At 65.6% G+C, this 48,274-nt stretch carries 48 protein-coding genes, 3 tRNA genes and 2 pseudogenes (1 of these 53 running past the window's edge); 16 read left to right on the top strand and 37 right to left on the bottom strand.

The features are described from left to right. Both C449_RS06485 and C449_RS06480 read right to left on the bottom strand, forming a co-directional pair. A pseudogene (locus C449_RS06485) lies at positions 1-812 on the bottom strand (PGF-CTERM sorting domain-containing protein); the annotation flags it as partial. Positions 813-1,036: 224 nt separating this feature from the next. Then, positions 1,037-1,546 carry a MaoC family dehydratase gene (locus C449_RS06480; protein WP_338035211.1) on the bottom strand — a complete coding sequence of 170 codons (510 nt, stop codon included), beginning with the start codon at positions 1,544-1,546 and terminating at the stop codon, positions 1,037-1,039. Positions 1,547-1,609: 63 nt separating this feature from the next. Here C449_RS06480 and C449_RS06475 point away from each other — a divergent pair, with 63 nt between their 5' ends. Beyond that, on the top strand, positions 1,610-2,455 hold the full coding sequence (locus C449_RS06475) for an HpcH/HpaI aldolase/citrate lyase family protein (protein ID WP_049913935.1): 846 nt from the start codon (positions 1,610-1,612) through the stop codon (positions 2,453-2,455). A 77-nt stretch (positions 2,456-2,532) separates the two neighbouring features. After that, on the top strand, positions 2,533-3,789 hold the full coding sequence (locus tag C449_RS06470) for a Glu/Leu/Phe/Val family dehydrogenase (RefSeq protein WP_006077172.1): 1,257 nt from the start codon (positions 2,533-2,535) through the stop codon (positions 3,787-3,789). A 548-nt stretch (positions 3,790-4,337) separates the two neighbouring features. On the opposite strand, the gene C449_RS06465 is transcribed toward C449_RS06470, so the two are convergent. The 16 genes and pseudogenes from C449_RS06465 to C449_RS06395 all read right to left on the bottom strand — a co-directional run bounded on the left by C449_RS06465 (position 4,338) and on the right by C449_RS06395 (position 20,295). Continuing rightward, complete coding sequence (locus C449_RS06465) at positions 4,338-5,810, bottom strand: NADH-quinone oxidoreductase subunit N (protein ID WP_006077171.1); 1,473 nt, start codon at positions 5,808-5,810, stop codon at positions 4,338-4,340. Then, positions 5,811-7,334, bottom strand: coding sequence for a complex I subunit 4 family protein (locus tag C449_RS06460; RefSeq protein WP_006077170.1), 1,524 nt, complete (start codon positions 7,332-7,334; stop codon positions 5,811-5,813). It lies immediately after the preceding gene. Beyond that, complete coding sequence (nuoL, locus tag C449_RS06455; protein WP_006077169.1) at positions 7,335-9,347, bottom strand: NADH-quinone oxidoreductase subunit L; 2,013 nt, start codon at positions 9,345-9,347, stop codon at positions 7,335-7,337. A gap of 1 nt (position 9,348) precedes the next feature. Then, entirely contained in the window at positions 9,349-9,651 is a 303-nt protein-coding gene (nuoK, locus tag C449_RS06450; protein ID WP_006077168.1) for an NADH-quinone oxidoreductase subunit NuoK, read from the bottom strand. Then, complete coding sequence (locus C449_RS06445; protein WP_006077167.1) at positions 9,651-10,052, bottom strand: NADH-quinone oxidoreductase subunit J; 402 nt, start codon at positions 10,050-10,052, stop codon at positions 9,651-9,653. Before C449_RS06445 ends, nuoK begins: the two co-directional genes overlap by 1 nt. Then, the gene (locus tag C449_RS06440; RefSeq protein WP_006077166.1) at positions 10,049-10,321 is read right to left on the bottom strand and encodes an NADH-quinone oxidoreductase subunit J; all 273 of its coding nucleotides are present in this window, start codon (positions 10,319-10,321) and stop codon (positions 10,049-10,051) included. The genes C449_RS06445 and C449_RS06440 overlap by 4 nt, the downstream gene beginning before the upstream one ends. 141 nt (positions 10,322-10,462) lie before the next feature. Then, the gene (locus tag C449_RS18925; RefSeq protein ID WP_338035210.1) at positions 10,463-11,179 is read right to left on the bottom strand and encodes a DUF302 domain-containing protein; all 717 of its coding nucleotides are present in this window, start codon (positions 11,177-11,179) and stop codon (positions 10,463-10,465) included. A gap of 108 nt (positions 11,180-11,287) precedes the next feature. After that, positions 11,288-11,908, bottom strand: a pseudogene (locus tag C449_RS18920) (ferritin-like domain-containing protein); the annotation flags it as partial. A 275-nt stretch (positions 11,909-12,183) separates the two neighbouring features. Beyond that, the gene (locus tag C449_RS06430) at positions 12,184-12,645 is read right to left on the bottom strand and encodes a NuoI/complex I 23 kDa subunit family protein (protein ID WP_005044531.1); all 462 of its coding nucleotides are present in this window, start codon (positions 12,643-12,645) and stop codon (positions 12,184-12,186) included. A gap of 37 nt (positions 12,646-12,682) precedes the next feature. Then, positions 12,683-13,876 (bottom strand): complex I subunit 1/NuoH family protein, encoded by a 1,194-nt coding sequence (locus C449_RS06425; RefSeq protein WP_006077164.1) that lies wholly within the window; start codon positions 13,874-13,876, stop codon positions 12,683-12,685. Continuing rightward, positions 13,873-15,549 (bottom strand): NADH-quinone oxidoreductase subunit D, encoded by a 1,677-nt coding sequence (locus tag C449_RS06420; RefSeq protein WP_049913934.1) that lies wholly within the window; start codon positions 15,547-15,549, stop codon positions 13,873-13,875. The genes C449_RS06425 and C449_RS06420 overlap by 4 nt, the downstream gene beginning before the upstream one ends. Continuing rightward, positions 15,546-16,238 (bottom strand): NADH-quinone oxidoreductase subunit B, encoded by a 693-nt coding sequence (locus C449_RS06415; RefSeq protein ID WP_006077162.1) that lies wholly within the window; start codon positions 16,236-16,238, stop codon positions 15,546-15,548. Before C449_RS06415 ends, C449_RS06420 begins: the two co-directional genes overlap by 4 nt. Beyond that, entirely contained in the window at positions 16,238-16,645 is a 408-nt protein-coding gene (locus C449_RS06410; RefSeq protein WP_006077161.1) for an NADH-quinone oxidoreductase subunit A, read from the bottom strand. The genes C449_RS06415 and C449_RS06410 overlap by 1 nt, the downstream gene beginning before the upstream one ends. 115 nt (positions 16,646-16,760) lie before the next feature. After that, positions 16,761-17,408 carry a 5-(carboxyamino)imidazole ribonucleotide mutase gene (gene purE / locus C449_RS06405; protein ID WP_006077160.1) on the bottom strand — a complete coding sequence of 216 codons (648 nt, stop codon included), beginning with the start codon at positions 17,406-17,408 and terminating at the stop codon, positions 16,761-16,763. Beyond that, on the bottom strand, positions 17,405-18,559 hold the full coding sequence (locus C449_RS06400) for a 5-(carboxyamino)imidazole ribonucleotide synthase (RefSeq protein ID WP_006077159.1): 1,155 nt from the start codon (positions 18,557-18,559) through the stop codon (positions 17,405-17,407). Before C449_RS06400 ends, purE begins: the two co-directional genes overlap by 4 nt. A 26-nt stretch (positions 18,560-18,585) precedes the next feature. Further along, entirely contained in the window at positions 18,586-20,295 is a 1,710-nt protein-coding gene (locus tag C449_RS06395) for a flippase activity-associated protein Agl23 (protein WP_006077158.1), read from the bottom strand. A gap of 104 nt (positions 20,296-20,399) precedes the next feature. Between C449_RS06395 and ribH the strand changes: the two genes are divergently transcribed. Together ribH and C449_RS06385 are read left to right on the top strand one after the other, a co-directional pair. Further along, positions 20,400-20,804, top strand: a complete 405-nt coding sequence (ribH, locus tag C449_RS06390) for a 6,7-dimethyl-8-ribityllumazine synthase (protein ID WP_006077157.1) — start codon at positions 20,400-20,402, stop codon at positions 20,802-20,804. Then, positions 20,801-21,946 carry a pyridoxal phosphate-dependent aminotransferase gene (locus tag C449_RS06385; protein ID WP_006077156.1) on the top strand — a complete coding sequence of 382 codons (1,146 nt, stop codon included), beginning with the start codon at positions 20,801-20,803 and terminating at the stop codon, positions 21,944-21,946. The genes ribH and C449_RS06385 overlap by 4 nt, the downstream gene beginning before the upstream one ends. Positions 21,947-22,284: 338 nt before the next feature. On the opposite strand, the gene C449_RS06380 is transcribed toward C449_RS06385, so the two are convergent. Both C449_RS06380 and C449_RS06375 read right to left on the bottom strand, forming a co-directional pair. Next, positions 22,285-22,809: an adenylyltransferase/cytidyltransferase family protein gene (locus tag C449_RS06380; RefSeq protein WP_006077154.1), complete on the bottom strand. Its 525-nt coding sequence runs from the start codon at positions 22,807-22,809 to the stop codon at positions 22,285-22,287. Next, positions 22,806-23,288 carry a Mov34/MPN/PAD-1 family protein gene (locus tag C449_RS06375; RefSeq protein ID WP_049913933.1) on the bottom strand — a complete coding sequence of 161 codons (483 nt, stop codon included), beginning with the start codon at positions 23,286-23,288 and terminating at the stop codon, positions 22,806-22,808. Before C449_RS06375 ends, C449_RS06380 begins: the two co-directional genes overlap by 4 nt. A gap of 93 nt (positions 23,289-23,381) precedes the next feature. Between C449_RS06375 and C449_RS06370 the strand changes: the two genes are divergently transcribed. After that, positions 23,382-25,292 carry a DHH family phosphoesterase gene (locus tag C449_RS06370; protein ID WP_006077152.1) on the top strand — a complete coding sequence of 637 codons (1,911 nt, stop codon included), beginning with the start codon at positions 23,382-23,384 and terminating at the stop codon, positions 25,290-25,292. Positions 25,293-25,313: 21 nt separating this feature from the next. Here C449_RS06370 and C449_RS06365 read toward each other — a convergent pair whose 3' ends face one another. From C449_RS06365 to C449_RS06355, 3 genes are all read right to left on the bottom strand, one after another. Continuing rightward, on the bottom strand, positions 25,314-26,981 hold the full coding sequence (locus C449_RS06365; protein WP_006077151.1) for a phospholipase D-like domain-containing protein: 1,668 nt from the start codon (positions 26,979-26,981) through the stop codon (positions 25,314-25,316). Between the two features lie 73 nt (positions 26,982-27,054). After that, positions 27,055-28,410 carry a HEAT repeat domain-containing protein gene (locus C449_RS06360; protein ID WP_080504904.1) on the bottom strand — a complete coding sequence of 452 codons (1,356 nt, stop codon included), beginning with the start codon at positions 28,408-28,410 and terminating at the stop codon, positions 27,055-27,057. Positions 28,411-29,126: 716 nt separating this feature from the next. After that, a complete protein-coding gene (locus C449_RS06355) occupies positions 29,127-29,834 on the bottom strand; it encodes a protein sorting system archaetidylserine synthase (RefSeq protein WP_006077149.1) in 708 nt (235 codons plus the stop codon). Positions 29,835-29,953: 119 nt separating this feature from the next. Between C449_RS06355 and C449_RS06350 the strand changes: the two genes are divergently transcribed. Further along, positions 29,954-30,370 carry a plastocyanin/azurin family copper-binding protein gene (locus C449_RS06350; RefSeq protein ID WP_006077148.1) on the top strand — a complete coding sequence of 139 codons (417 nt, stop codon included), beginning with the start codon at positions 29,954-29,956 and terminating at the stop codon, positions 30,368-30,370. Between the two features lie 18 nt (positions 30,371-30,388). Here C449_RS06350 and C449_RS06345 read toward each other — a convergent pair whose 3' ends face one another. From C449_RS06345 to C449_RS06330, 4 genes are read right to left on the bottom strand one after another with little or no spacing between them, the layout of a single operon-like run. Continuing rightward, positions 30,389-31,024 (bottom strand): 30S ribosomal protein S3ae, encoded by a 636-nt coding sequence (locus tag C449_RS06345; protein ID WP_006077147.1) that lies wholly within the window; start codon positions 31,022-31,024, stop codon positions 30,389-30,391. After that, complete coding sequence (locus C449_RS18915) at positions 31,021-31,362, bottom strand: KEOPS complex subunit Pcc1 (RefSeq protein WP_006077146.1); 342 nt, start codon at positions 31,360-31,362, stop codon at positions 31,021-31,023. Before C449_RS18915 ends, C449_RS06345 begins: the two co-directional genes overlap by 4 nt. Beyond that, positions 31,359-32,525: a hypothetical protein gene (locus tag C449_RS06335; protein WP_006077145.1), complete on the bottom strand. Its 1,167-nt coding sequence runs from the start codon at positions 32,523-32,525 to the stop codon at positions 31,359-31,361. Before C449_RS06335 ends, C449_RS18915 begins: the two co-directional genes overlap by 4 nt. Then, complete coding sequence (locus C449_RS06330; RefSeq protein ID WP_006077144.1) at positions 32,526-32,987, bottom strand: 30S ribosomal protein S15; 462 nt, start codon at positions 32,985-32,987, stop codon at positions 32,526-32,528. 186 nt (positions 32,988-33,173) lie between these two features. Here C449_RS06330 and C449_RS06325 point away from each other — a divergent pair. The 8 genes from C449_RS06325 to C449_RS06290 all read left to right on the top strand — a co-directional run bounded on the left by C449_RS06325 (position 33,174) and on the right by C449_RS06290 (position 37,859). After that, a tRNA-Ala gene (locus C449_RS06325) sits at positions 33,174-33,245 on the top strand. A 190-nt stretch (positions 33,246-33,435) separates the two neighbouring features. After that, positions 33,436-33,666, top strand: a complete 231-nt coding sequence (locus C449_RS06320) for an antitoxin VapB family protein (protein WP_006077143.1) — start codon at positions 33,436-33,438, stop codon at positions 33,664-33,666. Next, on the top strand, positions 33,663-34,064 hold the full coding sequence (locus C449_RS06315; RefSeq protein ID WP_006077142.1) for a PIN domain-containing protein: 402 nt from the start codon (positions 33,663-33,665) through the stop codon (positions 34,062-34,064). Before C449_RS06320 ends, C449_RS06315 begins: the two co-directional genes overlap by 4 nt. A gap of 65 nt (positions 34,065-34,129) precedes the next feature. Further along, positions 34,130-35,281: a citrate synthase gene (gene citZ / locus C449_RS06310; protein ID WP_006077141.1), complete on the top strand. Its 1,152-nt coding sequence runs from the start codon at positions 34,130-34,132 to the stop codon at positions 35,279-35,281. A gap of 336 nt (positions 35,282-35,617) precedes the next feature. Beyond that, a complete protein-coding gene (locus C449_RS06305; protein ID WP_006077140.1) occupies positions 35,618-36,052 on the top strand; it encodes a gamma-glutamylcyclotransferase family protein in 435 nt (144 codons plus the stop codon). Between the two features lie 156 nt (positions 36,053-36,208). Further along, positions 36,209-37,420, top strand: coding sequence for a threonine ammonia-lyase (gene ilvA, locus C449_RS06300; protein WP_006077138.1), 1,212 nt, complete (start codon positions 36,209-36,211; stop codon positions 37,418-37,420). A 122-nt stretch (positions 37,421-37,542) separates the two neighbouring features. Further along, positions 37,543-37,752 (top strand): hypothetical protein, encoded by a 210-nt coding sequence (locus tag C449_RS06295; RefSeq protein ID WP_006077137.1) that lies wholly within the window; start codon positions 37,543-37,545, stop codon positions 37,750-37,752. A 26-nt stretch (positions 37,753-37,778) separates the two neighbouring features. Continuing rightward, positions 37,779-37,859 (top strand) — tRNA-Ser (locus C449_RS06290). 466 nt (positions 37,860-38,325) lie between these two features. Here the strand turns inward: C449_RS06290 and C449_RS06285 are convergent. Beyond that, a complete protein-coding gene (locus C449_RS06285; RefSeq protein ID WP_006077135.1) occupies positions 38,326-39,432 on the bottom strand; it encodes an aminotransferase class V-fold PLP-dependent enzyme in 1,107 nt (368 codons plus the stop codon). A gap of 102 nt (positions 39,433-39,534) precedes the next feature. Between C449_RS06285 and C449_RS06280 the strand changes: the two genes are divergently transcribed. Further along, the gene (locus C449_RS06280; protein ID WP_006077134.1) at positions 39,535-40,329 is read left to right on the top strand and encodes a creatininase family protein; all 795 of its coding nucleotides are present in this window, start codon (positions 39,535-39,537) and stop codon (positions 40,327-40,329) included. A gap of 204 nt (positions 40,330-40,533) precedes the next feature. Here C449_RS06280 and C449_RS06275 read toward each other — a convergent pair whose 3' ends face one another. From C449_RS06275 to C449_RS06250, 6 genes are all read right to left on the bottom strand, one after another. Then, positions 40,534-41,442, bottom strand: coding sequence for a DMT family transporter (locus tag C449_RS06275; protein ID WP_006077133.1), 909 nt, complete (start codon positions 41,440-41,442; stop codon positions 40,534-40,536). Between the two features lie 58 nt (positions 41,443-41,500). Beyond that, entirely contained in the window at positions 41,501-42,064 is a 564-nt protein-coding gene (locus C449_RS06270; RefSeq protein WP_006077132.1) for an NAD(P)/FAD-dependent oxidoreductase, read from the bottom strand. Between the two features lie 361 nt (positions 42,065-42,425). Next, on the bottom strand, positions 42,426-42,683 hold the full coding sequence (locus C449_RS06265; protein ID WP_006077131.1) for a hypothetical protein: 258 nt from the start codon (positions 42,681-42,683) through the stop codon (positions 42,426-42,428). Positions 42,684-42,774: 91 nt separating this feature from the next. Further along, positions 42,775-42,975, bottom strand: coding sequence for a hypothetical protein (locus tag C449_RS06260; RefSeq protein ID WP_006077130.1), 201 nt, complete (start codon positions 42,973-42,975; stop codon positions 42,775-42,777). Positions 42,976-43,517: 542 nt separating this feature from the next. Continuing rightward, a tRNA-Ile gene (locus tag C449_RS06255) sits at positions 43,518-43,591 on the bottom strand. A 69-nt stretch (positions 43,592-43,660) separates the two neighbouring features. Then, the gene (locus C449_RS06250) at positions 43,661-44,155 is read right to left on the bottom strand and encodes an FxsA family protein (RefSeq protein WP_006077129.1); all 495 of its coding nucleotides are present in this window, start codon (positions 44,153-44,155) and stop codon (positions 43,661-43,663) included. A 90-nt stretch (positions 44,156-44,245) separates the two neighbouring features. On the opposite strand from C449_RS06250, the gene C449_RS06245 reads away from it, so the two are divergent. Next, entirely contained in the window at positions 44,246-45,859 is a 1,614-nt protein-coding gene (locus C449_RS06245) for a DUF255 domain-containing protein (protein WP_006077128.1), read from the top strand. Positions 45,860-45,914: 55 nt separating this feature from the next. On the opposite strand, the gene C449_RS06240 is transcribed toward C449_RS06245, so the two are convergent. From C449_RS06240 to C449_RS06230, 3 genes are all read right to left on the bottom strand, one after another. Further along, complete coding sequence (locus tag C449_RS06240) at positions 45,915-46,475, bottom strand: GNAT family N-acetyltransferase (protein ID WP_006077127.1); 561 nt, start codon at positions 46,473-46,475, stop codon at positions 45,915-45,917. 58 nt (positions 46,476-46,533) lie between these two features. Continuing rightward, positions 46,534-47,619 carry a geranylgeranyl reductase family protein gene (locus C449_RS06235; protein WP_006077126.1) on the bottom strand — a complete coding sequence of 362 codons (1,086 nt, stop codon included), beginning with the start codon at positions 47,617-47,619 and terminating at the stop codon, positions 46,534-46,536. A 77-nt stretch (positions 47,620-47,696) separates the two neighbouring features. Continuing rightward, a protein-coding gene (locus C449_RS06230; protein WP_006077125.1) for a riboflavin synthase crosses the window boundary here: on the bottom strand, positions 47,697-48,274 show its 3' portion. Its footprint extends 10 nt past the window's final position; only the last 578 of its 588 coding nucleotides appear in the window; its start codon lies off the right edge, out of view; the stop codon is at positions 47,697-47,699.

Here is a 48,274-nt window from a genome sequence, read left to right as displayed (position 1 = left end):
GTCACGACCGCCGATACCGTGTGGTTCGCGCTCGCGTTCGCCGAGTCCGGCTCCGCCATCACCGACACGTTCTCGCTCGTCTCGTTCATCGTCCTGTTCGCCATCGTTCCGTTCTCGACACCCATCTCGGTCTCGTTTCCAGTCTCGTTGGTCGTCGCACCGGTCGTCGTTCCGTTGGCTGGGGTGTCGGTCGTCGTTTCGTTGACTATCGTCGTTGCATTGCTCGCCCCGGTATCGTTGGCCGACGTGTCGTTGGCCGACATGGTTTCCTCGGCAGTCGTCGTTTCGTCAGTTGCCGACTGGTTCGACGCATCCTCGGCTGCCGACTCGCCGGTGACTTCGAGTGGGACGGTAGTCTCGGCGTCCTCACCGACGACGGTCACAGTGAACTCGTACTCACCGGCCGGGACGTCAGTGAAGTCCATACCAACGATATCGGTCCGTTCGAGGTCAGCGGGCGACAGGTCCGTGTCGTTGCCGTAGGTGATCGCGTCGATCTGCTCGTCGCTGAGGTTCGAGGCAGAGACCTCGACGTCGTAGGACTCCTGTGCCGGCCCGTAGACGATGTTGAGGTTGAGTACGTCGCCGTCGGTCGAGTCGACGGTGTTCGCACAACAGTCCCTGAATCGCGCGTTCAGCGGATCCTCAGCCGAGGGGCTGTAGAAGTCCTCCTCGCTCGCGTTCTCACTGGTCTCGTTACCGGCGTCCTGTGCACCGACCGTCCCGACCGCGCCGACGGTACCGACGGCAGCCGCCATGACGATCAGGCCGGCGAGAAGCAAACTTCGGTGTCGTTCGTTCGTTCGTGTCATTGTTCAAATTTTCCTCCCAGCGACGATGGACGATCGACGTGTCCGGATTCCCAACAGTCGAGATTCCATCACGCTGCCATCCTGCTGTTGGAGGTTGCTGTCTTCCACACGTTATCGGAATAAATTCCTTTTGGTGACGACCATCCGCATCGAATGGCCCGCGGTGCGTTTCCGGGAGTTCGGTCGTGATTCGGAAAGGTCGATCGACGGTTCGAAACGACCGATCACTCGACGTGGTCGCGTTTCAGCGAGAGCGTGGTTCGATCGAACTCGCAGACGAGGTCGTCGTTCTGGTTGAACGCCTCGACGTGCATCGTGACGACGCCGCGCTCGCCGTCGCTGGTCTCGCGTTTCTCGACGACGGTCGAACGCGCACGGATGGTGTCGCCGTGGAAAACCGGGGCCGGGTGTTCGACGTCGTCGTACGAGAGGTTGGCAACGATGGTGCCATCGCTCGTGTCGGGGATCGTGAGACCGACCGCGAGACTCATCGTATAGAGCCCGTTGACGAGTCGCTCGCCGAACTGGCTCTCCCCGGCGAACTCGCTGTCGAGGTGGAGCGGCTGCTGGTTCATCGTCATGTCACAGAACTGTTGGTTGTCGCTCTCGCTCACCGTCCGGCGTTTGTCGTGCTCGATCGTCTCGCCCTCGTCGTAGTCCTCGTAGTAGCGTCCGACCATACGGCCCCCCTCTCGCGCTTGCGCCGAAAAGCCACCGGTGAGCCGCCACCACAGCGCCGCCACCGTCGGTGGTGCGTCGGACACATCGTTGAAACCCCCTGCCGTCCCAACACGCGTATGGCTCGCAGAAGCGTGCTGTTCTCGCCCGGTGATCGACCCGAGATGTGCCGAAAGGCTCCCGAAACCGGCGCGGACGTCGTGGTGTTCGATCTCGAGGACGCAGTCGCGCCCGCCCGGAAGGCCGAGGCCCGCACAGCGGTCGCCGACGTACTCGCCGGGTTCGACCCCGACTGCGAGGTCTGTGTTCGGGTCAGTTCCACCGATTCGACCGCCGATCTCGACGTCCTCCTCGACGACGCGCCCGACGAACACCGACTCGATTCGCTCATGCTGCCGAAAGCCGAAACGCGCGAAGACGTTCGCTCGCTCGCCGAGGGAGCCACCGAGCGTGGCCACGACCTCCCGGTGTTCGCGCTGGTCGAAACTGCCCCTGGAATCCTCCATACCGAGGAAATCGCCGCCGCCGAGCCCACGACCGCAGTGTGCTTCGGCGCGGAGGATCTCGCGGCCGATCTCGGCGCGAGTCGGACCGAGGAGGGAACAGAAGTGCTCTACGCCCGCGAGCACGCCGTCCTCGCGGCGAGTGCGGCCGGCGTCGACGCCATCGATACGGTGTTCACCGATATCGAGGACGAGGAAGGACTCGGAACGGAAACCGAATTCGCCGTCGAACTCGGCTACGACGGTAAGATGGCGATCCACCCTGCACAGGTCGATCCGATCAACGACGCCTACACCCCGAGTCCGGAGCATGTCGAGTGGGCCGAGCGCGTGCTCGACGCGCGATCCGAGGCCGACGCCGACGGACGGGGCGTGTTTAGGGTCGACGGCGAGATGATCGATGCGCCGCTGATCGCCCAGGCCGAACGAGTCATCGAGCGGGCGGACGCCGCCGGTCGCTGATTACCTTATACACCTCAATATTATTCGTGTGGTATGTATCTCGACACGCTTAACAGGCGGCTCGGCGAGGTACGGGTATGTCCGAGCAGGTGAACCCGTTCGAGAGCCTCCAGGAGCAAATCGACGATGCCGCAGCTCATCTCGATGCATCCGACGACCAACTCGAACGGCTCAAACACCCCGAGCGCGTGCTCGAAACCACCCTCTCGATCGAGGACGACGACGGATCGCTGGCGACGTTCAAAGCTTTCCGCTCACAGTTCAACGGCGACCGCGGTCCCTACAAGGGCGGCATCCGCTATCATCCGGGTGTCACCCGTGACGAAGTCAAGGCGCTTTCGGGTTGGATGGCGTACAAGTGCGCGGTGGTCGACATCCCCTACGGCGGCGGAAAGGGCGGCATCGTCATCGATCCCAAGGAGTATTCCGCAGTGGAACTCGAACGCATCACCCGCTCGTTCGCGACCGAGCTCCGGCCGCTGATCGGTCCGGATCGGGACATCCCCGCACCGGACGTCAACACCGGCCAGCGCGAGATGAACTGGATCAAAGACACCTACGAGACCCTTGAGAACACCACCGCACCCGGCACCGTCACTGGCAAAGCGATCGCGTCGGGCGGCAGCGAGGGCCGCGTCGAGGCGACGGGCCGCTCCGTGATGCTCACCGCGCGCGAAGCGTTCGACTATCTCGGCACTGACGTCGCGGACGCGACGGTCGCCGTGCAGGGCTACGGCAACGCCGGCGCGATCGCCGCCCGTCTCCTCGACGAGCGCGGTGCGACCGTCGTCGCGGTCTCGGATTCGAGCGGTGCAGTATACAATGACGACGGCCTCGACGCCGAAGCCGTCAAGGACCACAAAAACGAGACCGGTAGCGTCGCCGAGTACGCGGACGCCGACGAGGAGCTCTCGAACCGGGAACTCCTCACCCTCGACGTCGATCTCCTGATCCCGGCGGCGCTCGAAAACGCCATCGACGCCGACATTGCGGCAGACGTCGCGGCCGACGTGATCGTCGAGGCCGCGAACGGGCCGCTGACGCCCGAAGCCGACGACGTGCTGGCCGACCGCGACGTCTACGTCCTTCCCGACGTGCTCGCCAACGCCGGCGGTGTCACGGTCTCGTACTTCGAGTGGGTGCAGAATCGCCGGCGGTTCTACTGGTCCGAAGAGCGCGTCAACGACGAACTCGAAACGGTGATCGTGAACGCCTTCGACGGGCTCGTCGAAACGTTCGAGGACCGCGACCTTCCCACTTTTCGGATGGCCGCCTACGTCGTCGCCATCCGGCGCATCCTCGACGCCCACGAAGAGGGCGGTACGTTCCCCTGAAAGCCCTCGGAACTGCGCGGGCCATCGGCCCGCGCATCCGGCCTCGCTACGCTCGGCCGGACGCCTGACGGCGGTTCCTCGCCCTTTTCATGTTGCTCAAAAACGCCGCGCAGCGGCGTTTTTGGCATGCGAAAAATCTTCGATTTTCAGCACCACCAGGACAGCATTGCGCGACCCGCGCTGTCGCGTCTGCTCACGGGCGGCCCGCCCGTTCGCACGGGCCGAGGCGCTACGCGCCTCGTGGCGGCACGCGCTGAAGTCCCCGTCCCTCCCCGTGCGGCCGCGATAAACGCGGCCGCGTGGCTTCCTTCCGCCTCCGCACCGCCACTACACAGCTTCTGCACCGCCACCGCATAGCTTCCGCACAGCCACCGCTACCGCACAGCACCGCCACTCCGGATAGCTGTGCAAGCGCTCATCGCCAATACGGGCAGCCTTCGCGTTCTGCGGACGAACATCAATAGCAGTCGCTATCGAACTGACAACCCTCAGTCACTAAATCGTGAAAATAACGTTTCATCCGCCGTCGAAAACTCGACGGCCGAACGTCAGGAGAACAGCGCGGCGGCAGCGTCGATGGCCGGATCGGTGACGAGCCCGAACGCGGGGATCAAGAGCACCGTCACCAGACCGGCGGCGACCACCGCGGTGTACAGCCCGATCGGGTAGCTATTGAGCGAGAGATCGCTGGCAGGGTCGTTGAGCCACATCGCCTTGACGACCCGGCTGTAGTAGTACAGCGACAGCACGCTGTTGACGACGCCGACGGCGGCGAGCCACCAGAAGCCCGCACCGACCGCCTCGTAGAACAGCAGGTACTTCGAGAGGAACCCGCCGCCGAGCGGGATCCCCGCGAGGCTGAACATGAACACCGTCATCGCGACGCACGCGATCGGTGCCTCGCGCCCGAGGCCGTTGTAGTCCTCGAACGTCCTCCCCACGGAGCCCCAATGCTCGACCAGCGCGACGAACAGGAAGGCACCGGTGTTCATGAACCCGTACACGAACAGGTGGACCATACTCATCCCGAGCACCGACGGATTGTTCCCGCCGCCGAGTGCCGCGAGGCCGATCAGGACATAACCCGCCTGACCGATCGACGAGTACGCCAACATCCGCTTCACGTTGTCCTGGGTCGCGGCCGCGAAGTTGCCGAGCGTCATCGTCACGACGGCGAGGATCTGGAAGGCGAGCACCCAGTCGACGCTCGACGTGATGTCGAGCCCGAACGCCACCGTAAACACCCGGAACGCCACCACGAACCCGGCGGCCTTCGAGGCAGAGGAGAGGAACGCCGAGATGGGGGCCGGTGCGCCCTCGTACGCCTCCGGTGCCCAGAAGTGGAACGGAACGCTCGCGGTCTTGAACGCGAATCCGGCGAGCACCATCAGGACGCCGATCCCGAGCACGCCCGTGAGTTCGGTCTCTGCCGCGGCCGCGGCGACGTCGCTAAAGAGGAGACTTCCCGTGGCGGCGTAGACGAGGCTGATCCCGTACGCAAAGATCGCCGACGAGAGCGCGCCGATCAGGAAGTATTTCAGTCCTGCTTCGACGCTACCACGGTTGTCCTTCAGGAAGGCGACGAGAGCGTACGTCGGCAGCGAGACGAGTTCGAGGCTCACGAACGCGACCGCGAGGCTGCCTGCGGAGGCGAGTAGCGTCATTCCGGTCGCGGCGAGCATCACGAGCGTGTAGTAATCCGCCTGTTCGGTCTCGCCCGCGAGGTAGTCGTAGCTCGCGACCGTGACGAGCGTCGCGACGCTCGTGAAGATGATCGTGAAGAAGAGACTCATCCCGTCGACGACGAGCTGACCGCCGTAGAACTGCACGCCACCATTGGTTCCCGTTCCGGTGACCAGCAGCGCGCCGGCAGCGACGAGCGCGGCCAGCGAGCCGACCGTCGCGGTGCCCGAGAACAGCGTGCGGTTCTTCGAGTGCGGGTCGATGCTGTCGATGACGAACAGCGCGAGCGCGGTCAGAGCGAGCAGCAGCGTCGGCGCGAGCGCGGTCAGAGGTGCCATTCAGGCACCACCCCCCAGCAGCGGGCCGACTGCGTCCTGGATCATGCCGAAGAACACGTCGGGCGCGGTACCGAGGCCGATGATACAGACCACGAGCACCGCGAGCGGCACCACGTCGTGGAACGCCGCCCGGCCGATCGTATAATCGGTATCGAGCCGGAACTCGCCGAACAGCGTGCGCTGCATCGCGTAGAGCAGGTAGCCCGCCACGATCACGATGCCGAACATCGCGATCGCGGTGAACACCATCGAGCCCGCGAACTCGGCGGCGAACGAGCCCTGGAAGATGAAGTACTCGCCCATGAACCCCGCCATGAACGGCAGCCCCATGTAGGCGAAACAGCCTGCGATGAACATGCCGGTAGTGACCGGCATCCGGTCGGCGAGTCCCGCCATGTCACCGACCATCCGGGTGTGGGTCGTGTTGTAGATCACGCCGACACACGCGAACAGCAGCCCGGAGATCAGGCCGTGCGAGAGCATCTGGAAGGTCGCTCCGCCCAGCCCGAACTCGGTGTACGCCACGAGACCCAGAATGACGAACCCCATCGACGAGATCGACGAGTACGCCACGATCCGTTTGAGGTCCTGCTGGGCGAGTGCGAGCATCGCGCCGTAGATCACGCTCACCACCGCGAGGATCGCGATGTAGGGCGCGAGATCGGCGGCCACGTCCGGCAGCATGGTGAAGTTGAACCGCAGCAGCGCGTACGTCCCCATCTTCAGGAGGACGCCCGCCAGCAGCACCGATGCGGGCGTCGGAGCCTCGACGTGAGCATCCGGCAGCCACGTGTGGACCGGCACGATCGGCACCTTGACCGCGAAGCCGGCGAACATCGCGACGAACGCGATCAGTTTGAGCGTGTCCGGTCCGACGCCGCCGAGCGAACCGAGCTCTCCGGCCCGGATCGCTTGGGCGATCGCGGGCATGTCGAGGCTCGTGACCGCATCGCCGAGCCCGAACACCAGCGCGGCGAAGCCGAGGAACATCACGAGCGTCGCGACGTTGGTGTAGACGAAGAACTTGATCGCGGCGTACTTCCGGCGAGGGCCACCCCAGACCCCGATCAGCATGTACATCGGGATCAGCACGATCTCCCAGAAGACGAGCCACGCGAAGAAATCCAGCGCGACGAACACGCCGAGCAGGCCGGTTTCGAGGAACAGGACGAGACCGTAGAACTGCGAACGGCGCTCGTCGATCGGCGTCCACGCCGTCAGGATCGCGAGCGTCGTGAGTACTGTGGTGAGCACGACGAGCGGCATGCTGATGCCGTCGACGCCGACGTGCCAGTTGATCGCGTACGGGCCCACCGAAATCCACTGGACCATCGTCTCGTAGGCCAACGTGCCGCCGTCGAGGAAGGCGTTGCCCGAGCCGTCGAACCCGAACCACATCAGGAAGCTCGTCACCAGTGGGAAGAGGCTCGCGACCAGCGCGCCGACGGGTGCGTAGTCGTCCGGGAGGACGAACACGACCAGCGCGCCGAGCAGACAGAGCGCGAGCAGGATCTCGATCAGCATTCAGAACCACCCCCCGATCAGGCCGAAGATCACGAGGAGCGCGACCAGGCCGAGCGAGAGGAGCGCAGCGTAGTTCGTCACGATACCCGTCTGGATCCGTTTGATCCGGCTGCCCGAAAACAGGCTCACGCTCGACACGCCGTTGACCGTGCCGTCGATGATACCTTGGTCGAACGTGTCGGCCGCGCGGGCGACCCGCGCGGTCGCGTCGGCCAGCCAGACCTGATACTCGTCTTGATAGTAGTTGCTCATGAGAACCGTCTTCGCGTTACCGAGTCGGTCGGTGTGGTGGTCAGGATCGGGGCCACGGTAGAGCGTGTAGGCGAGGCCCGCGCCGGCGAGCGCCAGCCCGAGCGAGGCGACCACGCCGAGCAGCACAGTTATGGACTCACTGCCGATGTAGCCGCTCGCGTAGCCGGTGAGGTCGCCGTAGTGGTGGGCAGTCAATCCCTCGAACCCGCCGTCGAGCCACTGGTGGAGGAAGTCGATCCCCTCGATCCCGAGGACTTTCTGCACCGGCAGCATGTTGATGAAGCCGGCGACGACCGCCAGCACCCCGAGGACGACGAGGGGAGCTTTGACGTTCCAGCCGACTCCGTGTGGGTTCCGGGCCGTATCGCTGCGTGGTTCGCCGTGGAAGGTGAGCAGCACCATCCGGAAGGTGTAGAAGGCGGTGATTGGCACCGCGAGCAGTCCCATGGCGTACGCGCCGAGCAAGAGTGGACTCGATCCGAGCCCGTGGATCAGCGCCTCGTAGAGCACCTCGTCTTTCGACCAGAAGCCCGCGAACGGGAAGATACCCGCGAGCGCGAGCGAGCCCGCGAGGAAGGTGTAGTAGGTCACAGGCATTCTGTCCTTGAGCCCGCCCATGTCCCACATGTTCTCGTTGTGGTGCATCGCGATGATGACCGAGCCGGCACCGAGGAACAGCAGCGCCTTGAAAAAGGCGTGGGTCATCAGGTGGAAGGTCGCGGCGACGTACCCCCCAGCACCGAGCGCGAGCATCATGTAGCCGTACTGTGAGATGGTCGAGTACGCGAGCACCTGCTTGATCTCGCGCTTGACGACGCCCATCGTCGCCGCGAACAGCGCGGTGAACCCGCCGATGAACGCGATGATCGCGAGCACGGTCGGGAGCAGCGCGTAGAAGCCGTACATCCGGGCGACGAGGTACACACCGGCGGCGACCATCGTCGCGGCGTGGATCAGCGCCGAAACAGGCGTCGGGCCCTCCATCGCGTCGGGGAGCCACGTGTGCAGCGGGAACTGCGCCGACTTCCCGATCACGCCGCCGAGGACGAGGAGACCGAGGATCGTGAACCACGTCTCGGGGGCGAAACCGAACGTCGAGACCGCGCCCGCACTCCCTTCGCCGAGCACCACCTCGGCCAGCCCGGGGAAACTCTCCTCACCAGCGAATTTTGCGGTGCCGAAGGTGGCGAGGATGCCGACGACGCCGACGAGGAAGAAGTAGTCCCCGAAGCGCGTGACGAGGAACGCTTTCTTCGCCGCGCTCGGCGGCGCGTCGTCGCGGTACCAGTGACCGATCAGCAGCCACGAGCACAGCCCGACCATCTCGAAGAACATGAACGCCATGAACAGGTTGTCGGCGATCACGAACCCGAGCATGCTCGCTGTGAAGAGGCCGAGGCCGGCGTAGTACCGGGGCAGTCCCGGCTCACCCTCGTCGTTCATGTATCCGAGGCTGAACACGTGGACGAGGAAGGCGACCAGTGAGACGATGATCAGCATGAGCGCCGCGAGCGGATCGATCAGTACCCCGAGATGGAGTTCGATCCCCCCGGCGGCGACGAACGTGTAGAGTTCCTGGTTGTAGGTGTTGCCGCCAGCGACGGTGAGCGCCATCCAGATCGAGAGCACGAGCGAGCCGGCCGTCGCGAGGATGCCCGCAAACGCGCCCTTCTTCGGGAGGAATCGGCCGCCAAACAGTGCGATCACGAACGATGCGAACGGCAGGAGTGCAATCGCGGGTGCGTAGTCGAATGCCACCATCTTACCACCTCATAGTCGTCGCTTTCGTTACGTCCACGCCGCGGAAGTTGCGGTAGAGGACGAGGATGATACCGATACCGACCGCGACCTCCGCCGCGGCGAGCGCGATCGTGAACAGGCTGAACACCTGTCCGGTGAGGTTCCCGTACTGAAGCGAGAACGCGACGAGATTGATGTTGCCGGCGGTGAGCATGATCTCGACGCTCATCAGGAACAGCAACGCGTTCCGCCGCGTCAAGATGCCGAACAGCCCGATGCAAAACATCGCGGCCGAGAGCACGAGATAGTACTGGGCGGGAACCATCAGCGTCCCTCCTCGCCGCGGGAGCGGTCACGGCCGCCGTCGGTGCGGGCGGAACTGTCGTCAGTGGCGTCGTCGGTGCTGTTCGATCCGAACCGGAGTGCGCCGGCGATCCGACCATCCTCCTCGGTTTTCGCGAGCATCACCGACGCATCGAGTGCGGCGTCGAGGACGACCGCGATGACGATGAACGCGACGAGAAAGCCCTCGCTCGGGTGGACGCCGCCGGGGAGGTTGAACATCGCGTAGCCGATCGAGGCGGTGATCGACCCGTCGCCGGCGAAGCCGGTCGGGTCCGGGAACGAGGCTGTCAGAAAGACGGCCGCAAACACGCCGAACAGCGCGAGCGCGATCAGCCCGGGTAGAAAGTTCCCGTCCGTCTTCAGCTTGGGGCGAGTCGTCACGAAACCGCCTCCTTCGGATCGTCAGTTCGAGTGAGCATGACGGCGAAGGTGATCAGGATGAGCACCCCGCCGACGTACACCAGGATCTGCATCGCCGCGAGGAACTCCGCGTTGAGCATCACGTAGTGGACGGCGACGCTCAGAAGCGACACCCCGAGCAGCAGCGCGGAGTGCCACACGTCCTCCACGAGCACGACCCCGAGACTGCTCGCCACGGTGACGAGTGCGAACAGCGCGAACGCAATCGCCTCGTACGGTAAGGCTGCCATTAGCTCCACTCGTGTTGGATGGTGTTTGAAGGTTTCGAGACCCGCGCGAGCGCTCGCCCGCGTGGGCAACGGCGCTGTCGCGCCATCACTGGCCCCCCATCCTCGATCGCTTCGACTACCGTTCGCCCGACGGAGCCGTCGCTATTGCCCTATGGCGATCATCCGCAACGCGTTCTCGATCGTCGCCAGACGCTCGCTCTGGCCGGTGATTCCATGACGGGCGGCGACGTACTGCGGATCGTTGTATCCCACCCTGACCGCTCCGTTTTCGTCCTCGTAGACCAGTAGTTTCTGCGGCAGATCGATTCCCGTCGTTTGACTCGCCTGCATCAACGGCGTCCCGAGCTTTGGATTGGCGAACAGGACGACCGTGGTTGGTCGGAGCTCCATCCCGACCGAGTCAGCGTTCGCGGCGTGGTCGAGCGTCGTCACGACCGAGATACCGTCGGCCGATTCGAGCGTGCGCTGAACGCGACCGACGGTCGCGTCCACGCTCTCGCCGCCCGCGACGGTCACGACGCCGTTGCCGTCCCCAAGCAAGGCGTTCGGGTTCGTCCTCGGTCGGTTCACGTCACTACCAGCGAGCGTTTCGAGTACACTGTCGATGGTTCCGAGGCGCTCGTCCTGGCCAGTGATGTCGTGTCGTGCCGCGAGATACGCCGGACTGTTGTATACCACGTTCGTTCGGCCGTTTTCGTCCTCGTAGACCAGTATCTTCTGCGGCAGATCGACTCCCGTCGTTTGACTCGCCTGCATCAGTGGTGTGCCGACGTTCGGATTACCAAAGACTAGCAGCGTCGTCGGTCGGAGCTCCATCCCGACCGAGGCGGCGTTCGCGGCGTGATCGAGAGTCGTCACGAGTGTCAACCCATTCTCCCTGATTCGCCCTTTGATCCGCTCGACGGTCGCCGGAACGCTCTCGTCGGTTTCGGCAGTCACGAGCCCGTTGCCGCCGGCTGCCCCGCCGTCAGTGCCAGCGATGAACTGTTTGGCGATCGGGAGCACCTGCTCCATCGAGCGCGCCTCGTTGAACGCGTCGGGCGATGGCCGCTGGAGGTGCAGGAGTTGGAAGTACGTTTGGTGTTCGGCCTCCACCGAGTGGATGCTGAGCGCGGCCTCCAGCACTTCATCGTTGTCGATCAGCGGCGCGGCCCCGGCGTACGCCGACACTCCGACGGCTTCGAGCCGGTCGGCGATCGCCACGAACTCCGCGATCGAATCGTACGAAAACTCGTAGGCGGCAGGTTCGACCGGCGTTCCGCCGAGGTCGGTGATCGTTTGGCTGAGTGCCTCGACGTGGGCCTCCTCGTGATCCCGAACGTCCTGGATCTGCTGGTACGTCGAGTATCTGAGGGTGGGTCGCGCGAAGTACTTCGCCACCGCCGAACGCTCGACCTCGCTTTCGGAATATTCGGCGAGGAAGTCGTTGTAGTACGCCGCTTCGAGATGCTCCAGCGCCAGCGCGTAGTTCAATACCTCCACGTCGCTCGGCGACGAATCAGTTTCACCATCGTTGTTGCCCGCCACTACACCGCTGGTGGCCGAGAGCGCGAGCGCTCCGGCACCCGCGAGCGCCGCATCGCTCATGAACCCCCGCCGTGAGCGTCCGCCGTCGGCACTCGCCTGTCTATCGTTCTCTTTCCCATACAGATCAATCGTCTATTTGCACCAAAAAACTATGCCGGAATTGCGACCGATACGTCCAACGACTATCTCGAAGGGCCGACCGAAACACTATCTGGCCGCCGAAGACGATCTGGCGCTACTCGATCGATCCGAGCGAACAGGCCAACACGACTGGAGAATCGGAAGAGGGGATTACCGTCGCATCTCGTCGACTGGTGACGAAACGAGTCCGAAAACTACTGATAGTCCACTTCGCCTTCGCCCTCGCCGATCCACGCGCCGCGGTCGGGTTCACGAGATTCGAGCGGGTCGATGTCCTTGTACCACGGAACGTTCTTCAACTGCTCTTTGTTGTATGCGAGGTCGTCCTTGGTGTCGCCGGTGAACTCGAAGTTCTGGGTCAGGAGGATGGCGTCGACGGGACAGACTTCCTCGCACAGACGGCAGTAGATGCACTGGCCGATGTGGAGGTTGTACTGCTCGCCGTTGCGCTGCTCGTCCATCACGATCTGGATCGTGTCGTTCGGACAGACGTTCTCACACTGACGACACCAGATGCAGCGCTCCTGGCTGAACTTGTGGACCCCTCGGAAACGGGGACTGACCTCGGGTGCGACGTCGGGGTACTCGACAGTGAACGTCGAGCCGTCGAGCGCGTGTTTCATCGTCGTTGCCATCGATTTGAGGATTCCGATCATGGGTTGGTGGGTGTGTGGTGGATGATTGTGAGAGCGATCAGGCGATGAATCCCACGATGATCGCCGTGAGCACGAGGTTGGCGAAACTCATCACGAGCAGCCCCTTCCAGCCGATCTCGATGAGCTGATCGATCCGCACCCGTGGGATCGCCGACCGTGCCCACTGGGTGAACAGGTAGACTGCGAGGATCTTGAGCAGCATCCAGACGATCCCCGGGAGCACCGGCCCCGCAGGACCGCCCAGGAACAGCGTCGCGACGATCGCGCCGCCAAGGAAGATGTGGAGGAACTCGCCGAGGTACAGCAGGACGAAGTACGCACCCGAGTACTCGGTCATGTACCCCGCCACCAGCTCACCGGGTGCCTCGGGCGTGTCGAAGGGGTTCCGCCCGACCTCAGCGAGGTTCGCGATCAGGAACAGCACGAACGCGAACGGGTTGACGAACGCGAACCACGATGGGATCGAGACGCCAGCGATCGTGACGAGTGCCTCGCTCTGCATCGCGACGATCTCACTCATCCGAAGCGTCCCGGCGAAGACGACGACCGAGGCCGCGGTCACGACGAGCGGGATCTCGTAGGCGATGTTCTGGGCGAGCGCGCGCAGCCCGCCGAGGAACGAGTACTTGTTGTTCGACGCATAGCCCGACATCAACAGCCCGAGCGACGCGATCGACGACGCGGCGAACACGAACACGAACCCGGTCTCGGGGTCGGCGAGCTGGAGACCGGACCCCAGCGGAATCACCGCGAACCCGAGCAGTGCCGAGAACGGCACGAGGAACGGCGCAATGTCGAACGCCGGCCGATCGACGCTATCGGGGATGATGACCTCCTTCGAGAGCAGCCGGACGGCGTCGGCCACGATGATCAGCAGACCGAACGGGCCGACCCGGTTGACCGCGATCCGATCGGTGAACGCCGCCGTGATCTTCCGCTTGCCCCAGATCCCCCCGACCGCCGCGAACGTCAGGAAGATCACCGCGATCAGCGACGCGCCGACGATCCCGAAGATGAACTGGAGACCCGGATCGGGGTTGGCACCGAACCCGAGGAGCTGGCTCAGCGTCTCCGGGAACGTCTGGCCACCGCCGGCCGCGCCGCCCGCGGAGGCGTTCGTGGCGTTCGTCGCATTGGCTGCGCCGGTCGCGTTCGCCCCGCCAGTGCCGTTCGTCGCGTTGGTGGCGTTCGAGGCGTTCGCCGCCTGGAACAGGACCTCGCTCGGGCTCATCTATCGACCTCACCGAGCACGATATCGAGACTCGCCAGGGAAGCGATCAGATCAGGGATATACTCGCCTTCGGCCATCTCGGGAAGCGTTTGGAGATTCGAAAAGCACGGACTCCGGATCTTGAACCGAGCGGGCTTGTCGGTGCCATCGCTCCGGATGTAGATCCCGAGTTCGCCCTTCGCGCCCTCGACCGCCCGGTAGATTTCGGCGTCCTCGTCCGGCCGGAGGGTACGGGGAACGTTCGACTGGATCTCGCGATCGTCTTCCGGCCAGTCTTCGAGCAGGTCGACACACTGCTCGATGATCCGTGCGGACTGCTCGACCTCCTGCATCCGACAGAGCACGCGAGCGTAGTTGTCGCCCTCCTCGGCAGTGATGACGTCCCAATCGAGTTCGTCGTAGTAGCCGTAGGGATCGTCGCGCCGGAGGTCGTAGTCGACGCCCGAGGCGCGGGCGACCGGACCCGTCGCTCCGTACTGTTTGGCCGTCTCGGCGTCGAGCACACCCGTGTCGACACAGCGGAGCTGGAAGATCTCGTTCGAGGTGATCAGGTCGTGGTACTCGTCGAGCTTCTCGGGGAGGCCGTCGAGGAAGTCCCGGATCTTCTCGAAAAAGTCCTCACGCGGTTCGGGCAGATCCCACGCCACGCCCCCGAGCCGCATGTAGTTGAACATCAGCCGCTGGCCCGTGAGGTCTTCGAGAATGTCCTCGACGACTTCGCGGTCCCGGAACGTGTACATGAACGTCGCGGTGAACTCGCCGTAGACGTCGAGTGCGAACGTACCGAGTGCGAGCATGTGGGCCGCGATCCGGCAGAACTCCGCCGACATCGTCCGGATGACCTGGGCGTACTCCGGCACGTCGAGACCCGCGAGATCCTCGGCGGTGCGGGCGTAGGCCCACTCGTTCAGGATGCCCGCCGAGACATAGTCCCAGCGGTCGGGGTAGGGCATGATCTCGTGGCGGTACTTCCCGTTCTGAGCCATCTGCTCCTCACACCGGTGGAGGTAGCCGATGTCGGGATCGACGTGGGCGACCTGCTCGCCGGAGAGTACCGTCTCGACGTGGAGCACGCCGTGAGTCGCGGGGTGGTGAGGCCCGATGTTGAGGAACATCGTGTCCGAACCGTCCTCCTTGTGGTCGTCGGCGATCGGGTTGGCGTGTGATTCGAGGGTGACGACCTGGGGCTTGTCCTGATTGTAGTCAAGCCCCATCGGATGCCCCTGCCACGTCTCGGGCAGTAGAATCCGCCGGAGATCGGGGTGGTCGTCGTACTCGATCCCCACGAGATCGTACGCCTCGCGCTCGTGCCAGTCCGCCGTCCGGTAGACCGGCTCCGCGCTCTGGCTCACCGGATTTTCCCGAGAGGTCGGTACGACGACCGAAACCTCCTGAGTGGGATCCTCGTACTTCTTCAGGTGGTAGATCGACTCGAAGCGATCCTCGTACTCCTGGGCGGTGACGTTCGAACAATGATCGAACCCCGCCTCGTCGCGCAGCGCGAACAGCGCGTCCTGGACCTCGTCCGGTCGGACGACGAACGCTTCCGCGTTCCGGTGGGTCTCCCGGCTCACTACCGTGTCGCCGAGGAGGTCGGCGAGCGCGTCGTAGTCGAGACCGTCGTCGGTGACGCCCACAGTTTGAGACCGGTCGCGTGGTCGTTCAAGGCTCATGGCGAATCGTTCCAGTTGTACCGCATCACGAGCGTGTCCTCGTCGATGTCGTCGGCGAGCTTCGTCACCAGCTCGTCGCGTTCGAGGTCGCCGAACTCTTCGAGTTCGTAGGGTTTCACGGTCACGGGCGCGGTCTCGCCCTCGCCGATACGCTCTTGAAGCTTGGCGACGCCGTAGACCAGCGCCTCGGGTCGGGGCGGACAGCCCGGAACGTGGATGTCGACGGGAATGATCTCCTCTGCGCCCTTCACGACGTTGTACCCCTGCTGGAACGGCCCACCCGAGATGGTGCACGATCCCATCGAGACCACGAACTTCGGCTCGGGCATCTGGTCGTACACCCGCTTCATCCGCGGGCCGAACTTCGAGACGATCGTTCCGGGAACGATGATCACGTCGGCCTGCCGGGGCGAAGCTCGGGGGACGCCCGCGCCGAACCGATCGAGGTCGTGTTTCACCGCGTAGGTGTGCATCATCTCGATGGAACAGCAGGCGATCCCGAACTGGAGCATGAACATCGAGGAGCTCCGGACCCAGTTCATGAAGGAGTCGAACTTCGTGAGGACGAACGGCGAGGAGCCGAACGCCTCCCGGAGCTTGGAGTTGAACCGGTTGTCCGTGCCCCCGCCCATTCGGGCCTCCTGGGTGGTCTGTGCGTCCGCGTTCGTGAGTTGGCTGTCGCTGCTCATTATCGTGTCCGGGTGCCGCTCGACCGTTCGTTCCGAATCCACTGTACCGCGCCGTTACGCCACGCCCACGCGAGGCCGACGACGAGGATGCCGATGAACACCAGCATGGGGACGAGCGCCGGCACCAACCCGATCTCCGGGTTCGCGACGGCGTCGCGGTAGATGACCGTCCAGGGGAAGATCAGGACGGTCTCGATGTCGAAGATCACGAACAGCAGCGCGACCATGTAGTACTGGATGTTGAACCGGATGCGGGTGTTGCCCGTCGGAACCTCGCCGCTCTCGTACACGGCGGATTTCCCCTGCTCGGGCACGCTGGGTCGCAGCAGGCTCGATACGACGATCATCGTCAGCGGGACGGCGACCCCGACGACCGCCAGCGCGCCGATAGCTATCCACGGATTCATGTGATTTCTGGCTCGTGTTCGGGCTTTGGAGCGCACTCACATAAGGGTTGATTCTTCCCACCCGCCAGTCCGGTATCGGACACCGCCACTCCACGGCACGCCCGACTCCCTCGGCTCATTCGTCCCCCCGAAACGCTTCGACGCCCCGGTCGTGGAGATCACGCGAGACGCGTGCGACGTCAGCCGTGAGGTCCTCGTGGTAGTCGATCAGTCGGTCTTCCAGTTCGTCGTGTTCGCGCGAGAGCATTTGGACCGCCGACAGCCCGGCGTTGAACGATTTCCCTGCGTCGACTGCGACGATCGGCGCGCCGGTCGGCATCCCGATGACCGAGTCGACCGATTTCTCTTGCACCGGGACGCCGATCACGGGGATCGGGTACGCGATCGAGGCGACCATGTTCGGGAGGTCGGCCGACTTCCCGCCTGCGCCCGCGATGATAACGTCGAGTCCGCGCTCGCGGGCGGTCTCGGCGTAGGTGTACATCAGTCCGGGAGTCCGGTGGGCCGAAACCACGTAGCTCTCGAACGTGAATCGGTTCTCGGGCGGGTCGTCGGGATCGGTGAGTTCGGCGAAGCCGAGCTCGAAAAGCGCCTCGTACGCGCCGTACATCGTGTCGAGGTCCGAATCCGACCCCATCACGATCCCCACGTCGGGAGCCGTTTCGGGCGAACGATCGCGGTCGGCCTCGCGTTCGAGTGATTCGAGAAGGTCGTCGAGCTCGGAGGTGTCCGTCGCGGTGGTCGTTTCTGATGTCTCAGTCATGAGTCGAAGGTACAGCCGTCGCGGAGTTCGCGGGCACGTTCGAGCAGTTCGTTCGTGTTCTCCTCCTCGTCGCCGGTGAGTGTGACGTGGCCGAGCTTCCGGAGCGGGCGCGCCTCGTGCTTGCCGTACCAGTGGAGGTTCGCGCCCCGTTCGGCAAGCACCCGGTCGACGCCTGTGAGTTCAGCAGGTCGTGGTTCGTCGACATCGCCGAGGAGGTTCGTCATCACCGTCCGGCCTCGGCGCTCGGTCGCGCCGAGCGGCCAGCCGAGGACCGCGCGAACGTGCTGTTCGAACTGGGAGCTTAGCGCCCCCTCGATGGTCCAGTGGCCGGAGTTGTGCGGCCGCGGGGCGATCTCGTTGACCGAGATTTCGCCATCCGACTCGAACAGTTCGATTCCGAACACGCCCCGACCGTCCATCAAGTCGAGGACGTCGCGTGCGACCGATTTTGCGCGTTCGCGGACGTCATCGGAGACGCGCGCCGGGACGATCGTCTCGCACAGGATTTCTTCCTCGTGGACGTTCTCACCGGGCGTGAACGTTCGTCGATCGTCCGCGCCACGAACGCCGATGACCGAGAGCTCCCGATCGAAGGGAACGAACGCCTCGACCATCGCGTCGCCGTCGATCGCCTCGAACGCGGTTTCGACACCGCCCGGCGACTCGATCGGGACGTTGCCGCGACCGTCGTAGCCGCCACGACGGGCTTTCAACATCGCGGGATAGCCGAGGTCCTGAAGCGCGTCGTGGAGATCGGCGACGCTCTCGACCGCCCGGAACGGCGGGACGGGAACCCCGGCCTCCTGGAGGCGGCGCTTCTGGATGAGTTTGTCCTGGATCGTCCGGAGCGTGTCGGGGGCGGGATGCACAGGGGTATCGAACTCCTCGCTTACCCGTTCGAGCAGGTCGGGATCGGCGAGTTCGATCTCGTAGGTTAGGACGTCGGCGCGCTCTGCGAGTACGGCGACGGCATCCGGATCGTCGAAATCGCCGTGGAGCGTGTCGCGGACGACGGGTGCGGCGGGCGGGTCGGGGGTCGGATCGCTCACGACGACCTCGACCCCGAGCGGCGCGGCGGCCTCGCCGAGCATTCGGCCGAGCTGACCGCCGCCGACCACCCCCAGCGTCGGACCTGGTGCAGTCGCTTGCATGGTGGCTCGGTTTTCGACTCGGGAGGTTAAGGATTCCCTTCGGTTCCGGCAGTCGCGTTCGCGGGGAGCCGGCTCGTGTCCACGAAGAAGGTCGTGTTGGTTTTCCCGGTATCCTGCGTCCGCATCACATAGCTCCGGGCGTCGTACCCATCGAGACGGTCAGCGAGGAACGCTCGGTCGGTGGTCAGCCCGATCACTACAGGAGGGGGGTTCCCCGCCGTCCGTCGCTCGAACGCCGAGACGTTCCGCGCACACGAGACGGTTGCGTCGGTGCTCTCGGTGTACCACGGGATCGGAAGGAGGTTGAACCACTTCGTGCAGCCTGGCTCCCTCGCGCCCGACTGCTCGGCGACGAAGAACTCGCCGTACACCAGCACGTCAGTTCCTTCGTTGGTCGCGCTCACGGCAGCCATGTCGTCGATCGCGGGGTGGAAGTCGTCGGCTGGCTGAGCGTACTGGACGAGTTCGTTCCCGTCGGACTGAGAGTCGAGATAGACGTCGTCGGCCGCAACGACCCCGATCTGTGCGACGACGAGGAGGAGGGCGATCGCCACCGCGGCGACGGCGGCGCGGTTGTCGTCGGCGAGCGCCGCACGGCCCCACGCGAAGAGGACGCCAACACCAGCCGCCGCCGGCACCGCGAGCGGAACGATCGCGTGGATCGTCGCCCACGGAGCCATGATGTCGGTCGCGATGGGATAGCCGAGAACGCTGACTACACCCCAGTAGAAACAGAACGCGACGAGATCACGCGGCCGGTCACCGGTGTAGCGGTCCACGAGGAACCCGACCACCGCGAGCACCACTAGCGCTCCCGACCCCGTGGAGAGGGTTTCGAGGTAGTCGGCGAGGTAGGGGAGGTACGGATGATCCTGGTGGCCGCCCTCGATCCACAGCGAGTAGAAGGCGTTCCACGAGCCAAGCGTCGCCTCACCCACCACCGCCGGGAGCGTCGTGGGATCGGCGAGGAGGTCGTCGAATCCGGGTCCGTCAGTCCGCCGCGGCGCGTAGAAGTACACGACGATCGCGAGGAACTCGATCATACCGGCGAGGAGGTGTGGCGTCCATGACCGGACTCCGTGACGGATCCACGTGGTGCGCCGTCGGAGTGCCGTCTGCCAGCCCCGATCGAGAAACAGTCGATGGTCGACGAGGAGGGCGAGCGCGCCAAGCCACGTCACGAGCGTGATGAGGACGTTCTCCTTGGTCGTGAACGCGAGCGCGAGCGAAATCACGCCAGCGTGGAACCACCGTTCACGACGGGTGTCGATCGCCTGGACGAAGAACCCGACGGCGAACAACGAGAAGACCGCGAGCGGGAGGTCGCTCCGCATGAACCGCGAGTAGTAGAGCAAGACCGGATCGGCAGCAAGAAAGAGGGCGAGCGCGATCGTCTCGGTGGAACGAAGACGGTCACGGAAGAGCAGCGCGACGAGCGGGAGTGCGGCCCCGAGGATAGCAACCACGAGCCGCATCGTGAAATCGTTCGGGCCGAGCAGGGAGAAGAGAGGGGCGTTCACCTGATGGAGGAAGGGGCCGTGGATCATCGGTCGGTACACGAAACTCCCCGTTTCGGCGTAGTTCAGGATCCAGTAGCCGACGCGGGCCTCGTCCCAGTGGGCGATCCGGTCACCGAGGAAGGCGATCCGGGCGAGCAGTCCCAGCACGGCGATGGCGACGACGGCGAGCGTGACCCGACGACGCCGGGAGGACACGACGCCGTCTGTCGCTCTCATGTCCCATCCACGGTCGGGCAGCCCATAGGAGCGTTTCGGTTGGTCGTTCGGCAGGGCTGGCACCGAACGGTAGGTCTTTGAGGGCCGCTCGCCACCCGCCGCACATGCACAGTCTCGGACTGGTCGTTGCCCAGTTCTACGACGACCTCGCGACGGAGATGGAAGAGCACGCACACGAGGCCGCAGCGGAGTGTGGGGCCGAGATCACCGACACGATCCCGGTCCCCGGCGCGTACGACGCGCCACTCGCGGCCGACCGACTCGCACGCCGCGAGGAGATCGCAGCGGTCGCGGTGCTCGGCGCGATCGTTTCCGGCGACACCGACCACGATCAGGTCATCGGCCGGTCGGCGGCGAAGGGCCTGACCGATGTAAGTCTCGACCGCGACAAACCCGTGACCTTCGGTGTGGTTGGACCCGGGATGAGCGGTGCGGAGGCGCGCGAGCGCGCTGACAAAGGTGCTGAAGCGGTCGAGACCGCCGTCGACATGGTGGAGGCGCTCGCATGAGCGAGTTCGCCGCCCGCGTCGAGCGCGTCGAGCCGAGCGCGACGCTCGCGATCAGTAACCTCGCCGGCGAACTCGAAGCCGACGGTGTCGATGTCGTCGACCTCAGCGTGGGCGAGCCCGACTTCCCGACGCCCGAGAACATCGTGGCAGCCGGTAAGGACGCGATGGATTCGGGCCACACCGGCTACACCTCCTCGAACGGGATTCCCGAACTCAAGGAAGCGATCGCCGACAAGCTCCAGAGGGATGGACTCGATTACGCCACTGACGAGATCATCGTCACGCCAGGTGGCAAGCAGGCGCTCTACGAGACGTTCCAGACGCTGATCGACGATGGCGACGAGGTTTGTCTGCTCGATCCGGCGTGGGTCTCCTACGAGGCGATGGTGAAACTCGCCGGTGGGAGCCTCTCGCGGGTCGATCTCACGCCGTACGACCTCCAGCTCGAACCCGCGCTCGACGATCTCGCCGCGGCAGTCACTGACGACACCGAACTCCTCGTCGTGAACTCGCCGTCGAACCCGACCGGCTCCGTGTTCACCGATACGGCGCTCCGCGGCGTCCGCGATCTCGCGGTCGAACACGATATTACTGTTATCTCCGACGAGATCTACAAGGAGATCACCTACGGCGTCGAACCGACGAGTCTGGGCACCTTGGAGGGCATGGCCGACCGCACGGTGACGATCAACGGGTTCTCGAAGGCGTACTCGATGACGGGCTGGCGGCTCGGCTACCTCGCCGCACCCGAAGCGCTCGTCGATCAGGCCGCCAAACTCCACTCGCATTCGGTCTCGTGTGCGACAAACTTCGTCCAGCACGCGGGCGTCGAAGCGCTCGAAAACACCGATCAGGCCGTCGCTCAGATGACGGAAGCGTTCGAGGAGCGCCGCGATCTCGTCGTCGATCTGCTCGCCGAGCACGGCGTCGACGTGTCCGCGCCCGACGGCGCGTTCTACGTGATGGTTCCTGTGGCCGACGACGACCAGCAGTGGTGCGAAGACGCGATCCAGGACGCCCACGTCGCCACCGTTCCGGGCAGCGCGTTCGGCGCGCCCGGCTACGCCCGCTTCTCGTACGCCAACAGCCAGGAACGGCTGCGCGAGGCGGTCGATCGGCTGGCTGCCGAAGAATTGGTCTAATCGACGAGAAGCCACGAGAAGACCCAGATTTTCCGAAGCGATTCACGACCTAGGAGGCGGGACCCGATCAGTCGGCTTCGGCACCGTCCTCGTCAGAATCCGGAAACGAGGGCGTGATCGGGTGGCTGATGTGATTCCTAAAGAACCACCGACCAGCCGAGTGCGAGCACGCGACAGTCCCGGTTTCGAATCCGGTGATCGCGGGTCTGGCTGTAGTTCAACAATGCGACGAATACGACGACGCCGACGGTGTTGCCGAGGGTCGCTGGCGCGAGAAAGTCGACGACCAACGCGGCGAATATCGCCGCTGGACACGACGTACAGCGTCTCGATTTCGGTCAGTCCCGCTCTTCGCGGATTCGGTCGATGATCTGCCCGGTCGAGAGCAGTTCTCCGTCGTAGTTCGGCTCGCGCCCCGATGCACGCTTCACGTCGCAGTCGATCCCGCGATCGCCGAGCGCCGCCGCGATCGCAGCCTCGTCGTGGTGCTGGTCGTGTCCGAGGACGATCACGTCGGGATCGAGCGCCTCGATCGGGACGAAGATGTCCTCGCGGTCGCCGAGCACCGCGTTGTCGACCGGATCGAGCGCAGCGACCATCTCTCGACGCTGACGGTCCGCGAGAATCGGTTTGGCTTTGTGGGTGACGTTCTCCCGGCGAGCGAGGATCACGGCGAGTTCGTCCCCCATCGCCGCCGCCTCGCGGAGGTACTCCAGATGACCGGGATGGAGGATGTCGAACGTTCCCTGGGCGACGACTGTGGTCGGATCGTCGCTCGTCTCGGGCGGATCGGCTTCCGATCGGGTTCGGCCGTCGGTTCGCTCGCCACCGTTTCGCTCGCCCTCGTTCGGTTCCCGACTCATCGTAGCTCCTCGTCGATGTCGGCCTGTGTGAAGTCGAAAAAGTCCTCGTCGTCGGGCAGGTCGACGTCGAGCACCGGGAGGTCGCGTCGCCGGCCCTCGCGGTCGAACGCCTGCCAGTCGTGGTCGCGGTAGGGCGCACCGAGAATGATGTGGACATCACCTTTCCCGAACGTAGCGAGATCGGCGTCGCTCGGCTGGAGGACGCCGTTCGGATGCGAGTGGATCGAGCCGGCAGCGCGCATATCGTTCGGGACGAGACTCGTCTTTACTGTGGCGCTCACCGGGTTCGATTCGGTTGCCGGAACCACGAGCACGTCGGTCACGACGGTTCCCGACCTGTCGAGTCCGAGATCGGTCGCGTCCTCGCCACGGAGCAGCCCCATGTACTCGTTCGGGTGGCTCTCCTCGGCGGCCGAGCGGGCGAACGCGAGAGTATCGGCGGCGATCCCGACGACCTCGCTCGACCGGAAAAAGCCCATGTCCGAACACCGGCCGGTGACCATCTAAGCGTTCCGGATGGGGAGTGTGATTTGCCAATTCTTAAACCCGGTCGCGGCAAACGCCGGTCAAGAATGTCTACACCCGCCGAATCCGACGATCGAACGGACGAGGGGGCCGAGCTCCCGACCGTCTACGATCTCGCACCCGAACACACCACCGAGGCCGTCGAGGCCGGCGAACGCTACCACGCGACCGTCAACGGCGTCGTGGAGTACGGCGTGTTCGTCGACATCGCCGACGACGTCTCGGGACTGGTCCACGAATCGAACCTCGACGGCGAGTACGCGGTCGGCGACGATCTGCTCGTCCGCCTCGACGAGATCAGGCCGAACGGCGATCTCGGTTTCGACGAAGCCACGATCGACGACTACGAGACGGTCACCGTCGAGTACGAGCCGGAGATTACGGCCACCGACGATCTCGAAGCGGCAGTCGGCGAGGACGTGACGCTCGACGGCGAGATCGTCGGGATCGAACAGACCGGTGGCCCGACGGTATTCACGCTCCGCGACGCATCGAGCGTCGTCGACTGTGCGGCGTTCGAGGCCGCCGGTGTCCGGGCGTATCCCGAAATCAGTGTGGGCGACCTCGTACGAATCGAGGGGACGCCGGAACGCCGCGAGGGCGCGATCCAAGTCGAGGTCAGCGATCTCGCCGCACTCGACGACGCTGCCGACCTCCGAGAACGCCTCGATAACGCGCTCGACGAGCGGGCGGCGGCCCGCGACGTCACGCCGCTGATCGAGTGGGACGCGCTCGACAAGCTGTGGGACGATCTGGAGGCTGTCGCGGCGCGGCTTCGCCGTGCAGTCCTCGAAAACCGGCCGATCCGCATCCGCCACCACGCCGACGGCGACGGGATGTGCGCCTCGATCCCCGTCCAGCTCGCCCTTTCGCGCTTTATTGAAGACGTCCACGGCGACGCTTCGGCCCCACGCCACCTCGTCAAGCGACTGCCGAGCAAGGCTCCCTTCTACGAGATGGAGGACGTCACGCGCGATCTGAACTTCGCGCTCGGCGACCGCGACCGTCACGGCCAGCGCCTCCCACTCGTGGCGATGCTCGACAACGGGAGCACCGAGGAGGACGTGCCGGCCTACGAGGCGCTCGCCCAGTACGACATCCCGATCGTGGCGGTCGACCACCACCATCCCGACCCCGACGCCGTCGACGGATTGCTCGACGAGCACGTCAACCCCTACCTCCGCGGCGAGGACTACGGTGTGACCACCGGAATGCTCTGTGTCGAACTCGCCCGGATGATCCATCCCGAGATCACCGACGAACTTTCCCATGTGCCGGCGGTCGCCGGCCTCACCGACCGCTCGGAGGCCGACGCGATGGCCGACTACCTCGCGCTCGCACAGGAGGAGGGCTACGACGAGTCGGACCTCCAGGCGATCGGCGACGCGCTCGATTACGCCGCCCACTGGCTGCGCTACAGTTCGGGCGACGCCCTGATGACCGACGTGCTCGGCGTCGACGCCGCCGACGAGGACCGTCACCGCGATCTCGCCGACCATCTCTCCGAACGCGCCGACCGCGACACCGACCGCCAGCTCGACGCCGCCATGCCTCACGTCGAGACCGAATCGCTCGACAACGGCGCACAGTTGAACCGGATCGACGTCGAGCGCTACGCCAGGCGCTTCACCTACCCTGCGCCAGGCAAGACGACGGGCGCGATCCACGACCGGAAGGTCGCCGAGACCGATAGCCCCGTCATTACTGTGGGCTACGGCCCCGATTTCGCCGTCCTCCGGAGCGACGGCGTGCGCCTCGACATCCCGCAGATGGTCGAGGAGCTCGAAGAGGAGGTCACGGGCGGCGGCGTGAGCGGCGGCGGCCACCTCGTCGTCGGCTCGATCAAGTTCGTGAAGGGGATGCGCGAGGACGTCCTCGCCGCGCTCGAAGCCAAGATGGGCGACGCCGAGATCGACGAGGAACTCGGTAGCGCGTCGGTCGCCGGTTTCGAGGACTGAGACCGTCGAGACGATCCGAGGTTACTCGAACTCGATCCGGCGGGCAACGACGACTGCAAGCGCCACCACGCCGACGACCGCGGCGACGATCCCGACGGGAAGCGGTGAGTTGTCACCGATTCCGGGACCGCCGTCCCCTCCTTCCCAGTCGGCCTCGAAGATCTTCCCGTAGTATTCTCCGGCCTCCTTTCCTTCGAGCACGACCGCGACCTCGCGGTTCTGATCGGCTGAATTGTTATTCCAATTGAGACTCCCCACCACGGCCATCTCGCGGTCGATTATGACGCCCTTGGCGTGGATCTTCTCGAAACGATCACCCGGGTCGGCTACTTTGGCGTCGAGCGTGAGGTTCTCCGCCTCTGCCTTCCTGTTCAGCCAGTCGGCGAGCGCGGAGTTCTCTTCCTCTGAATACCACACGCTACTCAGCAGGATGCGGACGTCGACGCCGCGCTCGGCCGCCCGGACCGCCGCTTCGAGCAGCGGCTGGCGACGACTCCCGATCGACGCCTGAACGATCTCGACCGACTCATTGGCCCGATCGATCCGGTCGACGAGCACCCGCTCGGCGTTGTCAGGTGCTGTGAGGAGTTGCACACCCTGGGCCTCGATTTCTTTCGGCTCGAAGTTCGTCGGATAGCTCCCGTTCGCCGCCGGCTCGGTCTCGAACGTCTCGTTAGCGCGGTATGTGCTCCACGAAACCGTATCACGCCAGCCGATGTCCGCCCGGAACACCTCGGCGAGTCCCGGAGCGGTTTCGCCGCCCCGAACTACGGCACCCCACCCGCGGCTCGACCGACCACCGGTTCCCGACGGTTTCCAATTCTCCGTCATCACGAGCGCGCGATCGTCGACCACGGCATACTTCGGGTGGTGATAGTCGTACCGTGCGCGCTTGCCGCCGATGACCTCGACTGCGACGCCCGCGCTCGTGAGACGATTGAGGAGTTTCGCCTGCCGCGTCGTCATCCCGCCGACGGGTGCGTCGTCGACGAGTATTCGAACGTCGACGCCGCGCTCGGCCGCGCGTTCGAGCGCCGTCGCGGCGCGCTCGGAGCTAAAGGTATACCCACCGAGCAGAATTCGGCGATCGGCCGATTCGAGAACGTCGATCGGCACCGCTGGCGCATCGGGCAGGACGAACGCCCGAACCGTCGCGGGACCCGTCCGCACCGCCGAGAAGTTCGTCGCACCGAGATGTTCCCACGTCCAGCCGTCGGCGGTTCGGTTGTAGCGTTCGGCCTCGGGTGCGTCCTCGTATGCCATCTCGTCGACGACGCGCTCCTCGTCGCGGAGTGTGACCTCGTCGCCACCGTTGGCGAGACTCACCGACTCGTTTACGCCCACGATCGACGCCGTCGTGAGGTTCGTGGTCACGTTCGGTGTGGCCGTGACGGCTATTCGGTCCTCTATCGTGGTGTTCGGCAGCGAGACGTTCGTCTCGCCGTCGCTCAGCGTCCAGCCGGTGAGGTTCGTCGCCTCGGGGAACGCGAGCACGACGTACTCGCCCGCGTCCTCCTCGGCGAGCGGATTCGGGTACACCGCTGCGACGTGCGGGCCGTCGGGTCGGGGTTCGTCGGCCGTCTCGTTGCCGACCACCGCACCGCCGGCCGGCGTTGCCACCGCGACGCCGATCGGCGACACGACGAGCGCGACGACCACGAACGCGAGCACGACGACCCGGCGGGACACACCCGCCGGTGGTCACGTTCTCCGATTTAAGCCTTCGTGCCGGATCGAATCTGGCAGAACGGAAGAGCGGGTCTCAGGCCGGAGTTTCGGTCGTGTCGCCGTCGTCGGCCATCGCGTCTTCGGCCTTCTCGGCCTCGGTTTGGACGAGATACGATCGATCGTCGGCGTGGTCGCGGGCGGCGTCGAGCGCGCTCTCGGTCCCGATCTGGTTGAGCGCCCACGCCGCGCTCGCGCGCACCGAGTTCGAGTCGTCCTCGTCGATCACGTCCGCGAGCGGGTCGATCGCGCGTGCGTCGCCGATCAGGCCGAGTGCACGCGCCGCGTTCGAGCGGACGGTTTCGTTGTCGGCGACGAGGCGATCGGCGACCGGCTGTGTCGAATCTTCCGAGCCGATCTCGCCGAGCGCTTTGAGCGTGACCTTCTGGAGACCGGGGTCACTATCGCCCTCGATGTACTCGTGGAGCGTGTCGAGCGCGCGGTCGTCGCCGATCTTCCCGAGCGCCGCGATCGGGGCCTTGTCACGCTTCTGGGCGCGCTGCTCCATCGCGTCGAACGCCGCAGGTGCGCCGAGTCGTTTCAGCGACTCGATACAGTGCTCCTCCATGAACTCCGAGCCGAACATCTCCAGTCCCCGGAGGATCGGCTCGGGTTCGCCGCGCTTCTCGTAGATCTTGATCGCGTTCCACTCCGGAGGGTAATCCTTGCGGTTCTCGGAACTGAGCACGTCGTAAAACCCCTCGACGGTGAGCTTCTCACGCACCGTGAGATCGTCCCACTCCTCGGCGTCGTCGAGGTCGTCGGCGAGTCCCTCGGCAGCGTCGAGCAGGTCGGCGACGGTCTCCTCGTCCTCGTCGGGATCGAGGTCGTGCGTCTCGATCGATTCGATCACGTCGTCGAGCGCTGCGACGAGTTCGGCGTGCTCGTCGGCGTCGTCCTCGTCGTCAACGTCCTCCTGGGCGTCGCCGCCGTCAGTTGCGGCCTCGTTCCCCGTATCGGAGTCGGCTCCGTCGTTTTTCACGGCGAACGTTTCGCTGAGCGTGTCGCCAGCGTCGTCGAGGAAGCGCTCGACTGCTTCGGCCACTTCGTCCTCACCCTCATCGGTCCAGCGCGTCTCAGTGATCGTGGTTTTCGCGCCTTCGACCGTCTCAACGACGTCTTCGGCGTACGGACCACGCTGGGACTCGATCGTCTCGCGGAGCTCCGTGACGCGTGATTCGAGTTCCTCGCGGGTGCGTTCGTCGTCTTCCTCGTCTTCGTCCTCCTCGTCCTCGTCGGATTCGGGGAGATCGGCCGCCTCGATATCCGCCTCTACGTCGTCGAGATCAGACTCGACGGCGTCGAGATCGGACTCGGTGTCGGCCTCCTCGACTGCGGCCTCGATCTCGTCGAGTCGTTCGTCGAGGGACTCGGGAGTGTGTTTCGTTTCGATGGCGTCGGTCTCGGTGTCTTCATCGTCCCCATCGGCTTCCCCACCTTCGCCGTCTTCGCCGGTTTCGTCACTGTCGCTTTCGTCGTCCGTTTCCGTCTCCCCACTTTCGTCGTCCTCGCCGTCCTCCTCCGTATCGCTCTCGTCCGTCTCGGGCTCTTCGTTCGCGGACTCTTCTTCGGTAGCAGCCGCTTCGTCGGTCTCGTCTTCGTCTGGCGTGTCGTCACCGACTTCCGCGTCGTCGGCTGCGTCGTCCGCCGCCTCTTCGTCCGTTTCCTGCTCTCCCTCGTCGCTCGCAGCGTCCTCCACTTCGTCGCCCTCGTCGTCGGTCTCTTCGCCCACTGTTTCCTCCTCGACGCTTGCGCCCTCCGTCTCGTCGCGCTCCTCGGCGGGCTCGTCGGGAGCGTCGACCTCGGCGTCGTCGCCCGACATCGACTCCTCGTCCGCCCGCTCAGCCTCCATCTGGTCGGCCTCCAGGCGGGCCTCTTCGTCGGCTTCGCCGGCCGGTTCGTCTCCGTTCCCTTCGTCGTTGGAGCCGGTGTCCTCCTGAGCGGCGATCTCCTTCGCCGTCGGGTTGTCCTCGTCGGACCCCAGCTCCGATTCGGCCGCCCCCGCCTCCTCGGCCGAGGCCTGGTCTGTAGCCCCCGCTGACCCCTCGCCGTTGTCGGCGTCAGGCTCGTCGTCCCCGTTGCTCATGGAGAAAACTGTGGCACAAGCTACTAAGTGCGTTTCCCTTCGGGAGTCCCACGGCGATACAGCCGCGGTGCGAGCACGAGGTACGCGAGCGCGGCGGCGAGCAACAGCCGAGGAAACAGCCGACCGAACGCTCCCGGAACGAGGATCGACAGCGCCTGGACGACACCCATCGCCAGCGCATCCCGAACCCGGAGGTCGGGGTACCGAAACGGCGCGACCATCAGTCCAACGAAGACGAGGGTCGCGCCGAGGAGCACCGCCGGCGACCGCACCCCGGCGAGATAGGCGACCGCGAGCACCGTCGCCGCGAGCGTGGTCTGTGCACCCTCGGTCGCCCCGCGCCCGATGTCGTAGGCAGTGTAGAGTCCGAGTCGGACAACCGCCGTCACGACGAACAGCCCGGTCACGAAAAGCGAGAGTGCTAACGGCAGAGAGGATTCGGCGAGCGAGAGGTCCCACGCAGTGCGCGCGATAGCGAAGACGAACAGCGCGGGCGCGACGCCGAACGAGGCGACATCCGCGAGCGAATCGAGAAACTCCCCGACCGGCGTGCTCCCGACGTGCTGGGCGAGCGCGCCGTCGAGGCCGTCAGCGATCGCCGCCAGCAGGATCAGCCGAGCGGCGAGTCCGGGATCGACCATCGCGGCGGCCGCTGCGAGGAAGCCGAGACCGGCGTTCGTCGCCGTGACGGCGTCGGCGAGTCCGAGCCGTGCGACGAAGCGGGGCTGCATACCACCGGACTCGCCGACCCGCGATTTAGGGGTTTATCTTTGGTGCGCCGGCCGACTGCGGGAGTGCTCGCACAGCGGGTATCGAGGGGTCTATACCCACCGGTGGGTAAGTATTGCCTATGGATCGACGCACGTTTCTCGGAGCTGCTGCGGGCGTCACTACCGTTTTCGCGGGCTGTATCGGCCAATCGCGCCAACAACCCGAGTACGACATCGGGATGAGTTCGAGCGCGTTTCTCCCACAGGACGACTTCGAGCCACGAGTCGGCGAGCCGGTCGTCTGGCGCAACACCGGCTCGCGGACCCACACCGTGACCGCCTACGGGTCGGCGATCCCGGACGAGGCATCGTTCTTCGCCTCCGGCGGGTTCGAGAGCACCGAGGCAGCCCGTGATGCGTGGCTCCAGCGTGGCGGCGGTGGGATCGCCAGTGGCGAAACGTTCGAGGTGACGTTCGAGGTCCCCGGGACGTACAACTACTTCTGCATCCCACACGAGCGCGGCGGGATGGTCGACGAGTTCACCGTCGTCGAGTAGCGTCGAAACGTTCGCGATTCAGACTTCGACGTCGTCTTCTTCGACGTCGACCGCGGTCTCTTCCTCCTCGGCGACTTCCTCGGGATGAGCGTCAAGCGCGAGCTTGCCGACCTCGACCCGGCGGAGCGGGTAGATCGTGCGCGCCTCACCGTAGATCGCACTCGAAAGCCGACCCTGGGTCACGCTGTCGACGAGTTCCTCGAAGGTCCGCTCACTGGCGGCTTCTTCGACGAGTTCGGTCATCCGGCGGCGGATCGCGCGTTCCTGGCTGTCGTCAGCCTTCTTCGTCGTGAACGCGACCGGCTGGATCCGAACACGATAGTCGTCGCTCGTCAGCACCGTGAGGTAGGCTTCGACCTTCGAGGCCCCACGGCGCACGAGACTGTCGAGATAGTCCCGGGTGAGCTCGTGTTTGATGAACTCGGTGTAGGCCGCGTCGCTGCCCACGTCCCGGATGCGGAAGGTGAGCTTGACGTTGTTCGCGCCGGCGTCGTCGGTCAGGTCGCCGAGCGTGGTTTCGATGGTGCGATCGAGCACCTGGTCCGGTTCGTTCGCGGGGGTCTCGCCGAGCTCGGCCCGGTCGAACTCCTCGGGCGCGAACACGGTGTACCACCGTTTCTCCTGTTGCTGTCGTGAAACTGATCGTTCGCTCATGGGTTGGTGTCGTTCGTGTTCTGGGTGTCGTCCACGTCGTCCGTGGATCGCGGTTGGTCGATCGCTCGATTCGTCTCTCCTCGATCCGCGTCGTGGTCGGCCTCCCGATCGGTCACGCGTCGCTCGGCCGTCTGCGCGATGCGCTCTGCCACCGAGAGGTTGACGACGTAGTCGTCGACCGTGGTGCGGAGCCCGCCGGTCGTCTCGCGCGCGATCGTGGTCTCGATCGTCTCATCGTCGACCGTCGTCTCCATTTCGGGGGTGTTGTCGGGGGCGAGCGCCGCGGCGACGACGCTGGCGCGAGTCGACTCGGTCCGGAGTCGGGCGCGTCGGGTCACGCCGTCGCCTCCCGGAACGCCGCGACGAACGCCTCGTCGTCGGTGAAGGTCGCGCGGCCCCGACGTTCGCTGCCCGTTCCGTCGCCGTCGGCGACCGTCGCGGCCTCACGCATTCGGGTACCGAGGTTCCGATCGTCGGCCGCGGCAGCGGCCGCCTCGGTATCACAGACGACCAACACGACCGGCTCCGGTGAACGGAAGTCACACAGGAGCCTCGCAGTCGTCGCGAGTGGCGCATCCGCATCGACACGGGCGATCACGAGATTGCGATGTCGCGCGGTCGTCGCGTTCCGAGCCGCGGCGTGAGCCCGTCCTGCATGTGCGCGCCACGCCGACAGCGCCGCATCGCGGACGTCGTGACCGATCGCCAGCGCGAGCCCGGTGCCTGGCCGCTCGTGGGCACACGCACGGAGCACGTCCGCGTACCCGCCGACAGTCGTGAACCCGGAACCCGTGGCTGACCCGTCGTCGGATCGGTCGACGATCTCGTACGGTCGGAGTGCGTGCTCGACCGTCTCGGCGGCGCGCGGTGTCGCGTTCTCCGCGCTGGCGACCGCGAGCGCGACGATCGAGGCGACCTTGCGTCGTTCTTCGTCGGTGTCGGCGGCCTCGCGGCCGGCGAGTGTCTCGCGTACTGCATCGGGATCGCCCGAAAACCCGGCGTGGACGAGCGTCGTGTGCGCGAGTCCGTCGGCGAGATCCGTGATCGGGATCGCGACCCCGGGTCGCTGTTCGACGAGTGTCTGGTCGTGCGCGGCCTCGAACGCGGCGCTCCCTTCGAGCGCAGCGTCGGGGACGGTGAACGCGCCAGCGAGCGCGAGGATCGGGTCGGGATCGTTCCCGAGTTCGCGACACGCTTCGAACGCTGCCTCGCTCGCCGACTCAGGTGGATCGAGCGTGACGTCGGCGGGCTCCGTGCCGCCGATACGCACGGTCGTCGTGTCGTCGGTACCTGTAGTGTCGGTCGTTGCCGATCGTCTGCCGTGGACGACGCTCGCCTGGAACGGGGTGTCCCGCTCGGCGAGTGCCCGGGCGAGGAGCCCGGTAGCCGCCAGCGAGTCGCCGTCGGGCGCGACGCGAAACCGGACGAACCCGGCCTCGCGGAGCGCGGCAGCGACGCTGTCGGCAGTCGATCCGTCCTCGGAACGACCGGCGACGGCCATCTACAGGAGTTCCCGCGCGTGCTCGTAGGTGTACTCGAAGTCGGCGTCGAGCTCGTCGCCGCGGTAGTAATCGGCGAGCCGGCGGACCTTCGCCTCGGCGTTCTGGAGCGCGCGCTTGTTCTGGGCGTCGCCCGGGTTGTCGGCCATGTGCTCGCGGAGCCGGACCGCGCGTTCGAGCAGGTTCCGGAGGTCCTCCGGGAGGTCGCCACCGACGTCGTGCTCGTCCAATATCTCGGTCACTTTCTTGTCGGTCGCGAGCTGGACGTTCGGGATCGGCGTGCCCTGGACGCCCTCGTCGCGCAGTTTGAGACCGATCTGGCTCGGGTCGTAGCCCTCCTCTGCCAGTTCGACGACGCGCTGCTCGATGGCGTCGGTGTCGACGTCGCTCCACTCCGGCGGATCGTCCGCCACGGGCGTGTCCGAACTAGACGACCCGCGGCGTCGTGTGTGCATTCGTGCCATATGTGAGGATAGGAATCGCACGAAACGCTACCGAACACTACCGCAATCCCGGAGCCCGTGCGGGCGAGTCAGATTTGCGGCCGTGCTGTTCCCATCCCCACTCATCCGTGGGGCGCAGTAAACCGTTTCGACTCGACGCGCCGGGTTCGATGGGTTTATGCGACGGACGGCGATAGCGAGGGGTGAGGGCTCGTAGATCAGTGGTAGATCATCCCCCTGGCACGGGGAAGGCCTCGGGTTCAAATCCCGACGAGTCCATTCCTTCGCTCACTACGTTCGCTCAGTCGTTCCCTCGTCGACCCTCGCGAACGCGCAGCGTTCGCTCGGTCCCGACGAGTCCATTCGGTTCGCCTGATTGACCGTCCTTACCGGTGAAGGCAGCTACGACGGAAACCTCGAGGCCCGTCCGAATGCTGATTACCGTCGAGCGTCAACGCTGTCAACAAGGATGTCACAACAGATCCGACTCCAGGACCACGTGTACGAGCGCATCCGGTCGAACAAACGCGACGACGAGTCGTTCAGCGAAGCTGTCGAGCGACTCATCGGTGGCCGGTCGTTGCGTGACCTCCGTGACGTGTTCGAGGGGAGCGAGGTGGCCGCGATGCGCGAGGCCATCGACGCTGCCGACGACCGAGACCGCAAGGCGGTCCGCGAGGTCGCCGACCGATTCGAATGATCGTCGATACGAGCTTCGTCCTGGATGTCATCGACGACGTGGAGGCGGCCGTCTCGATGGAGCGCGAACTCGAAGCCGAGGGTGTCCCACTCGTCATGCCCGCGATGACCGTGCTGGAACTCTGCATCGGCGTCGGAAAGGTAGCGAACTCCCCCGGAGAACGTCGAACCGTCGAGACGGTGTTGGATTCGTACCCACTGGTGGAGATGAGCCCGCGCATTGCTCGGCGTGCCGGGCGACTCCTCGGCGAGCGCCTCGCGGATGACGACGACGGTCCCGGTATCGGGAAAGCCGATGCCGCAATCGCCGCAACCGCCATCGAACGCGACGAACCCGTTCTCGCTGGCGATTCACATTTCGGGACGATTCCCGGCGTCACGCTCGAAACGTACCAGTGAGTGCGGATCGCGCTACGGGGACGCAACGATAATGCTTTTACTGGCAGGTTGGGTAAGCTGAGGCGATGTCCGACGAGCTCAAACGTGGTCTCGAAGGTGTGCTGGTGGCCGAATCCTCGCTCAGCAACATCGACGGCGACGCGGGGCGACTGGTATACCGGGGCTACGCTATCGAGGACCTCGCCCGCGAGGCGAGTTACGAAGAGGTGTGTTATCTCCTCTGGCACGGCCACCTCCCCGACCGCGACGAGCTCGATGCGTTCGAGGACGCTCTCGCGAACGAGCGGGCGGTCGACGACCGTATCCTCGCAACGCTCGATGAACTCGCGGGCGACGAACGGCCGATGGCCGCGCTCCGCACCGCGGTCTCGATGTTCTCTGCCGGCGATCCCGACTCGGCGGCGAACCCACGCGACCGCGAGGCCACCCTCCGGAAGGGACGACGCGTCGCCGCGAAGGTCCCGACGGTGCTCGCGGCGTTCGACCGCCTGCGCAACGGCGAGAAGCCGGTCGAACCGCACCCCGATCTGGGCTACGCCGCGAACTTCCTCTACATGCTCACCGGCGAGGAGCCCGACGAGGTCGCAGCCGAGACGTTCGACCAGGCGCTCGTGCTCCACGCCGACCACGGGCTGAACGCCTCGACGTTCACCACGATGGTGATCGCGAGCACGTTCGCCGACGCCTACAGCGCCCTGACGGGGGGCGTGGGCGCGCTGTCGGGGCCACTCCACGGCGGCGCGAATCAGGACGTCATGGAGATGCTCTACGAGATCGACGAGGCGGGCGCTGACCCGGTCGATTTCGTTGCCGACGCACGCGAAAACCGCGAGGACTGGCGGGTGCCCGGCTGGGGCCACCGCGTGTACAACGTCAAGGATCCACGGGCGGACATCCTCCAGAGCCGATTGGAAGAACTCGGCGAGTCCGCCGACGATACCAAGTGGTACGACGCCACCACCGCGATCGAGAACCACCTCCGCGAGGAGGGTCTCATCGAGAAGGGGATCGCACCCAACGTCGACTTCTACTCGGGATCGGTCTACCACCAGCTCGGGATCCCGATGGATATGTACACCCCGATCTTCGCGATGAGCCGTGTCAGCGGCTGGCTCGGCCACATCCTCGAATATCAAGAGAACAATCGACTGATCCGTCCGCGTGCCCGCTACACCGGCCCGGAAGACGAGTCGTTCGTGCCAGTCGACGAGCGCTAGAAACACCCACTTTTTTCGACGGGGTCCTCGGCTCGCTTCGCTCGCCTCGAACCCCGTCCAAAAACCTGGACTAAAAACACCCGCTCGCTCACTTCGTTCGCTCGCGGTGCGATCGCTAGCTCTCTCCGCAACCGCACAGCACCGCCCGAGCCCTCGGACGCTCCCGCTGATCGCGTCCTCGCCCTCGATCCACCAGGGCCGCGTCCGCCCCGCAACCGCACCGCCGCTGGCCGCGCGGCGACGCCTCATCCGCACCGCTCGTCAAACATCCTCACAGTCCGTGTTGGCCAATCGCCTTGCCGGAAACGGAATACGTCCACGTGGCGTCGATCCGGCATGGAGGTCTTCGTCTACGGAACACTGACCGATCCCGACCGTACGGCGGCGCTCCTCGATACGTTCGACTACCGCGGCGACGCCGTTCTCGACGGACTCCACCGTGTCGACGGGACCTACCCGACGCTCGCACCCGAGGGCAGAACGCGAGGACGAATCCTCCGAACGCCCGAGATCGACGTACTCGACGAGTACGAAGGAGTCGGACGTGGGCTGTACGCCCGGGTTTCGGTGCCATTCACCGACGCTACGATCGACCGCGACGACACTGCTGCTCGGGGTGACACAGTAATCGACAGCGAGAAGATCGCGGTGTACGTCGGCGATCCGGACGCACTCGGCGTGGCGGGCGTTTCGTGGCCAGGCCCGGGTTCGTTTCGCGATCGCGTCGAGCGGTACGTCCGCGAGAATGAGGTATGTGTCCGCCGGGAATGACTAGTTCGTGGCGGTCTCCAAGTACTTTTCACTTTCACCCTGCATGGCAGAGGTTCAAGACGAGCCGGGCTCGATCACCGGTGGGTCACACGCTTGGCGGTTCTCTCCACCGCCGTTTTCGGCAACCGTTATACCGCGGAGCGACGCAGACGGCACATGATCGAACTCGCCGACGTGCTCGACGCCCGCGAGCGCGTCGAAAGCGTCGCTCGCCACACACCGCTCGAATACTCCCACTCGTTTTCCTCGATGACCGGCGCAGCGGTCCACCCCAAGCTCGAGGTGTTCCAGCGCACCGGCTCGTTCAAGCTCCGGGGTGCGACCAATCGGATCGCAACGCTCTCCGCCGACGAGCAGGCGGCGGGCGTCGTCACCGCGAGTGCTGGCAATCACGCCCAGGGCGTCGCGCTCGCGGCCACCCGTGCGGACGTGGACAGCGTCGTCGTAATGCCCGAACACGCCCCGATCGCGAAGGTCAAAGCCACCCGGAGCTACGGAGCGGAAGTCGTCCTCCACGGCGAGGACTACGACGCGGCCCAAGCCCGCGCCCACGAGATCGAAGCTGACGACGGTCGGACCTACGTCCACGCGTTCGACGATCCGACCGTGATGGCTGGACAGGGAACCATCGGCCTCGAGATCGTCGAGGACTGCCCCGATGTCGACACCGTCGTGGTTCCGATCGGCGGCGGCGGACTCATTGCAGGGATCGCCACCGCTGTCAAAGCGAAATCGCCCGATACCCGGGTGATCGGCGTCGAAGCCGAGGGCGCACCGAGCGCGGCACAATCGCTCCAGCAGGGGAACATCCAGAAGCTCGACGGCGTCGACACCATCGCCGACGGGATTGCAACCCGCAAGGTCGGCGATCGAACCTTCGAGGTGATCGAGAAACGCGTCGACGAAGTGGTGACGGTTTCGGACCCCGAGATCGCGGTTGCGATCACGACGTTGCTCGAACGATCGAAGACGCTGGTGGAGGGCGCTGGCGCGGTCCCGATGGCGGCGATCCTCGCCGAGGCGTTCGAATACGGTGACGACGAAGTGATCGTGCCGGCACTGTGTGGTGGCAACATCGATCTCAACATGCTCCGGACGGTGGTGATGCGCGGCCTCGTCGAAACCGGACGCTACCTCCGACTCCGGACCACGCTGGCCGACCAGCCCGGATCGCTCGAACAGCTTATCGGGATCATCTCGGCAGAGCGTGCGAACATCTACGCTATCCAGCACGACCGGACATCACGGGACACCGGAATGACCGCGACCGAGGTCGAGATCGACCTCGAAACTCGGGGCGAAGACCACGTCGCGGCCCTCCTCGACGAACTCGAAGCCAGCGGCTACGATGTCGACGTGCTCGTGTGAGGTCGTTGAAGTGGTGATCTCTGGCTTGATGCGGGGAAATTTAGGCGTTCACACCGGAGCTCGGGTATGAAACGGATCGCCCAGCCGAGTAAAGCCGCGGTAGCTGTCGTGAGGGCAGCGTAGTGCACCCGCGGATCAAGGCGAGCCTGCTGTGGGGCGCGATCGCCGCGCTCGTCTTTCTCGTGCTCGTGCAGGGCTACACACTCCTCGTCGCGTCGGAGCCGGCGATCGGCATTCTCGCGAAGCTGGTGGTCGCCGTGGTCGTCGGCGTCTGTGGGGGTGTATCGAGCTACGCGCTGGAAGGATGGCTGGCGCGGAGCGAAAGGTCTTAACCGCCGACTCCGGTAGAATCATTCGAGCCGGGATGGCCGAGTGGTAAGGCGCACGCCTGGAAAGCGTGTTCCCTTTGGGATCCGGGGTTCAAATCCCCGTCCCGGCGTTTCTGACGCGAACGAAGTGAGCGGCTGAAGCCCGGAAACGGGGGATTTGAGTAGACGAGTCGCGCGCAGCGTAGCGAGCACGTCTCGACGAGTTCAGATCCCCGTCCCGGCGTTCTCGTGAACAGCGCGGGACCGTCCGGTTTCGTGGATTAGAGAACGGTGGTTTCACGATTCCCGTATTGTCACACGTCGAAACGTGGATTGGACTGAGTGGTTACAACCCAGTACCGACAAATCCGACGTCAGAACCGCTCTGGATTACAGAAGTCCCAGATACGCTGCTCCGAAGAACAGCCCGAAAACCACGACGAGCACCAGCAGCAAACCGATCATGTACTGATACATTCCATCGACCGACGTCGGCGACGGGAGATCCATGGGCGACTCGTACCAGCGGAGACGTTTAGCACTACCGTAATACTCGTACGACAGCCCGGCTGTTATGACACCCCCGATCGAGGCCAGTCAGAGGTGTGAGAGCACCCGGTCGATGTCGTCGGTCGTGTTGAACACATGAACCGAGATCCGGATCGCGTCGGGCGACGGGAGCGACCGAACCCGGATATCGTGCTCGGCGAGTCGCTCGACAGTGGTTTCGGGATCATCGACATCGACAGTCACGAGCCCCGATTCGTAGCTCCGTGGACTCAGGAGTGAATCGTCGTCGAGACCGTCCTTGAGTCGGTCGGTGAGGTTCTCGATCCGATTCTCGATCGTGCCGAAGCCGACCGAATCGAGACACTCGATGGCTGCCGCGAGGCCAGCGTGTGGGGCGGGCGAGGCGGTGCCGACTTCGAGTCGGCGAGCGCCAGCGGCAAAGCCGGCGGCCGGATCGTTCGGGTCCGCAACGCTCCGGTAGCCGACCCGCTGTGGTTCGAGCGCCGCGGTGGCGTCGGCGGCGACGTACAGGAAGCCCGCACCCCACGGTCCGAGCAGCCACTTGTGGCCGGCCCCGACGACGAAATCAGCCCCCCATTCATCGATGTCGACCGCGACCTGACCGGGCGACTGGACCGCGTCGACCAGCACACGCGCCCCCGCATCGTGGGCCATCGTGACCGCCTCCGCGATCGGGAGTCGCGTCCCGTAGTTCCACGTGATCGAACTGAGACAGAGCAGGTCCGCGCCGTCGAGTGCGGTTGCGAGGTCGTTGCGATCGAGTCGGCCGCGTGTGGTCTCGACCACCCGCGTCTCGACGCCGTGGCGGTCGGCGAGGCGTTTCCACGGCAGGATGCCGGCCGGGTGCTCGCAGTCGGTCCGAACCACCACGTCGCCCGCCTGCCACGGCAGCGCGGTCGCGACGCGGTTGATCCCGTCGGCGGTGCTCTGGGTCAGCGCGATCTCGTCCGGGTCGGCTCCGAGGAAGTCGGCGACGGATTCCCGTGCATCGTCGAATGCCGCAAAGAGCGCCGGATACATCCCCTCGGCGGCGGGTGCGACGTACTGCTGGCGTTCGACGCAGTCGGTGACGGCCTCGACGACGGGGCGCGGAGCGGGGCTCGCGGCACCCGTGTTGAGATACGTGATCTCGTCGAGCGCCGGGATCGTCTCTCGAAGATCGAGCGGGTCCATAGCTGGGGTACGGCACACGGGGATTGAAACGTTCCCATCCGGAGCCACGGCCACGAGAGCCGAAGTGGACACCGTTATGCGGGGTCCGCTCGACACGCCGGTATGTACCTCGCGGATCGGACGTGGCCGGAACTCGGTGAGCACGTCGCAAGCGAGTCGCTTGCGGTCGTCCCGCTCGGCTCGACCGAACAGCACGGTCCGCATCTTCCGCTCGCTACCGACCACCTGATCGCCGAGCACCTCGCGCGCGAGGCGACCGATCGGGCTGACGTGCTCTGTACGCCCACGGTGAACGTCGGCGTGAGCCCCCATCACCGACAGTTCCACGGCACGATGTGGGTCGACGCACCCGCCTTCCGGGAGTACGTCGAGAGCCTCGCACGCAACCTCTCGTACCACGGCGTCGACCGGATCGTGTTCGTCAACGCCCACGGCGGCAACACCGTCCACCTCCGCGAGGTCGGCCGGCGACTCCGCGACGACGGCACCGCCTACGCGATCGAGTGGATGTGGAACGACTCGATCCCCGAACTCGTCGACGACCTGTTCGCCCAGAACGGCCCGCATGGAGGGCCGAAGGAGACCGCGATGATCCAGCATATCGCTCCTGACCTCGTTCGGGACGGGAAGCTCGACGACGCCCGGGATGGCGGGATCGCCGACCTCGCCGAGGCCGACCCGCGGAAGTTCGGCGCACGGACGTTCTACGACTCGATCGACAACACCCAGAATGGCGTGCTCGGCGATCAGACCGACGCGACGGCGGCAAAGGGCAAGCAGTTGTTCGAGGCCGCGGCCGACCAGCTCGTTCAGCTGCTCGACTGGCTTGACGACCAGCCGCGCGACGCGCTCATGGCGAAACCACACGTCGACCCGCAGCCAGGCAGCCGGCAGTAGCCACACGATGAGGGATTTCGGTCGGGAGTACGGCGTCGAAAGCCGCGAACCACGGGACAAATGAGAGAGAGCGGGCCACGCCCTCCCCAGTCGATTCCTTCGTTTGCTCGCGACGCTCGCATCATTCAGTCATCCCTCGCGCGTTCTGCGCGCCGTCGGCGCGCATTCATCGCGCGCCAACCACCCATCGATCTCCCCATCAGGTCAGGTCGTCCGCGCCCGCGAGGTGACCGCGATCCCCACGAGCACGACCGCACCGCCGACGACGGTGATCGCGGTCGGAATCTCACCGAGGAGAACGAGCGCGAGTAGCGCGCTACCGATGGGTTCGCCGAGCAGCGAGACGCTGACGACACTGGATTCGACGTGGGCAAGCGCCCAGTTCAGGACTGTGTGGCCGAACAGTCCGGGGCCGACCGCCATCCCGAGAAAGAGCAGCCACTCGCGGGGCGGGTAGTTGACCAAGGCCGCGCCGTCGGCGACGGTGAGCGCGAGCAGTACGACCGCACAGACAGAGTAAACCACGATGACGTACGGAACCAGCGGGATGCGCTGACGGAGCGAGCGCCCGGCGAGCACGTAGCCCGCCGCACAGACCGCACCGACGAGCGCGAGGGCGTTGCCGTACAGCGGGGCCGCACCCGCGACATTCGCCCCGGTGAGAGCGTCACCAACCGACATCACCGCGATCCCACAGAGTGCGACGATCATCCCCGCGAGGGTGCGGCGGGTGACGTGTTCGGCGAGGAAGAACGCCGCACCGGCGGCGACGAACAGGACTTGAGACTGGACGATCGTGACCGAGGCGGCGACGCTGGTCCACTCCAGGCTCTCGAACCACGATGCGAAGTGGATCGCGAGCGCGACGCCGCCCGCAGTCGCGACGAACCAGTCCCGGGCGGAGAGCCGACCGAACGCGTCGCGGTGGCGAACGAGCGCGAACGGAACGAGGAGCAGCGTGGTGAAGAGAACCCGGTAGAACGCCTTCACGAGGCTCGGGGCCGCACTGTAGCGAACTAAGAACGCGCTGGTGCTGACCGCGACGACCGCAACCGCGAGCGCCGCAAGGGGTGGCGTCGTGCGCTCGACACGTCGAAAAACACCGGTACTCACGCCCGGTTCGACGGCGGCCGACCGCTTACGGGTTCTGGATCGTCGCGACGGTCGTCGGTCACTCGGCGTCGGCAGGCGTGTCGAAGTCGTGGAAGTGTTCGCCTTTCTCCTTCGTGAGGACGTTCAGGGCGGCTGCCGCACCGTCGCCAGCCGAGATGACCGCCTGCCACTCCTCGGCCCGGACCATCGCGCCCGTGGCGTAGGCGTTCTCGACCGTGGTTTCCATCGTCACGTCCACGTCGACCACGTCCTCGTCGGTGAACTCACAGCCGAGGTCCTCGGCGAGATCGCGCTTCGCGCCCGTCGCGAGGACGACGTAGCTCGCCTCGTGATCACCATCGTCGGTCGAGACGGTGAAGCCGTCGCCGTTCTCGGCGACGCCGGTGACCTGCGTTCCCTGCCGGCGATCGACGCCGAACTCCGCGACTTGCTCGCGAGCGTCGTCCATGAACGCCGAGCCGTCTTCGCTCTCGATCCCGAGGTAGTTGAACAGGTGCGCTTTGTGCATCCAGGTTTCGTCGGTGTCGAAGGTGATCGTGTCGAGACCGTTCTTCGCGGCGAACAGCGCCGCGCTGAGCCCTGCCGGTCCGCCGCCGACGACCGCGACATCTGTCTCTGACATACGGCGATACGTACCACGCCGAGCGGGATAAATCGTGGTGGCGAGAGCGCGTGCGGTTGCAGGGCGGCTGCGGGAGCGGTGCGGCTACGGGGCGGCGCGGTTGCGGGGCGGGCCTGGCAGATGAAGGGTGAAACTGCGAGCGAAGCGAGCAGTTGAGGGCTTCGGCGGTGTTGTGCGGTTTGCGGTCGTGGTGCGGGGTAGTGGAGACCGTCCGCGCGAGCGGAGCGAGCGCGGTTCGCCGTGAGTGAGCCGAAGGCGAACGAGCGGGTGTTTTTAGTCCAGGTTTTTACAAGGAGTGGTCCCCGCAGCGAGTCGGCGAAGCCGACGAGCGAGGAGACCCGACGCAGTAAAAAGTGGTGGGTCAGCGGCCGGCGCTGACGTACGCCATCGGGGCGACCATCAGGAGTCCGATGCCGAGGTAGAGATAGAGGGGCGGGCCGTCGATGCTCGGAACCAGCATGAAGAGGAGACCGAAGGTCATGGTCTGGAGCGCGATGATCTTCAGCGACCGCTGGGTGAGCGCGGCGAGGGTCGCAAGCACGAAGACGAGCAGCAACACCTGGCCCAGATTGTACTGGAGCAGGAACTTGTCGATCACCTGCAGCGGGAGCGCGAACATCCTCAGCGAAACGTCGGCGGGTCGCCGGCTTCAAGCTTACGAGTCGGGCCGAGTACTGCGAGCGGTCGCCAGACGACGATACCGAGGGCAGTTATCCGGCCGGCCCCGAGAGATCGAGCGGCCGAATCCAGCGATACCAGACCAGGAGTGCCATCGTGAGGTAGCCGACGGCCCAAACGATCATTCCGGCCGTGTCAAACCCGGCGGTCGAAAGCGCGTAGTCAGCCACCCCAGGGACGACCACGCCGGCGGCGAGGACGACCCCCAGCAGCACGCGTTCGTCGACCGTCATGGACGGACCGTCCCCGCTTGGCGGCATCGATGACCGATCATACGCTCGGCTACGGTCTCGACTGGCCTCAATGGCTCGGTTCGGCGCATGTCGGTATCGACACCTCAGCCGAGACTCATCCAATTCGGCACCAGCTTTCGCCCGACCGATACCCGCAATCAATATATATCGCAGTAGTGTGCCCACACAAAGCTTATTATCGCGTGGGACAGAGTGACAAACGGAGCGAGGCGAGCTCCACGGGACAGCAGGGTTCTGTTGCGTGGCATCACCTGTAACCTACCCCTGCTGTCTTTTTCGGATGAACTGGCCGACGAGCTACGGCTCGCGAAGGGGTCCGTTCGCCAATCGCACCGGCTGCCGTTTCATGAGTCAGTAGCTCGTGCGCTTCGCCGTCAGAAATGGGCCAACGCGGATTTGAACCGGAGCCAGACGATCCGACTCACTTCGTTCGTCGGCTGCGACTGGCAGGGCTCAAATCCGCTCGGTTGTATTTTCGACGCTCATCGGACCCTCTTCGTTCGTCGATTTACGTAGGAAAATGGGCCAACGCGGATTTGAACCGCGGACCTCCCGGTTATCAGCCGAGCGCTCAACCTAACTGAGCTATTGGCCCGGACATCCGGAGTTGCGCCGTACCGCATGTAAGGGTTTCTCTTCGCGACGCGTCGATTTTTCAGTGAAACTACTCGTGACCTGGCTCAGGGTCATCGCGTCCACTATCGACATCGTAGATGTCCGAATCGTCGGTGTCGGCTCCACCGGGGAATCCACCGACGTAGACGCCGCCGGAGGCGATTCCGCCAGTTTTTCGATCGATGTACGGCACGACGAACCAGCGCTTGATCGCCGAGCGGATCGGCCAGCGCGTCACGGGGACGACGAGGAGGAGTCCCACGGCGTCGGTGACGAGACCCGGCGTGAGCAAGAACGCGCCGGCAGCGATCAAGAGGCCGCCGTCGAGGAGCTCGTCGCCGGGAAGCTCGCCGCGCTCGACGCGCTCCCTGATCTTCCTGACGGTGTGACGGCTCTCGGCGCGCACGAGGAGCATTCCGATCAGCGCCGTGAGCACCACCAGCGCCACGGTCTGGATCGCGCCGATGAAGTTCGCCACCGCGACGAGCAACACGGCGTCGAACAGCGGGATGAGGAGGAGCAGCCCGATGATCCGGAGCACCATACTTCGACTACCCGTCGCGCACGCAAAACCCTTTATCCTCCGACGGGTTCGGAGTCCGAAGCGCTTTGGCCGGTCCGCCGAAGGGGAAATATGGACGCTGGCGCAGTCGATACGCTGGTCGAGTGGCGCGAGTGGGGCGCAGCGGCGTTCGACGAGGCCCGCGAGCGCGACGCGCCGATTCTCTGTAACCTGCGCGCCCACTGGTGTCGCGAGTGCCGTGAGATGGACCGGACTGCGTACGCCTCACCAACTGTGGCGGCAAACCTGAACGACGGGTTCGTGCCGGTTCGCGTCGACGTCGATCGCCGGCCCCGAGTACGGGAGCGCTACAACATGGGTGGGTTCCCCTCGACAGTATTCCTCACCCCCTCTGGAGAACTCATCACGGGCGCGACCTATCTCGGGGCCGACGGGCTCCGTCAGGTGCTCGAACGCGTGCGGACGGCGTGGAACGAGAACGGAGAGGAGGCCGGACGGGTCCCGCGCGAACTCCGCGACGCCGACCCGCCGGCGGGCGCGCTCTCCCCGGCGATCGAGGCCCACATGGAGCGCGAGATCGCGGCGGCGTTCGACGAGGAGTTCGGCGGGTGGGGGACGGGACCGAAGTTCCCGCTCGCACCCGCCATCGAGTTCGCGCTCACCCGCGATCCCGATCGGGCGTTCCGGACGCTCGAAGCTATTCGTACACATCTCCACGACACCTACGCCGGCGGCTTCTTCCGGTACGCCGTCGAGCGCGACTGGGGCGACCGCCAGACCGAGAAGACCCTCGATACCAACGCCGGGCTCTGCCGGACGTTCGCCGCGGCGGCACGCTACGACGACGAGTACGCCGACCCCGCGGTGCGCACGGCGGAGTTCCTCACGACGACCCTCGCGAGCGGCGACGGCTTCGCGGCGAGCCAGGCGGGCGACGAGGCGTACTACGGTCTTCCACCGAGCGATCGCGAAGCCGCTGACTCGCCCCCGATCGACGACACCGTGCTCGCCGGAGCGAACGGGCTCGCGATCGACGCGCTGCTCGAAACCCACGCCGTCATCGGCCACGAGGGGGCGCGTCGCGGGGCCGAGCGCGGACTCTCACAGCTCCTCGATAGCCTCGTCGAGGACGGACGGGTGCTCCACTACCGCGACGGCAACACGGCCGGCCCCCACGGAGTGCTCGCCGATCAAGCCCGCGTCCTCGGTGCGCTCACGAGTGCCGTCCAAGTGCTCGGCGACGACTGGCTTGCGCCCGCCGAACGGATCGCGGAGTACACGATCGCGGAACGCCGCGAGGGAGATTCGTTTCTCGACGGACCGGAAGACGGATCGGGGCTGCTCTCGCGCCCGCTACGACCGCTCGGCACGAACGTGACGATCGCGGACGCGCTGTACGAGCTGGGCGTGCTGACCGGTGAGGACCGCTATCACGAGATCGCGCGCGAGACGCTCGCGGCGTTCGCGGGCGCACACGATCGGCTCGGAATCGAGGTCGCGGGGTACGCCACCACCGCCGCGCGCGTGCTCTCCGGGACAGAGATTGCGGTCGCCGCACCCCTCGACTCGCCACTCCATCGTGCCGCCCTCGACATCCCGGACCACGAAGCGGTCGTGATCCCCGACGTGGATGGCGAGTCGGACACCGCACGAATCACTATCGACGGTGAATCGACGATGGTGTCGGCTCCGGCGGAGCTGCACGAGCACGTCGCTGGCGAGTGAGGCCAACAGACACACATCGCCGCGCGCCGGCGACCGTTCGCATCGGGGATCGCCGTCAGTCCGGCGAGCCTCCGTCGAGGATCGACTCGCTTCCCGTCCACTCATCGGCGAGAATACCGTAATGCTCCGTGTCGTGGTGCTCGCCCTTTCGGAAGACGTGCTCGCGGTAGGTTCCTTCGTGGGAGAAACCGAGCCGGCCGAGAAGCGCCTGTGAGGCCCCGTTGTAGCCGATGGTCCACGCGACGAGGTGGTTGAGACCGAGCGTGTCGAAGGCGTGATCGATCACGAGCGCGACGGCCTCGGTCGCGTAGCCGTCGCCGTGGTGGTCCGGCAGCAGCCAGTAGGCGAGCGTAGCGCTCTCCCGGTGGATGTCGAAGAGGTCTACCGCCCCGATCGGTTCGTCGCTCACACAGATCAGCAGGTTTTGACTTTCGTCGTCGCCCTCGACGGATTCCTCGATGAACGCCTCAACCTCGCCCCGGGTCGACGGGGAGCGAAACAGCAATCCCTCCCGGAGGTCGGGATCGTTGCGGGCTCGCTGGAGCAGTTCTGCGTCCTCGGGTTCGACGGTGCGGAGAGTGACACGCTCGCTACGGAGAAAGACTTCGCCGGGCATGCGGAGTCGGTCGATCCACCTGCATAAATGGCTACTGGCTACCCGGCAACGACAGTCGTTACGACCGCGAGAGCAGCGTCTTCAGGCTCTCAGGCGAGAACAGCGTGGTCGGTTTGTCCATGTGGACGCCGATCTTCCCGGAGAGGGCTGAGAGGCCGGCGTTCTGGAGGGGTTTCGGGAGCGAGTACGCCCGGCGGACCCAGTGTCCGAGCCGGATTTCACGCGCGAGGTCGTCGCGCCACGCCGTTTCGTAGTCGGCGAGCGATCCTGGATTCTGGGGATCGATCTCGCGGGCGGCGTGGTCGGCCGCGGTCATTCCATACACGATCCCGCCGCCGGTGAACGGCTTGGTCTGGGCGGCGGCGTCGCCGATCAGAAACGACCGATAGCCGGTGACGCGATCGGGCGGTCCAATGGGGATCATCCCGGCACACGTCTCGCCGGTTTCGACCCCGTAGCCGTCGGTGAACGCCTCGAACAGTCCGGTGGCGTTCTCACCGGGTGCGGCCGCGAGGCCGTACTCGACGCCTGCCTCGGCGCGGGGAATGCGCCACGCGAAGAACTCCGGCACCGAGAGGTGGACGTCGACGTGTGCGCCGGGATCGTTTTCCTCCGAGAACGCGAGTACACCCTGGAGCTTCTCGCCCGGCTCGGGCAGGTCGAGTTCGCGTCGAACCCGCGACACCGGTCCGTCACAGCCCGCCACCATCCGTGCGTCGAAGGTTCGCTTGCCGTCGGGCGTTCTGGCGGTCACCGAGACGCGATCGGCGTGCTCCTCAACGTCAACCACGCTGTGGTGTTCCCGGAGGTCCGCACCCGCCTCGCGGGCCGCGCGTGCGAGGGTTCGGTCGAGGCCAACCCGGTCGATGACGTTCGAGATGGTTTCGTCCTTGTAGAACAGATGTGCGCGCTCGCCGGGGCCGCCGGCGTGAAACCGTGCGCCCGAGATCTCGTTCTGGAGGAGGTCCGTGCGCGCGCCGTCGGGCGTGAATCCCCAGACGTCGGTACTGACGTGGCCCGAACACGCGAGCGGCGTCCCGACTTCGCCACGTTCGAGGACGAGAACGTCGTGGCCCGCCGCGGCGGCCTGGCGGGAGAAGCGCGACCCGGCCGGCCCGGCACCCACGACGACGAAATCGTACATTGCCCGGGAGTAGCCGGCGTCCATCAAAGAAACTTCGCTCTTCGGTTCGCCGCTCGTTCCGGCCACTCGTGACGACCTCACCGATACCCCTCGGTGAGGCGCTCGACGTACTTGGCGATCACGTCGACCTCGAGGTTGATCGGATCGCCTGGCTGCTTCTCGCTCAGCGCCGTCAGGTCGTAGGTCGCCGGGATCACGGCCACGGTGAACGAGTCGGCACGGAGGTCGGCGACCGTGAGGCTGATTCCGTCGACGGTGATCGATCCCTTCTCGACGACGTAGCGAGCGACCGATTCGGGCAGTGAGAACGCGAACTCCCAGTCGTCGCCGATCCGCTCTACGGATCGGAGTTCGGCGGTCGCGTCGACGTGACCCTGGACGAAGTGGCCGTCGAACCGGCCGTCGGCGGGCAGCGCGCGCTCGATGTTGACCGCATCGTCGGCTGCGATCGTCGAGAGCGTCGTGCGTTCGAGCGTCTCGGTCGAGCAGAACAGTTCGAACCACCCGTCGTCGTGGTTCTCGACGGTGAGACAGGTTCCGTCGATCGCGATGCTCTGGCCGTGTGCGAGACCGTCGAGGTCGGCTCCGACCCGAACGCGTCTGCCGCCGTCCTCGTCGATGACGTCGCGGACCTGGCCGGTGGTTTCGACGATAC

The organism is Halococcus saccharolyticus DSM 5350 (genome assembly GCF_000336915.1).
GTDB classification, from domain to species: Archaea; Halobacteriota; Halobacteria; order Halobacteriales; family Halococcaceae; genus Halococcus; species Halococcus saccharolyticus.
The sequence above is the reverse complement of the archived record's forward strand: the minus strand, read 5'-3'. Positions and strand labels throughout refer to the sequence as shown.

What these genes read in the sequence shown, in the direction of transcription:
- C449_RS06380 (WP_006077154.1), bottom strand. Translation starts at nt 22,809, where the DNA reads ATGAGTCGGGAACCGAACGAGGGCGAGCGAAACGGTGGCGAGCGAACC.
- C449_RS06270 (WP_006077132.1), bottom strand. Translation starts at nt 42,064, where the DNA reads ATGTCAGAGACAGATGTCGCGGTCGTCGGCGGCGGACCGGCAGGGCTC.
- C449_RS06330 (WP_006077144.1), bottom strand. Translation starts at nt 32,987, where the DNA reads ATGGCACGAATGCACACACGACGCCGCGGGTCGTCTAGTTCGGACACG.
- C449_RS06315 (WP_006077142.1), top strand. Translation starts at nt 33,663, where the DNA reads ATGATCGTCGATACGAGCTTCGTCCTGGATGTCATCGACGACGTGGAG.
- C449_RS06430 (WP_005044531.1), bottom strand. Translation starts at nt 12,645, where the DNA reads ATGATCGGAATCCTCAAATCGATGGCAACGACGATGAAACACGCGCTC.
- C449_RS06260 (WP_006077130.1), bottom strand. Translation starts at nt 42,975, where the DNA reads ATGACGGTCGACGAACGCGTGCTGCTGGGGGTCGTCCTCGCCGCCGGC.
- C449_RS06355 (WP_006077149.1), bottom strand. Translation starts at nt 29,834, where the DNA reads ATGCAGCCCCGCTTCGTCGCACGGCTCGGACTCGCCGACGCCGTCACG.
- C449_RS06250 (WP_006077129.1), bottom strand. Translation starts at nt 44,155, where the DNA reads ATGGTGCTCCGGATCATCGGGCTGCTCCTCCTCATCCCGCTGTTCGAC.
- C449_RS06475 (WP_049913935.1), top strand. Translation starts at nt 1,610, where the DNA reads ATGGCTCGCAGAAGCGTGCTGTTCTCGCCCGGTGATCGACCCGAGATG.
- citZ (WP_006077141.1), top strand. Translation starts at nt 34,130, where the DNA reads ATGTCCGACGAGCTCAAACGTGGTCTCGAAGGTGTGCTGGTGGCCGAA.
- C449_RS06410 (WP_006077161.1), bottom strand. Translation starts at nt 16,645, where the DNA reads ATGAATCCGTGGATAGCTATCGGCGCGCTGGCGGTCGTCGGGGTCGCC.
- C449_RS06305 (WP_006077140.1), top strand. Translation starts at nt 35,618, where the DNA reads ATGGAGGTCTTCGTCTACGGAACACTGACCGATCCCGACCGTACGGCG.
- C449_RS06370 (WP_006077152.1), top strand. Translation starts at nt 23,382, where the DNA reads ATGTCTACACCCGCCGAATCCGACGATCGAACGGACGAGGGGGCCGAG.
- purE (WP_006077160.1), bottom strand. Translation starts at nt 17,408, where the DNA reads ATGACTGAGACATCAGAAACGACCACCGCGACGGACACCTCCGAGCTC.
- nuoK (WP_006077168.1), bottom strand. Translation starts at nt 9,651, where the DNA reads ATGGTTCCCGCCCAGTACTATCTCGTGCTCTCGGCCGCGATGTTTTGC.
- C449_RS06345 (WP_006077147.1), bottom strand. Translation starts at nt 31,024, where the DNA reads ATGAGCGAACGATCAGTTTCACGACAGCAACAGGAGAAACGGTGGTAC.
- C449_RS06420 (WP_049913934.1), bottom strand. Translation starts at nt 15,549, where the DNA reads ATGAGCCTTGAACGACCACGCGACCGGTCTCAAACTGTGGGCGTCACC.
- ilvA (WP_006077138.1), top strand. Translation starts at nt 36,209, where the DNA reads ATGATCGAACTCGCCGACGTGCTCGACGCCCGCGAGCGCGTCGAAAGC.
- nuoL (WP_006077169.1), bottom strand. Translation starts at nt 9,347, where the DNA reads ATGGTGGCATTCGACTACGCACCCGCGATTGCACTCCTGCCGTTCGCA.
- C449_RS06245 (WP_006077128.1), top strand. Translation starts at nt 44,246, where the DNA reads ATGGACGCTGGCGCAGTCGATACGCTGGTCGAGTGGCGCGAGTGGGGC.
- C449_RS06395 (WP_006077158.1), bottom strand. Translation starts at nt 20,295, where the DNA reads ATGAGAGCGACAGACGGCGTCGTGTCCTCCCGGCGTCGTCGGGTCACG.
- C449_RS06440 (WP_006077166.1), bottom strand. Translation starts at nt 10,321, where the DNA reads ATGGCAGCCTTACCGTACGAGGCGATTGCGTTCGCGCTGTTCGCACTC.
- C449_RS06235 (WP_006077126.1), bottom strand. Translation starts at nt 47,619, where the DNA reads ATGTACGATTTCGTCGTCGTGGGTGCCGGGCCGGCCGGGTCGCGCTTC.
- C449_RS06240 (WP_006077127.1), bottom strand. Translation starts at nt 46,475, where the DNA reads ATGCCCGGCGAAGTCTTTCTCCGTAGCGAGCGTGTCACTCTCCGCACC.
- C449_RS06335 (WP_006077145.1), bottom strand. Translation starts at nt 32,525, where the DNA reads ATGGCCGTCGCCGGTCGTTCCGAGGACGGATCGACTGCCGACAGCGTC.
- C449_RS06320 (WP_006077143.1), top strand. Translation starts at nt 33,436, where the DNA reads ATGTCACAACAGATCCGACTCCAGGACCACGTGTACGAGCGCATCCGG.
- C449_RS06350 (WP_006077148.1), top strand. Translation starts at nt 29,954, where the DNA reads ATGGATCGACGCACGTTTCTCGGAGCTGCTGCGGGCGTCACTACCGTT.
- ribH (WP_006077157.1), top strand. Translation starts at nt 20,400, where the DNA reads ATGCACAGTCTCGGACTGGTCGTTGCCCAGTTCTACGACGACCTCGCG.
- C449_RS06460 (WP_006077170.1), bottom strand. Translation starts at nt 7,334, where the DNA reads ATGCTGATCGAGATCCTGCTCGCGCTCTGTCTGCTCGGCGCGCTGGTC.
- C449_RS06385 (WP_006077156.1), top strand. Translation starts at nt 20,801, where the DNA reads ATGAGCGAGTTCGCCGCCCGCGTCGAGCGCGTCGAGCCGAGCGCGACG.
- C449_RS06425 (WP_006077164.1), bottom strand. Translation starts at nt 13,876, where the DNA reads ATGAGCCCGAGCGAGGTCCTGTTCCAGGCGGCGAACGCCTCGAACGCC.
- C449_RS06285 (WP_006077135.1), bottom strand. Translation starts at nt 39,432, where the DNA reads ATGGACCCGCTCGATCTTCGAGAGACGATCCCGGCGCTCGACGAGATC.
- C449_RS06470 (WP_006077172.1), top strand. Translation starts at nt 2,533, where the DNA reads ATGTCCGAGCAGGTGAACCCGTTCGAGAGCCTCCAGGAGCAAATCGAC.
- C449_RS06465 (WP_006077171.1), bottom strand. Translation starts at nt 5,810, where the DNA reads ATGGCACCTCTGACCGCGCTCGCGCCGACGCTGCTGCTCGCTCTGACC.
- C449_RS06415 (WP_006077162.1), bottom strand. Translation starts at nt 16,238, where the DNA reads ATGAGCAGCGACAGCCAACTCACGAACGCGGACGCACAGACCACCCAG.
- C449_RS06400 (WP_006077159.1), bottom strand. Translation starts at nt 18,559, where the DNA reads ATGCAAGCGACTGCACCAGGTCCGACGCTGGGGGTGGTCGGCGGCGGT.
- C449_RS06375 (WP_049913933.1), bottom strand. Translation starts at nt 23,288, where the DNA reads ATGGGCTTTTTCCGGTCGAGCGAGGTCGTCGGGATCGCCGCCGATACT.
- C449_RS06265 (WP_006077131.1), bottom strand. Translation starts at nt 42,683, where the DNA reads ATGTTCGCGCTCCCGCTGCAGGTGATCGACAAGTTCCTGCTCCAGTAC.
- C449_RS06280 (WP_006077134.1), top strand. Translation starts at nt 39,535, where the DNA reads ATGTACCTCGCGGATCGGACGTGGCCGGAACTCGGTGAGCACGTCGCA.